This is a genomic window from Streptomyces sp. NPDC031210, assembly GCF_055570395.1.
In genome coordinates, this window is the sequence record NZ_JBVIHH010000004.1 from 1 (window position 1) to 56,086 (window position 56,086).

Here is a 56,086-nt window from a genome sequence, read left to right on the forward strand (position 1 = left end):
CCCCCCCCCCCCCCCCCCCCCCCCCCCCCCCCCCCCCCCCCCCCCCCCCCCCCCCCCCCCCCCCCCCCCCCCCCCCCCCCCCCCCCCCCCCCGCGACCGAGAAGGGTCTCTCCCGCACGAGCGATTGCGGGAGAGGCCCCTGCCGTGTCCCCGCCGCGTCCGTCACGCCGCGGCGGGGACCTCCGGCGCGGCACCGGCCGTGGCCGGCGTCAGCGCCAGCTCCAGGACCTGCCGGACGTCCGCGACCGGGTGGACCTCCAGCTTCCGGAGGATCTCCGCCGGCACGTCGTCCAGGTCCGGCTCGTTGCGCTTGGGGATGATCACGGTCGTGATCCCGGCCCGATGCGCGGCCAGCAGCTTCTGCTTCACGCCGCCGATCGGCAGCACCCGCCCGGTCAGCGAGACCTCGCCGGTCATCGCCACGTCCGGGCGCACCTGGCGGCCCGACAGCAGCGACGCCAGCGCGGTCGTCATCGTCACGCCCGCGCTCGGGCCGTCCTTGGGGACGGCGCCGGCCGGTACGTGCAGGTGCACGCCCCGGTCCTTGAGATCGGCGACCGGAAGCTCCAGTTCCGCGCCGTGCGAGCGCAGGAACGACAGCGCGATGTGCGCCGACTCCTTCATCACGTCACCGAGCTGGCCGGTGAGCTGGAGCCCGGACGCGCCGGTCTCGGGGTCGGCCAGCGACGCCTCGACGTAGAGGACGTCACCGCCGGCGCCGGTGACCGCGAGCCCGGTCACCACACCGGGCACCGCCGTGCGCCGCTCGGTCGGGTCCTGTGCCGACTCGGGTGTGTGGTGCGGGCGCCCGATCAGCGGCCGCAACTGCTCCACACCGACGGTGAAGGGAAGCTCGCGCTCGCCCAGTTCGTGCTGGGCCGCGACCTTGCGCAGCAGCCTGGCGACGGCCCGCTCCAGGTTCCGTACGCCCGCCTCACGGGTGTACTCGCCCGCCAGCTTGCGCAGCGCCGGCTCCTGGAGCGTCACCTCGCCGGGCTCCAGACCGGCCCGCTCCAACTGGCGCGGCAGCAGGTGGTCCCGCGCGATGGTGACCTTCTCGTCCTCGGTGTACCCGTCGAGCCGGACCAGCTCCATCCGGTCCAGCAGCGGCTCGGGGATGGCTTCGAGGACGTTCGCGGTGGCCAGGAAGACGACGTCGCTGAGGTCGAGTTCGACCTCCAGGTAGTGGTCGCGGAAGGTGTGGTTCTGCGCCGGGTCCAGTACCTCCAGGAGGGCGGCGGCCGGGTCGCCCCGGAAGTCGGAGCCCACCTTGTCGATCTCGTCCAGCAGCACCACCGGGTTCATCGACCCGGCCTCCTTGATGGCGCGGACGATCCGGCCGGGCAGCGCGCCGACGTAGGTGCGCCGGTGGCCGCGGATCTCCGCCTCGTCGCGCACGCCGCCGAGCGCGACCCGGACGAACCGGCGCCCCATGGCCCGGGCGACGGATTCGCCGAGGGAGGTCTTGCCGACGCCGGGCGGCCCGACGAGCGCCAGCACCGCGCCGCCGCGGCGCCCGCCGACCAGCCCGAGGCCGCGCTCGGCCCGCCGCTTGCGGACCGCGAGGTATTCGGTGATGCGCTCCTTGACGTCGTCCAGGCCGGAGTGGTCGGCGTCCAGCACCTGCCGGGCGCCGGAGATGTCGTAGGCGTCCTCGGTGCGTTCGTTCCAGGGCAGTTCCAGGACGGTGTCCAGCCAGGTGCGGATCCAGGAGCCCTCGGGGCTCTGGTCGCTGGCCCGCTCCAGCTTGTCGACCTCCTTCAGCGCGGCCTTGCGAACGTCCTCGGGCAGCGCGGCGGCCTCCACCCGGGCGCGGTAGTCGTCGCTCTCGTCCTCGGGATCGCCGTTGAGCTCGGCGAGTTCCTTGCGGACGGCCTCCATCTGGCGCCGCAGCAGGAACTCGCGCTGCTGTTTGTCGACGCCCGCCTGGACGTCCTTGGCGATGGATTCGGCGACGTCCTGCTCGGCGAGGTGCTCGCGCAGCGCCTCGGTGGCGAACTTCAGACGCGCGACCGGGTCGGCGGTCTCCAGCAGGCGGATCTTCTGGTCCGTCGTCAGGAACGGTGAGTAGCCGGAGTTGTCCGCGAGCGCCGAGACGTCCTCGATCTGCTGCACGCGGTCCACGACCTGCCAGGCGCCGCGCTTCTTCAGCCAACTGGTGGCCAGGGCCTTGTATTCGGTGACCAGCTCGCCGACCGCCCCGGGCAGCCCCTTCCCGTCGGGCGCGGTGGGCACCGTCTCCTCGACGGTGGTCCCCTCCACCCAGAGCGCGGCACCCGGCCCGGTCGTCCCCGAACCGATCCGCACTCGGCCCAGGCCCCGGATGAGCGCCCCGGGATCGCCGTCGGAGAGCCGCCCCACCTGCTCGATCCGCCCCAGCGTGCCGATGGCCGCGTACGTCCCGTCGACCCGCGGCACAAGAAGCACGCGGGGCTTGTCACCTGACTCGGCGGCGGCCTGCGCCGCTTCGACCGCGGCCCGTACCTCCGCGTCGGACAGGTCCAGTGGCACCACCATGCCGGGCAGGACGACCTCGTCGTCGAGAGGCAGCACGGGCAGGGTGAGCGGTGTGGACGTGGAAGCCATGATCTCCCCTTCGGCAGGCAAGTTGAGCTGTACCCACTCAATGCCTGGGCCTCGGGAGATGTTCCCTTCGACGCGTTCGCTGTCAGCGATCACAAGGGGAGGGCGTCGGACGCCGGTTCACCAGTGCGCGGGCCGGTCCAGGTGCGGCGGCAGCTTCGTGGCCGCGTCGCCCTTGGCGGCGTTGACCTGGGGCTGGGTGAGGAACAGGGCGCCGGTGAGGTCGGCGGCGGTGAGGGAGGCGTCGCGCAGGTCGGCGCCGATCAGGTCGGCCGTGCGCAGGTCGGCGCCGTGCAGGTCGGCGGCGATGAGACAGGCCCCGCGGAGGTTGGCGCCGCGCAGGCCCGCGCCTCGCAGGCGGGCACCGATCAGGTCGGCGCCCCGGCGGTCCTTCTTGCGGCCGGGCACCCCGGCCCGGACGAGTTCGCTGGTGCGCAGCAGCAGGGTGTTGACCTCGCCCCGGTGGGCGGGCACGTCGAGCCGGGAGAGTTCCTCCGCGCCGGAGAGGGTGAGGAGTTCGGTCTTCTCCCGGGCCTCGCGCAGCGCGGCGTGGACCGGGCGGGCCGCCGGCAGGTTCAGCGCCTCGGTGACGTACCAGAGCAGTTCGTGGAGCTGCCGCACGACGGGGAAGACGTCGAACATCTGGCGGGCGGTGCCGGGGGCCCGCCGCCAGTCCTGTCCGCCGAAGGTGACCTGGGAGACCTTCTGGCCAGCGCCGAAGCAGTCGAAGACGGTGCAGCCGGAGAAGCCGCGCTCGCGCAGGTCGGCGTGGATGCCGCAGCCGAAGTCCGGGCCCAGGTTGGGGCAGGGCCGGCCGGCGGCCTTGTCGATCGCGAAGTCCGCGGAGGCCGCGAACGGCAGCGCCACGCAGCACAGCCCGAAGCAGTCGCCGCAGTCGGCGCGCAGGGCGGGGTCGGCGAGGCCGGGGGCCTGCTGGGCGTGGTCGTGGGACACGGTGGGGTACTCCTGCTACCGGCGGGCGCGGCGGCGTGCCGCACCCGGAAGGGAGGGCCATTCTCCCAGGAGCCGCGCGTGCGCCGGGCGTTGTCAGTGGCCGCCCCTAGCATCCGGAGCATGAGCATGATCGGAGAGTACGCACGCGTGACGGCCGCCGAACTCGACCGGGCGCTCGGTGATCCCGAGTGGGCGCTGGAGCTGGTCGGCGAGCGGATGGACGCGGAAGCGGCGGGGACGGATCCGGCGCGGGCCCGCTGCCTGGACATCGACAAGGCGTGGGACGCGCTCGGTTTCCTGCTGCGCCGTTCGGCCTTTCCCGTGGACGTCGTCCACGGCGAGGAGCGGATACCGGACTGCGAGGACTGGGGTTACGGTCCGCCCGGATACCTCACCCCCGAGCGGGTGCGGGTGGCCGCGGAGGCGATGGAGGACCTCTCCGGCGCGCGCCTGACCGCCAGTGCCACCCCGGGCGATCTCGCCACCGCCCAGGTGTATCCGGCCATTGTCTGGGAGCGCGGGGAGTCGTTGGACTACGTGCGCGAGCACTACGACGCCCTGCGGCTGTTCTTCCGGGCCGCGGCGGGGGACGGCGACGGAATGCTGATCTGGCTCGGCTGACCGGCGGGCGGGCTCCCGCTTACGGCTGTGCCCTGTCGTCACGGCTGCGCCCTGTCGTTACGGCCGCGCCCTGTCGTTACGGCCGCGCCCTGTCGTTACGGCCGCGCCCTGTCGTTACGGCTGCGCCCGGTGGGCTGGCCGGCAGGTCGCGCCGGTGTCAAAGGGTGCGGGCGCCGCGCAGCGCCGGATGTCCCAGATCGCCGAGGAGGGCGGGGGCGCAGGCGTGCCGGGAGCGCCAGCGGCGCAGCAGCGGCCGGCTCGCCACCCCCAGGGCGAGCGAGAGCAGATGGCCCCAGTCCGACACCGGGTCGGCGTAGGCGAGCAGGCCGGTGACGACCAGGTAGCCGGCGCCGGCCAGCAGCGTCCGGCCGGACCAGGCCGGCAGCAGGCCGGCCAGGGCGCCGGCGCAGGTCATCACGCCGAAGCTGATGCCGTAGTCGAGACGGTGCAGGGAGGTCTCCGGCAGGCCGCCGGCGGCGACCGCGAAGCCGACGGGCAGTTCGGTGGCGAGGGTGGCCAGCGCGTGGCCGCCGAAGAAGACCGCGGCCGCGCGCAGGCCGCCGATCCGCCGCTCCAGGGCGGTCAGGACGAAGAGCAGGCCGACGGCGTAGGCCGAGGTCAGTCCGCCGGCTATCCACAGGGCGCTGGCGACGAGCACCAGCAGCGGGGTGTGCGCGAGGTGGACGACGTCGGTGCTGGAGCCGCGCAGCAGATCGGAGACCAGCGCGGGGTCGGCGTACTCGGCGAAGAGCGAGGTCCCGGCGAGGAGGGCGGCGTAGGCGAAGGTGAAGGGGGCGCCGACAGGAGTGGGCAGCAGCCGCCACAGCCGCGCACCGGCGGCCCGCTTCCCGTTCACCATCGGTGCCCCTTCCGTCCGTGACCCGTCTGACCCGTCGTCCTGACCAACGTGCGCGCCCAGCCTGCACGCTCAATCCATGAGCCCGCTGTGAGAGTGAGGTGCCTCACATGGAGCAACCTTCATGAGATATGCCACGTCAGCGCGGAGCGCGGACGGCTCGCTCGCCAAAAGGTTGGACCGGCGCCGCGCTGTTGGCCAAAATGGCCACATGGCTTCCGTTACTCCTGTCGCCCCGCGCACGCTCGACCGCCGCGAGGGCCCGTACGGCGAGGTGGTGCTGCGGCAGCGGGGCGGGACCGGCGAGGGACCCGACGGCCCCGGCGCGCCGGTCTACGAGATCATCGCCAACGGCTGTTTCCTGATGGACACCTCCGACGGCCGCTCCGAGCGGCTGCTGATCGACGCCGCGCTGGCCGAGCTGCCGGCCGGCCGGCGGCGGCCCGCCGTCCTGATCGGCGGCCTGGGCGTCGGCTTCTCCCTGGCCCGGGCGGCGGCCGAGCCGCGCTGGGGCCGCATCGCCGTCGCCGAGCGGGAGCAGGCCGTCATCGACTGGCACCGCGAGGGCCCCCTGTCGGCCGTCTCGGCCGCGGCGCTGGCCGATCCGCGCACCGAGATCCTGCACACCGACCTGGTCGCCCATCTCCGCGGCGGAGCGGGCGGCGACACCTTCGACGCGCTGTGCCTGGACATCGACAACGGCCCGGACTGGACCGTCACCCAGGACAACGACGACCTCTACTCCCCCGCCGGCCTCACCGCCTGCCGGGACCGGCTGACGCCCGGCGGCGTGCTCGCCGTATGGTCCGCGCGGCCTTCGCCGGCCTTCGAGCGGGCCCTGCGAAATGCCGGGTTCAGCGGGGTACGGACGGAAGAGATCCCCGTTGTCCGAGGCGTCCCCGACGTCGTCCATCTCGCGCGCAAGGGCGCGTAGCCGACAGTCACACCGTGCCCTTACGCTGCTGCCCAGCAGTACGCGACCACGCAGGGACATGCAGGGGCGGGCGATGGACCAGACTCAGACAACCCAGGGCGGCACCGCCGCGGCCACGCCGGGCGCCCAGCGCCGGGTGCTGGTCGTGGAGGACGACCCGACGATCGTCGACGCCATCGCGGCCCGGCTGCGCGCCGAGGGATTCCAGGTGCAGACCGCCACGGACGGTCCCGCCGCCGTGGAGACCGCCGAGGCGTGGCAGCCCGATCTGCTGGTCCTCGATGTGATGCTGCCGGGCTTCGACGGCCTGGAGGTGTGCCGCCGGGTGCAGGCCCAGCGACCGGTGCCGGTGATGATGCTCACCGCCCGCGACGACGAGACCGACATGCTGGTCGGCCTCGGGGTCGGCGCGGACGACTACATGACCAAACCGTTCTCCATGCGGGAGCTGGCCGCCCGGGTGCACGTCCTGCTGCGCCGCGTCGAGCGCGCCGCGCTGGCCGCGCACACCCCGCGCAGCGGCATCCTGCGGCTGGGCGAGCTGGAGATCGACCACGCGCAGCGCCGGGTGCGGGTGCGCGGCACGGACGTGCACCTGACCCCCACCGAGTTCGACCTGCTGGTCTGCCTGGCGAACACGCCCCGCGCGGTGCTCTCCCGCGAGCAGCTCCTGGCGGAGGTGTGGGACTGGGCGGACGCCTCCGGGACCCGTACGGTCGACAGCCACATCAAGGCCCTGCGCCGCAAGATCGGCGCCGAGCGCATCCGCACGGTCCACGGCGTGGGGTACGCCCTGGAGACCCCGCCCGCATGACGCGGCGGTGGCGCGTGCCCGCCCACGGGCTGTGGGAGCGGGTCTGGGAGGGGCTGCGGCCGCTGGACCCCTACCGCTCCGTCAAGGCCGCGCTCGGCGCGCTGGTGATCATCTCGGTGATCCTCACGACGCTGCTGGTCTTCGTCGCGATGCACTCGGCGACCGAGCTGCGGGTGATCACGATCTTCTCGATCATCGCGTCGCTGCTGGTGACGCAGTTCGTGGCGAACAATCTCACCGCGCCGCTCGGCGAGATGACGGACGTGACGCGGTCCATGGCGCACGGTGACTACACCCGCCGGGTGCGCTCCGGGCGCCGCGACGAGTTCGGCGACCTGGCCGACGCCTTCAACCGGATGGCGGCCGACCTGGAGGCGGTGGACACCCATCGCAAGGAACTGGTCGCCAACGTCTCGCACGAACTGCGCACCCCGATCGCGGCGCTGCGGGCGGTGCTGGAGAACGTCGTGGACGGCGTCTCGCGGGCCGATCCCGAGACGATGCGGACGGCGCTGAAGCAGACCGAGCGGCTGGGCCGGCTGGTCGAGCACCTGCTGGACCTGTCCCGGCTGGACAACGGCGTGGTGCCGCTGCACGCCCGCCGCTTCGAGGTCTGGCCGTATCTGTCCGGGGTGCTGAAGGAGGCCAACATGAGCCGCGGCGCCTCCACGCTCTCCGGGCTGGCGGGACTGGCCGGCTCCGGGACCCACAGCCGTACGGACGTCCATCTCCACCTCGACGTCTCGCCGCCCGAGCTGACCGCGCACGCCGACGCCGAGCGGCTGCACCAGGTCGTGGCGAATCTCATCGACAACGCGATCAAGCACAGCCCCCGGCACGGCCGGGTCACGGTCCGCGCCCGGCGCGGTGAGGGCCCCGAGAGCCTGGAGCTGGAGGTGCAGGACGAGGGGCCGGGCATCCCGAAGTCGGAGCGCTACCGGGTCTTCGAACGCTTCAACCGCGGCGGTCCGGTCCCCTCCGGCCCCGGTGCCGACGGCGGTACGGGCCTGGGCCTGGCCATCGCGCGCTGGGCGGTGGATCTGCACGGCGGACGCATCGGCGTGGCCGAATCACCCCGTGGGTGCCGCATCCGCGTCACCCTTCCGGGGATCGAGTCAGCTCGCGGTTGACGTCTCGTGGCGTAGGGTCGCTGGTGGAAGCACTCACTCCGGGGGTGCGACGGCGATGAGTTCTACCTCACGTAGTCAAACTCCGTGTGTTTCCCGCCAAGTCATGCCCCGAAACACTCCGGTGAATGTGACGTGCGCGACGAGTGGCCCTCCCGGACTGCACCGAAGGTCACAAGAGGCGTAGCCTTTATTCCCGCTGTCCACCACCTTAGGAAGCGGAAGAGGGCGGTTGCCGCCGTGTCGCTACAGTCCCCCAACAGCTCGAGCATCTCGACCGACCAAGAGGGGCAGGGTAAGAACCCTGCCGCCGCGTTCGGTCCCAATGAGTGGCTCGTCGACGAGATCTACCAGCAGTACCTCCAGGACCCGAACTCGGTAGACCGAGCCTGGTGGGACTTCTTCGCCGACTACAAGCCGGGCGGCGTCACCACGCCGACCCAGCCGGCGGAGGGCTCCGCCCCCGCGCCGGCCGCCCCGGCCGCGTCCCAGCAGGCCCCGGCTCCGCCGCAGGCCACCCCTGCCGCCCCGGCCACCCCCGCACCGGCCACGCCGGCGGCCGCCACCCCGGCGGCCCCCGCGGCGCCGGCGAAGCCCGCCGCGAGCGCTCCGGCGCCCGCCAAGCCGGCTCCTGCGGCCAAGCCCGCGGCGAAGGACAAGGCCAAGGCCGACGGCCAGGTGCCGTCCGGTCCGGAGCTGGTCACGCTGCGCGGCCCCTCGGCCGCCGTCGCGAAGAACATGAACGCCTCCCTGGAGCTGCCGACGGCCACGTCCGTGCGCGCGGTCCCGGTGAAGCTGCTGTTCGACAACCGCATCGTCATCAACAACCACCTCAAGCGCGCCCGCGGTGGGAAGGTCTCCTTCACCCACCTCATCGGGTACGCCATGGTGCAGGCCCTCAAGGCCATGCCGTCGATGAACTACTCCTACGCGGAGAAGGACGGCAAGCCGACGCTGGTCAAGCCCGAGCACGTCAACCTCGGTCTGGCCATCGACCTGGTGAAGCCCAACGGCGACCGCCAGCTCGTCGTCGCCGCCATCAAGAAGGCCGAGACGCTCACCTTCTTCGAGTTCTGGCAGGCCTACGAGGACATCGTCCGCCGGGCCCGCGACAACAAGCTGACGATGGACGACTTCACCGGAGTCACCGCGTCGCTGACGAACCCGGGCGGCATCGGCACCGTCCACTCCGTGCCGCGCCTGATGCCCGGTCAGGGCCTCATCCTCGGCGTCGGCGCGATGGACTACCCGGCGGAGTTCCAGGGCACCAGCCAGGACACCCTGAACAAGCTGGGCATCTCCAAGGTCATGACGATGACCAGCACGTACGACCACCGCGTGATCCAGGGCGCCGCCTCCGGCGAGTTCCTGCGGGTCATGAGCCAGCTCCTGCTGGGCGAGAGCGACTTCTTCGACGACATCTTCAAGTCGCTGCGGATTCCGTACGAGCCGGTCCGCTGGCTGCGCGACATCGACGTCTCCCACGAGGACGACGTCACCAAGGCCGCGCGGGTCTTCGACCTGATCCACTCCTACCGGGTCCGCGGCCACGTCATGGCCGACACCGACCCGCTGGAGTACCACCAGCGCAAGCACCCCGACCTCGACATCATCGAGCACGGCCTCACCCTGTGGGACCTGGAGCGCGAGTTCGCGGTCGGCGGCTTCGCCGGCAAGTCCATGATGAAGCTGCGCGACATCCTGGGCGTGCTGCGTGACTCCTACTGCCGCACCACCGGCATCGAGTTCATGCACATCCAGGACCCCAAGCAGCGCAAGTGGATCCAGGACCGCGTCGAGCGCACCCACAAGTCGCCCGAGCGCGAGGAGCAGTTGCGCATCCTGCGCCGGCTGAACTCCGCCGAGGCGTTCGAGACGTTCCTGCAGACGAAGTACGTCGGCCAGAAGCGCTTCTCGCTGGAGGGCGGCGAGTCCGTCATCCCGCTGCTGGACGCGGTCATCGACTCCGCGGCCGAGTCCCGGCTGGACGAGGTCGTCATCGGCATGGCCCACCGCGGCCGGCTGAACGTCCTCGCCAACATCGTCGGCAAGTCCTACGCGCAGATCTTCCGGGAGTTCGAGGGCAACCTCGACCCGAAGTCGATGCACGGCTCCGGCGACGTGAAGTACCACCTGGGTGCCGAGGGCGTCTTCACCGGCCTGGACGGCGAGCAGATCAAGGTCTCGCTGGCCGCCAACCCCTCCCACCTGGAGGCCGTCGACCCGATCGTCGAGGGCATCTCGCGCGCCAAGCAGGACATCATCAACAAGGGCGGTACGGACTTCACGGTCCTGCCGGTCCAGTTGCACGGTGACGCGGCGTTCGCCGGCCAGGGTGTGGTCGCCGAGACGCTCAACATGTCGCAGCTCCGCGGCTACCGCACCGGCGGCACGGTGCACATCGTCATCAACAACCAGGTCGGCTTCACCGCCGCGCCGGAGTCGGCCCGCTCCTCCATGTACGCCACCGACGTGGCCCGCATGATCGAGGCGCCGATCTTCCACGTGAACGGTGACGACCCGGAGGCCGTGGTGCGCGTCGCGCGCCTCGCCTTCGAGTTCCGCCAGGCGTTCAACAAGGACGTCGTCATCGACCTGATCTGCTACCGCCGCCGCGGCCACAACGAGTCCGACAACCCGGCCTTCACCCAGCCGCTGATGTACGACCTGATCGACAAGAAGCGCTCGGTGCGCAAGCTCTACACCGAGTCGCTCATCGGTCGCGGCGACATCACGCTGGAAGAGGCCGAGCAGGCGCTCCAGGACTTCCAGGGCCAGCTCGAGAAGGTCTTCACCGAGGTCCGCGACGCCACGACCGCGCCGGCGGCGCCCGAGGTGCCGCAGCCCAAGGCGGAGTTCCCGGTCTCCCTGGACACCGCGATCTCCCAGGAGGTCGTCAAGCGGATCGCCGAGTCGCAGGTCAACATCCCCGACCGGGTCACCGTCCACCCGCGTCTGCTGCCGCAGTTGCAGCGCCGCGCGGCCCAGGTGGAGGACGACACGATCGACTGGGGCATGGGCGAGACGCTCGCCATCGGCTCGCTGCTGATGGAGGGCACCCCGGTCCGGCTCGCCGGCCAGGACTCCCGCCGCGGCACCTTCGGCCAGCGCCACGCGGTGCTGATCGACCGCGAGACCGGCGAGGACTACACCCCGCTGCTCTACCTCTCCGAGGACCAGGCCCGCTTCAACGTCTACGACTCGCTGCTGAGCGAGTACGCGGCGATGGGCTTCGAGTACGGCTACTCCCTGGCCCGCCCGGAGTCGCTGGTCATGTGGGAGGCGCAGTTCGGTGACTTCGTCAACGGCGCCCAGACGGTCGTCGACGAGTTCATCTCCTCCGCCGAGCAGAAGTGGGGCCAGACCTCCGGCGTCACGCTGCTGCTGCCGCACGGCTACGAGGGCCAGGGCCCGGACCACTCCTCGGCCCGGATCGAGCGCTTCCTCCAGCTCTGCGCGCAGAACAACATGACGGTCGCCATGCCGACCCTGCCGTCGAACTACTTCCACCTGCTGCGCTGGCAGGTCCACAACCCGCACCACAAGCCGCTGGTCGTCTTCACCCCGAAGTCGATGCTGCGTCTGAAGGCGGCGTCGTCGAAGACGGAAGAGTTCACCACGGGCGGCTTCCGTCCCGTGATCGGTGACACCAAGGTGGACGCGAACGCGGTCCGCAAGGTCGTCTTCTGCTCCGGCAAGGTCTACTACGACCTGGACGCCGAGCGGGAGAAGCGCGGCGCGACCGACACGGCGATCGTCCGGATCGAGCGGCTCTACCCGATTCCCGGCAAGGAGCTCCAGGCGGAGATCGCCAAGTTCCCGAACGCCGAGAAGTACCTGTGGGCCCAGGAGGAGCCGGCGAACCAGGGTGCCTGGCCGTTCCTCGGTCTGAACCTGATCGACCACCTGGACCTGGCCGTCGGTGCCGACGTCCCGCACGGTGAGCGCCTGCGCCGCATCTCGCGGCCGCACGGCTCCTCGCCCGCGGTCGGCTCCGCCAAGCGCCACCAGGCCGAGCAGGCACAGCTCGTCGCGGAGGTCTTCGACGCCTAGGCGCCGGGACCGCCGGGATCGACCGGCAGCACGCCGAGGGCCCGTTCCCGCTGTCGCGGGGGCGGGCCCTCGGCGTCGGCCCGCCGCGGGCCCGGCCCGTGTGGCCCCGGCCCCGGCCACCGCCCTGCCCCGCCTCGGTCCCGGCCGCCGAGGAGGGGGCCGCGCGCGAGGTCCGCGCGCCTGCCTATCCTGGCCGGAATGTCCCATGACCCCTGGTGGAGAGCACGTGTATTTCACTGACCGCGGCATCGAGGAGCTGGAGAACCGGCGCGGCGAGGAGGAGGTCACCTTCGGGTGGCTGGCCGATCAGCTCCGCACGTTCGTCGACCTGAACCCGGACTTCGAGGTGCCGGTGGAGCGGCTGGCCACCTGGCTGGCCCGGCTGGACGACGAAGAGGACGAGTAGGCGGGGGCACCGGCGCCGCGGCGTCGCGTGCTTGACTTCCCGCAGCCGCGATATATCGTGTCTTACGAGACGCGATATGTTGCGTTGCCCGCCTACGCAGGGAGGCCAGGTATGCCCGCCCGGACCAAGTGGTCGATCTCCGAGCCACGCACGCTGGAGATCGAGGAGCCCGTCAGCGCGCTGACCGTGCGCGTGGCCGGCGGGACCGTCAACGTCGTCGGCACCTCGGACGGCGGTCCCGCCCGCGTGGAGATCAGCGAGCTGCACGGCCCGCCGCTGACCGTCTCCCACTCCGGGGGCACCCTGTCCGTCGCCTATGAGGACCTGCCCTGGAAGGGCTTTTTGAAGTTCCTCGACCGCAAGGGGTGGAACCGCGGCGCGGTGGTCTCGGTGACCGTGCCGGCCGCCACCCGCGTCGAGGTCGGCGTGGTCGGCGCGAGCGCGGTGATCTCCGGTATCTCGGGGCCCACGGACGTGCGCGGGGTGTCCGGCGGCAGCACCCTCGTCGGGCTGACCGGGACGGTGCGGGCCGACACCGTCTCGGGCGACGTCGAGGCGCAGGCCGTCACCGGCGATCTGCGGTTCAACTCCGTCTCGGGGGACCTGACCGTCATCGACGGCGCGGGCGGTTCGGTGCACGCCGACTCCGTCAGCGGCGACATGGTGCTCGACCTCGACCCCTCGGCGAAGGCCGCCGACGTCACCTTGACGACCGTCTCGGGCGAGGTCGCCATCCGGCTGCCCGACCCCGCCGATGCCAGGGTCGACGCCAACACCACCAGCGGCACGGTCACCAACGCCTTCGACGACCTGCGGGTCAGCGGCCAGTGGGGCGCCAAGCGCATCACCGGGGCGCTCGGCGACGGCCGCGGCACCCTGAAGGTCACCACCGTCTCGGGGAGCCTGGCCCTGCTGCGCCGCCCGGCCTTCGACGGCCCGCGGGACACCGCCCGGACCGGCGCCCCGCCAGAGAAGAAGGTGCTCTGAGCATGCCCCCCGTCTTCGCCCACGGCCGCCTGCGCCTGTACCTCCTCAAGCTGCTGGACGAGGCGCCCCGGCACGGCTACGAGATCATCCGCCTCCTGGAGGAGCGGTTCCAGGGCCTGTACGCCCCCTCCGCCGGCACGGTCTACCCGCGGCTGGCCAAGCTGGAGGCCGAGGGCCTGGTCACCCACGCCACCGAGGGCGGGCGCAAGGTCTACTCCCTCACCGACGCCGGGCGTGCCGAACTCGCCGACCGGGGCGGCGAGTTGGCGGATCTGGAGCTGGAGATCCGCGAGTCGGTGGCGGCCCTCGCCTCCGACATCCGCGAGGACGTCAGCGGTTCGGCGCGCGCTCTGCGCCGCGAGATGCGCGAGGCCGCGCAGCAGGCTCGCCAGGGCGCCCGCGACCCCGCCGGGGGCGCGGCGGCCGGCGGGGCCACGAACGGCGCCGGGCGGCCGTTCCCGGAGGCCGCGGAGTATTTCGACGGGGCCTTCGGCGACACGGAGTCCTGGCGGCAGGCGAAGGAGGAGTTCCGGCGGGCCAAGGAGGAGTGGAAGGAGCAGGCCCGGCGGGCCAAGGAGGAGAGCCGCCGGGCCCGGCAGGACGCTCAGCGGGCCCGTAAGCAGGCCAGGGACGCGCAGGTGTTCGCGCGCGAGGAGGTCCAGCGGGTCATCAAGCGCGTCCAGGAGCAGACGCAGGGGCATGTGCGCTCGGGCGACTGGTCGGGGGCGGTGCGCGAGGCGCTGGCCGAGGTCTCGCGCGAGGTCGGCCGTTTCACGGCCGGGCGGCCGGAGACGGTCCCGGGCGGCGCCGACCCGATCACGGTCGAGTGGACCGACCTGGGCAAGGACGCGCCGGCGGCCGACGCGCCCCGCGCCCCGGAGTGGGCGGGCGAGGCGCCGAGCGGCGATCCGGCCCGCGACTTCGACCGGCTGCTGGACCGCTTCCGCGACGACCTGCGGGACGCGGCCCGGGACCACGGCGTCACCGGGGATCAGCTCAAGGAGTCCCGCCGCCATCTGTCCGCCGCCGCCGCCCACATCGGCGCCCTGCTCCGCGACCCGGCCGGCCGGTCCTCGTCCACGGGCGCACAGGAGCGGCCGTGAGGCGCGAAGCCGGTGCCCCACCGCGGGCCCGGGTCCGGCGGGCCCGACCAGGACGGGCCGCCCGCCATGTCAGTGACGGTGTCGGTGGCGGTGACGACTCCTCGGAAGACCAGCACGCCGTTCATCGTCAGCGTCAGCGCCCGCGTAGCCGGCAGGGCAGGTCCGGCAGCCCCCGCGCCCCTCGGCCCCGGTGATCCGCGCCAAGGCGGCCGGCTCCTCGAAGGTCGGCTTCCGCTCGATCGGCGGGATTCCGGCGGTGTGGGCGAGCACCATGCCCGGCGCGATCCGCTCCTTGGACGATTCTTCCGCGCACGGGGACGGCCCAGGTACGGCCCAGGGGACGGCCCGGTGAACGGCCGGGGTCGTCTCCGGACGCGGCATGCGGGGCGCCGACGGCCGAAACGGAATCCTCCAACCCGCCTACCGTTACCCAGAGTTGTCGTTCGCCGTCTGGATTCACGGCGCGTAATCGGGGAAGTGAGTCCTACGCACGGTTTTTCGCCCGGCACCGGCCTCCGGGGTGCCCCGGCCCACCGATTCCGCGTACCGGCGGCCGACTTCCGGACTACGGTCAACTCTCCCCGTCTGCAAGCGTCGTGAAGGGCATGAGGTAAAAGCGATGTCCGAATACCTGCCGGTCGCCCGCCGGATGTGGCACCAGCTTGAGCCCCTGCACGCCACGCTGTACTTCGCCCCCGAGGCCCGGCAGGTCGCCTCGGACCTCGGCTTCGACGTCGCCTCCCGCTGGCCCAGCTACTTCGCCTGGCGGACCGCCCCGCTGGGCGCGGCCGGACCCGAGCTGGTGTCCGCCACGTATTACACCTTCAGCCCGCGGCTGGTCGCCCGCCACGTCCCGGCGATCTGGACCACCGCCGAACCGGACAAGGTGCTCGACGCGCGGCTGATAGCCGTCGACCGCGCGCTGTCCGCCCTCATCGGCGACCGGCTGAGCGCCGCGCAGCTCCGCGAGGCGGCGCGGCTGGCCCGGCAGGCCGCCGAGAACGCCGGCACCGCGGCCCGTCCGCTGGCCGCCGCCAACCTCGACCTGCCGTGGCCGGACGCGCCGCATCTGGTGCTCTGGCAGGCCGCGACGGTGCTGCGCGAGCACCGCGGTGACGGCCATCTGGCGGCGCTGCTGACCTCGGGGCTCGACCCGTGCGAGGCGCTGGTGTCGTTCGCCGCGATCGGCGCGGCGCCGGCGGCCGGACTCGTGGGGCGCGGCTGGAGCGCGCAGGAGTGGAGCGACGCCCGGCACCGCCTCGCCGCCCGTGGCTGGATAGGCCCGGACGGCAGCGCCACCGATCTCGCCCACAAGGAGCGGGACGCGATCGAGCGGATGACGGACCGGCTGGCCGCCGGCCCGTGGCGGGCGCTGGGCCACTCCCGCGCCGAGCGTCTCGCCCAGCTCCTGGGCCCGGTGGCCGGCGCGGTCTTCGAGGCCGGATATCTGCCCCGGCACGGCACGCTGGGCATCGGCACGGTGAAGGTCAGCTATCCCTGAGGGCGCGCGCCGCCCGGCCGGTCTCCTCACCACCCGGCCCCCGGGTGCCCGCTTCGTCGCCGCACGTCAGGGTGATCACGGCCGCGACGCCGTCCGTCCACAGCTCCAGCGGTGGCTCCGCGCCCCGCCCGTCCGTCACCAAGGCCGCGTCGAACCGCCCCAGCCGCACGGTGCGTTCGGCGACCGCCCCGGCAGGGCCGAGGCGCGTGTGCCCCTCCAGCGCGAGGACCAGCGTCGCACTTCCGGGCGCGCCCCGGCCCGCCCGCGGAAAGGCGGGCACCCGCCGGTCCCGGACGAGGTCCACCGTTGCCCGCGCGCGCCCCTCACGCAGCATCACATTGAGGTTGACGACGGGGCCGTACGGCAGCCGGCCCTCGGTGGCGGCGTCGCCGGGGAAGGCGAAGGGGCGCAAGGGCTCCACCAGGTGGGGCGCGGCGCCGTCCACCGTCAGCTCCGTGCCCGCGCCCTCGACGACCGTCAGGACGCGGCGCACGCCGGGCAGCGGCGAATACGGGCCGTCCCGCGTCACGTCGGCCAGGCTCACCCGCCAGGCGAAGGTGTCCCAGCCGGCGCCCGGCGGGTGGACGGCGACCTCGCGGGTCACCCCGCCGCCGTTGCTCCAGGGCGCGGCCGGGCGCCCGGCCGCGCGCAGGATCCCCACCTCCGCCATACCGCCGCCGCCCGTCCTCGCCGCGTCTCAGACCGTCAGCACGATCTTGCCGAAGAGGTCGCCCTGCGCCATCCTCTCGAAGCCCTCGCGCGCCCGGTCCAGCGGCAGCGTCGAGTCGATGACCGGCCGGATGCCCTTGGCGGCGCAGAAGCTCAGCAGTGCCGCCAGCTCCTCCTTGGTGCCCATGGTGGAGCCGACGACCTTCAGCTCCAGGAAGAAGATCCGGTTCAGTTCGGTGCGCTCGGGGTGGTAGCCGCTGGTGGCGCCCGAGATGACCAGGGTGCCGCCGGGGCGCAGGGACTTGACGGAGTGCGACCAGGTGGCGGCGCCGACCGTCTCGATCACGGCGTCCACCCGGTGCGGCAGCCGCTCCCCGCTCGCGAACGCCGCCTCGGCGCCCAGCTCTTCGGCGCGCTTGCGCTTGGCCTCGTCGCGGCTGGTGGCGAAGACCCGCAGTCCGGCCGCGGCGCCCAGCACGATGGCGGCGGTCGCCACCCCGCCGCCGGCGCCCTGCACCAGGACGCTGTCGCCGGGCCGTACGCCGCCGTTGGTGAAGAGCATGCGGTACGCGGTCAGCCAGGCCGTGGGCAGGCAGGCGGCCTCCTCGAACGACAGCTCCGCCGGCTTGGGCAGCACGTTCCAGGCCGGGACGGTGACCTGTTCGGCGAAGGTGCCCTGGTAGTGCTCGGTGAGGATGGAGGGCTTCTCGCGGGGGCCGACGCCGTGGCCGGTCTGGCCGATGACGGAGTGCAGGACGACGTCGTTGCCGTCCTCGTCGGTTCCGGCGGCGTCGCAGCCGAGGATCATCGGCAGCGCCTCCTCGGTGATCCCCACCCCGCGCAGCGTCCAGAGGTCGTGGTGGTTGAGGGAGGCGGCCTTGACGTTGACGGTGGTCCAGCCGGGGCGGGTCGCGGGGGCCGGGCGCTCCCCCAGTTCGAGGCCGCTCAGCGGCTGGTCGCGGTCGATGCGGGCGGCGTAGGCAGCAAACATGATCCCAAAGTAGGCCGCCGCCGCGCGTCGCGGTACCGGGCGCGGGTGTGACACGCACCGCGCCCGGGCCGCCCGAACGCGCCGGGCGGCCCGCGTCAGAACGGGCCGGGCCCGCACCCATGACAGGTGCGGGCCCGGCCCGTTGGCGCGTGTCGCCCGCCGGATCAGCGGCGCGCGACGCCCTCGGCGCGGGCGGCGGCCGCCACGGCGGCGGTCACGGCCGGCGCGACGCGCTCGTCGAACGGCGAGGGGATGACGCAGTCGGCGCTGAGCTCGTCGGCGACGACGGCGGCCAGCGCCTCGGCCGCGGCGAGCTTCATACCCTCCGAGATCTGCGAGGCCCGCACCTGGAGCGCACCGGCGAAGATGCCGGGGAAGGCGAGGACGTTGTTGATCTGGTTGGGGTAGTCGCTGCGCCCGGTGGCGACCACGGCCGCGTACTTGTGCGCGACGTCCGGGTGGATCTCCGGGTTCGGGTTGGCCATCGCGAAGATCATCGAGTCCTTCGCCATCTTCGCCACCGCCTCCTCCGCGACCGTGCCGCCGGAGACTCCGATGAAGACATCGGCGCCCTCCAGCGCGCTCTCCAGCGAACCGGTCAGGTTCGCCTTGTTGGTGAAGCCGGTCACCTCGCGCTTGACGTCCGTGAGGTCCTGGCGGTCGGCGGAGACGATGCCCTTGCGGTCGCAGACCGCGACGTCGCCGATGCCCGCCTCGACGAGGATCTTGGCGATCGCGACACCGGCCGCGCCGGCACCCGAGATCACCGCGCGCAACTGACCGAGCGAGCGGTCGGTGAGCTTGGCGGCGTTGCGCAGGGCGGCCAGCGTGACCACGGCGGTGCCGTGCTGGTCGTCGTGGAAGACCGGGATGTCCAGCCGCTCCTTGAGCTTGCGCTCGATCTCGAAGCACCGGGGAGCGGAGATGTCCTCCAGGTTGATGCCGCCGAAGGACGGCGCCATCCGGACGACGGTCTCGACGATCTCGTCGGCGTCGGTGGTGCCGAGCGCGATCGGCACCGCGTCCACACCGCCGAACTGCTTGAAGAGGATGGCCTTGCCCTCCATCACCGGGAGGGAGGCCTCCGGGCCGATGTCGCCCAGGCCCAGCACCGCGGTGCCGTCCGTGACCACGGCGACGACCTGGGACTTCCAGGTGTAGTCGTGGACGAGCTCCGGCTGCTCGGCGATGGCGCTGCACACCTTGGCGACGCCCGGCGTGTACGCGAGGGACAGGTCGTCCTTGTCGCGGACCGGGACGGTCGCCTGGATGGCCATCTTCCCGCCGCGATGCAGCGCGAACGCCGGATCGAAGACTTCATCGGGAGCGCCGGCCGAACCCGCGCTCGTATTGCTGTCGCTGCGAGGATTGACGATCTCCGCTGCCACTTGTCCAACCCCTTTAATCGTTTATCAGTTGAGGGTGACCACTCCCTGGTTAAGGGGTGGGCGGGCACCGCGTCCGCGCCCTGCGAGACGGATAGCCGCCGCGCGGGGGGAGGTACGGACGCCGGGCGCGCCGCACACGCGCCCTGAGCCCCGGATGAGGGGTGTAACCAACCTTTCTACCGGACGGGCGCGGAACCCGACGAGTCAGATTCATTACCCTCCGGTTCAGAGGTGTGACAATAACGGCGGAATACGCAAAAAGGCCGAAGCGTCCCGAGGGACTGTCCGGATTCCGAGACGCCCGGGGTCGGGCCGGACGCCGCCCGCACACTGCTGTCAGGCGGCTCGGCCGTGAGTCGTCAGATCGTCGAGTGATCCCTCGCGTCCGTTATCCGATTTTGACCTCTTCAGCAGTCCGGATTCCGGATGCCGGATGGCAAGATTCCGTAACCAACCGAGGTCGCGACGCTCAAGGGGTGTATCCGACCCCTGCAAGTCGGTACGCCCATCCGCAGGAGGATCAGCATGACCGCAAGCACCACCCGTCGCCCGGTCGCCGGCAGGTCGCGTTCGGCCGTGGCCGCCGTGGCCGCGGTCACCGCCTCGCTGCTCCTGCTCAGCGCCTGCGGCGACCAGACGGACGCGGCCATCGCCAAGCGCGAGGCGCAGAAGAGCCGTGACACCAGCGCGCCGCTGTTCAAGATGCTCCCCAAGGACGTCCAGGAGAAAGGTTTCCTCCAGGTCGGCTCGGACATCACGTACAAGCCGGTGGAGTTCCGCACCAACGGTGTGGTCGAGGGCATCGACCCGGACCTGGCGGCGGCGATGAGCAAGCAGTTGGGGATCAAGCTCAACTTCAACAACGCCACCTTCGACACCCTCATGGGCGGCCTGAAGTCCCGGCGCTACGACATCGCGATGTCGGCGATGACGGACACCAAGGAACGCCAGGAGGGCATCGACGGCTCCACCGGCAAGAAGATCGGTGAGGGCGTCGACTTCGTCGACTACCTCAACGTCGGTGTCTCGCTCTACACGCAGAAGGGCAAGACCCAGGGCATCGATAGCTGGGACGCCCTGTGCGGCAAGAAGCTCGCGGTGCAGCGCGGCACCGTCTCGCACGACCTGGCCAAGGACAAGTCCAAGAAGTGCGAGTCGAACGACCAGCCGGCCATCTCCATCGAGGCCTTCGACAACGACTCCGAGGCCCAGACCCGGCTGCGCACCGGCGGCGTGGACGTCGTCTCCAGCGACTACCCGGTCGCGGCGTACGCGGTGAAGGTCTCCGGTAAGGGCAAGGACTTCGAGATGGTCGGCGGTGAACCGCTCAAGGCGGCGCCGTACGGCATCGCGGTTCCCAAGGGCAAGGAAAAGCTGCGCGACGCCCTCCAGGCGGCCCTGAAGAACGCGATCAAGAACGGCTCCTACGCCAAGGTCCTGGACAAGTGGGACGTCAAGGACGCCGCGGTCGAGGAAGTGAAGATCAACAGCGGCTCCTGAGCCCCGCGCCCGCCGCCCTCCCCTCATTCCTTCCGCGCCCCTCCCGCCGAACGCTGAAAGGCATCACCCGTGTCAGTTGACGTCGACAAGTCGGCCCAGCCGCCGGCAGACGCTCCGCCGCCCCACCCCGAGCCCATCAAAGCCATTCCCGTCCGCCACTACGGACGCTGGGTCGCGGCCGTCGTCGTCCTCGCCGTGCTCGCCCTGCTCGTCCGGGCGTTCGCCTCCGGGAACGTCAACTGGGACGCCATCCCGCAGTACCTCTTCAACGCCGACATCCTCAAGGGTCTGCGCAACACCCTGCTGATCACCGTCCTGTCGATGGTGATCGGCGTCGTCGGCGGCGTGGTCCTGGCGGTCATGCGGCAGTCGAAGAACCCGGTGACCTCGACCGTCGCGTGGTTCTACGTCTGGTTCTTCCGCGGCACCCCGGTCTACGTCCAGCTCTTCCTGTGGTTCAACCTCGGCCTGGTCTTCCGGTACATCGACATCATGCCGATCTACAAGGACGAGTGGTCGGACTTCATGACCCCGTTCCTGTGCGCGCTGCTGGGCCTCGGGCTCAACGAGGCGGCGTACATGGCGGAGATCTGCCGGGCCGGCCTCAACGCCGTCGACGAGGGCCAGACCGAGGCGGCGCACGCGCTGGGCATGAGCCACGGCAAGACGCTGCGCCGGATCGTCGTGCCGCAGGCGATGCGGGTGATCGTGCCGCCGACCGGCAACGAGGTCATCAACATGCTCAAGACCTCCTCGCTGGTCATCGCCGTCCAGTACTACGATCTGCTGCAAGCCGCACAGAACGTCGGACGGGACTCCGGCGTCGTGGTCGAGATGCTGATCCTCGCCGCCGTCTGGTACCTGATCGCCACGACCGTCCTGAGCATCGGCCAGTACTACCTGGAGCGCTACTACGCCCGCGGCTCCAGCCGCGCCCTGCCGCTCACCCCGCTCCAGCGCGCCAAGGCGAAGCTGTCAGGCGGCTTCAACCGCCCCGGAGGTGTCGCATGACCGCCGTCAAGACCACGAAGAGCGCCGCCACGTCCGGTGGGCCGATGGTCAAGGCCGAAGGGGTCCACAAGTCCTTCGGCGCCGCCCACATCCTCAAGGGCATCGACCTGGAGGTGGCGCCCAAGGAGGTCTTCTGCCTGATCGGCCCGTCCGGTTCCGGCAAGTCGACGTTCCTGCGCTGCATCAACCACCTGGAGAAGGTCAACGCCGGCCGGCTGTCCGTCGACGGCGAGCTGGTGGGCTACCGCGAGCACAACGGCAAGCTCTACGAGCTGCGCGACCGCGAGGTCGCCGCCCGCCGCCGCGACATCGGCATGGTCTTCCAGCGCTTCAACCTCTTCCCGCACATGACCGCGGTGGAGAACATCATGGAGGCGCCGATCCAGGTCAAGGGCGAGTCCAAGGCCGTCGCCCGCGAGCGCGCCACCAAGCTGCTGGACCGCGTCGGCCTGTCCGACAAGGCCGGCAACTACCCCTCGCAGCTCTCCGGCGGCCAGCAGCAGCGGGTGGCCATCGCCCGGGCGCTCGCCATGGAGCCGAAGCTGATGCTCTTCGACGAGCCGACCTCGGCGCTGGACCCGGAGCTGGTCGGTGACGTCCTGGACGTCATGAAGGACCTGGCCGCGGACGGCATGACGATGATCGTCGTCACCCACGAGATGGGCTTCGCCCGGGAGGTCGGGGACTCGCTCGTCTTCATGGACGACGGCGTGGTCGTCGAGACCGGCCACCCGCGCGACGTGCTCGGCAACCCCCAGCACGAACGCACCAAGTCGTTCCTGTCCAAGGTGCTCTAGGGCTCCGGCCCACCTCGACGCCGTGCGAAGGCGGTACGCGCCCCCAAGGGGCCGTACCGCCTTCGCACGTGCGGAGAGCGGCGGGCGGAAGGCGACCCGCCTCGGCTCACTTCAGGCCCAGCACCAGCGCGTCCGACGGCGAGCACCACACCGCGCGGGCCTCGGCGAAGCCGGACTCGCGCAGCACCTGGGCGTGCCAGCGCGCCGACGGGGTGTCGCCGTCCGCGTGCTCGCCGTAGATCGCGAAGCGCTCGGCGGTCGGGCCCGGCCAGCCGCGGATCGGCGGCCGCCAGCCGCCACCACCCGGCCCAGTCCACCGCCCCGGCCTCCCTGGCCGCCGCCCTGCGCGCCCGCTGGAGGGCCTCGTCGGCGGCGTTGATCCGCGGGGTGGCCTCCTCGGGCATGTGGTCGGCGTTCATGAAGACCCCGCCGTCGCGCACCAGGGCGCCGAGCTGCCCGTAGAGCCCGCGCAGGTCCTCGCTGTGCAGCCAGTGCAGCGCGGTGGCGGTGAGCACCGCGTCGTAGGAGTCGTGCGGCAGCCGGTCCGTCCAGCGCGGGTCCTTCAGGTCGGCCCGTACGAAGCGGAACCGGTCCTCGCCCTCGAAGTACCCTTCCGCGATGGTCAGCAGCGCGGGATCGAGATCCACGCCCACACTCTCCGCCTTCGGGAACCTTTTCAGGAGCCGGTCGGAGATACTGCCCGTACCGCACGCGAGATCCAGCACCCGTGGCTCGGGACCCACCAGCGCCTCGACCTCTCCCATAGCCTTCAGGGCATGGGGGGACCCCCACCGAGCATGACCCGGAACCGCTCCTCGCGGTCGGGGAGGTACCGCTCCTGCTGCCGGTCCCAGCTCTGTTGCCAGGCCCGCCAGTCGGTGCCGACGCCGTTCTCCGTCACGCTACCCCCTCAGCCGTAATACCCTCTTAGTGACAACGCCCATTACGCACGAGGGGCACTCCGCACCTTAAGCCCGCCCGGTAAGGACTACAAGTGGAACTGGCCTATTACTCGGACTACGCCGTGCGGCTGGTCAACACCGAGCAGCCCGAGCGCGGCGGCGACAGCCTCACCTCGGTCGAGGCCGTACGCGAACTCTTCGGCGTCGCCCAGCAGGCCGCCCGGCGCGCCACGGACAGCGACGTGACCCGGCTGCGCACGGTCCGCGCCCGGCTGCGCGCCGTCTTCGAAGCCGCCGACGAAGGCGACGAGGTGCTGGCCGTGGACCTTCTCAACGCCCTGATGATGGAGTTCCCCGTCAGCCCGCAGATTTCCGGCCACGAGTTCCGCGACGATGGGGGCACCTCCCGCTCGAGCGGAGCCGAGAGGGGGGGAGGCCGCCCGAAATGGCATCTGCACATCGCCGACCACGCCGCCAACGCCACCGCCGGCTTCACCGCGACCGCGTGCATGGGCCTGGCCTTCCACCTCACCGAGCTCGGCGTCGACCGGCTGGGCATCTGCGAGGCCCGGCCGTGCCGCAACGCCTACCTGGACACCTCCACCAACCGCTCCCGGCGCTACTGCTCCGACCGCTGCGCCACCCGCGCCAACGTCGCCGCCTACCGCGCCCGCAAGCGCCTGGAGAGCGAACGGTCCGCGGGCAGCGGCCGGACCGCCGTCAGCGCCCAGGAGAGCGCCGCACGCGGCGACCGCTGAAGCCCGCGCGGGGGCCGCACCCGGAGCAGGGCGCGCGCGAGGACCAATTCGTCCGGTACCGCCCCGAATTCACGGCTGTCGTTATGGACGTACGGATTGTCGCCGCGCACCCACCAGCCGCCGTCCCGCCGCTCGACGGCCCGCTTGACGATCAGCAGGTCCTGGCGGAACGGATGCCGCAGCACGACCACGTCGCCGGGCCGCACGGCGGCGCCGTAGCGCACCAGGAGCTGGTCACCCGGTCGGAGCGTGGGCACCATCGACGGGTTGTAGACCTCGGCCAGCCCGAACGCGCGCAGCGGTCCGCCGCGCCCGCTCCCGGGATCCGCCCCGTCCGCGCGCTCCGGCCCCCGCTCGTCCACCCGCTCCGGCATCCCGTACCTCCCGGTCCAGCCCCGGTCCGACCCGTTCACCGGCCCATCCTCCATCAGTCCCACCTCGGCACTGGACTTTTGCCCTAAGACCCCCGGGCCGCCCGAGAAAAGCCTTCCCATACCGAGTAATCTCGCACCTGAGAAGACGATCACGAGGAAGGACTGAACATGCTCTCCCGCCTGTTCGCCCCCAAGGTCAAGGTCAGCGCGCACTGCGACCTGCCCTGCGGCGTGTACGACCCCGCCCAGGCCCGCATCGAGGCCGAGTCGGTCAAGGCCGTCCAGGAGAAGTACCAGGCCAACGAGGACGCGGACTTCCGCACTCGCGCCGTCCTGATCAAGGAGCAGCGCGCCGAGCTGGCCAAGCACCACGTCTCGGTGCTGTGGAGCGACTACTTCAAGCCGCCGCACTTCGAGAAGTACCCGGAGCTGCACCAGCTCGTCAACGACACCCTCAAGGCCCTCAGCGCCGCCAAGGGCTCGAACGACCCGGCCAGCGGTCAGAAGGCCCTGGACCTCATCGCCGAGATCGACAAGATCTTCTGGGCGACCAAGAAGGCCTGACCCGGTCCCAGGCGCGGTGACCCGCACCAGCGGGTCCTCCTCGCCGCCTTGTCCGCACCCGCTCCGACACCCGGCCGCCGCTCGGCGGTGGTGGTGACGGACGGGTGCGGTCTTCGTTGACGGCCGGAGCGCGGGGGCGAGGAACGCGCTAGGTGGCCACCGGCAGTGGCCCGTCGTGCCGGATGAGCCAGGCGCGGTAGGCGGCGCTCGCCCACGCGACCTCCATGTAGGCGGCGGTCAGGTCGGCGAAGAGGGCGTCGGCGGGGGCGGCGGGGGTGCCTTCCGGGCGGGAGGCCATGAAGAGGCGGACGGCGAGCGGGTCGCCGTGCAGCGGGCGGACGGCCATGCCGGGACGGGGGCGGGCGGAGGGCTGGCAGGGGGTGACCACCTCGCCGGCCGTGACCAGGTCGATGGTGGTCAGGTAGTCGCCGTGCATGACCCGGGGGTTGATGCCGGCCGCGGCCCATACGCGGCGCAGCCCGGCCCATTCGCCGTCCACGGCCGGGTCGACCATCCACTGGTCCTCGGCCAGGTCGGCGACGTGGACGATCGCCTGGGCGGCCGCCGGGTGGCTGTCCGACAGGGCGATGAACTGCGGCTCGCGGGCGATGAGTTCATGCTCGGCCAGACCGTCGGGCACCCGTAGCGGCGCGCCCTCCACCTCGTGCACGAACGCGACGTCGAGCTGGCCCATCGCGACCATCTGAAGCAGCGCGTTGGCGGACACATCGGTTCTTATCGTCGTGTCCGTATCCGGCAGGCGGACCCGCAGCCGGCGCAGCCAGCCGGCGACGGCGCGGCTGTTGGTGCTGCCGATGCGCAGCCGCGCGCCCCGTTCGCGAACCGAAACCGAAGCGATCTCGTCGACCAAGGCCCGCATTTCGGCCACTATCGGGCGGGCCCGGCAGAGCACGGAGTGCCCCAGCGGGGTGGGCCGGCTGCCGGTCGGTTCGCGGAAGAAGAGCTGGCCACCGAGGGCTTTTTCGATGCGGTGGAGCTGGGTCGTGAGGGAAGGCTGGGTCATCCCCAGCTCCCGGGCCGCTTTGCGTACGCTGCCGGAGTCGGCGATGGCACACAGTGCGCGAAGATGCCTTACCTCGAGCTCCACGACCGGAGCATAACGATGCGGGCATCCGTCACACCAGACTCATGGGCCTGCCCGAACTCCTTCAATTTTCACGGGGTATTGCCTGGTGCTATCACCACCTGGCATCTCCGCCCCGCGGGTGAACTCCGTCCAGACTCGGCGGCACCAAGAAATCCGCAGGGCCCCGGCCGCCGCCCCACACGGCGGCCGTACGGCCCTCGGAGATGAAGGAGCCCCCACATGAGATCTCCCAAGAAGGCGCTGTCGGCGGCGCTCGGACTGGGCCTCGCCGCCGTGCTGGCAGCCGCCACGCCCGTCTCGGCAGCTTCCCCCTCCTCTCTCGCCTCCTCCTCCCCCGCCAACTCCTCCCTCAGCACCCCCGCCTCCATCGCCGCCTACACCGGCTCGGCCGCCGAGAAGGCCGACACCCAAGCGTTCTTCGAGGCCGTGCTGAAGTCGGCCAAGGCCAAGATGAAGGCCCACCCGGGCGCGGCCTCGGTCACCGTCACCTACGACGCGAGCGCCGCCCCGACCTTCGCCAACCAGATAGCGCAGAGCGCGTCGATATGGAACAGCGCGGTGGCGAACGTCAAGCTGCAGGCGGGCAGCGGCGGCGACTTCCAGTACCGCGAGGGCAACGATCCGCGCGGGTCGTACGCCAGCACCGACGGTCACGGGAGGGGCTACGTCTTCCTGGACTACCAGCAGAACCAGGAGTTCAACTCCACCCGCGTGACCGCGCACGAGACCGGTCACGTACTGGGCCTGCCGGACCACTACGAGGGTCCGTGCAGCGAGCTGATGTCCGGCGGCGGCCCCGGCACGTCCTGCCAGAACGCCCAGCCGGACGCGAACGAGCGCGCCCAGGTGGATCAGATGTGGGCGGGCGGCCTGGCGAGCCTCGGCTCGGGCAAGGCCGCCTGACGAAACGGCGGCCGCCCGCACCAACCCGGTCAGGCTGATGAGGGCCGGGGGCGGCGGACGGCCGGTGGCTGACGAGGGCCGGAACCTGGCGGCCGGTCCTCTCGGCAGCGCGGTTCACGCGCCCGCGAACGCGGTGGGACTCTTCCCGGGTCCCACCGCTTCGCATGTCTGGGGAGACCGCTGAGCGCCCGGGGCGGTCCGTCCGCGTCCCGCCCGGTCCGCCCGCGTCCGCCGGCTACCGCAGCGTGCGGCTCCAGACCTCCCGTACGGCCTCCCCCACGGCCTCCCCCTCGTCCGGCCGCGGCGCCGGCTGCCAGCCCCAGGAGCGGAACGCGGCCCGGGCCGCTTCGTCGTCCGGCGGGAGGAAGGTGACCGCGACCGCGGCGCCCGTGCGCATCAGCAGCGTCTCCAGCAGGCGGGTGGCCACCCGGGCGCGCCGGTGGGTGGGCAGCACCATCAGCTCCGCGACGAGGAACAGCCGCCCCGCCGCTGCCGCCTCGCGCAGTTCTTCCGGGAGGCCGGCGAGCGCCTCCCGGTCCCGGCCGGCGTCGCGGTCGGCGGGATAGCCGTAGCAGCACCCCACCAGCGCCGGGTCGCTGGCGATGACCATCTCGAAGCCGGGCCGCTGGACGTCGTGTTCGGCGAACCGGCGCAGGAAGCGCTCCCGCCCCGGATCGTCACCGGCCGCCGGGCCGCGGTGGGCCGCGGCGTAGAGGTCGGCGACGGACTCCCGCTGGGTCTCCGCCTGCCACCTGGTCAGCCGCCGTAGGAACACCTCTGCCATGGGCCCTCCCGCTCCACCGGTTACGCCGCCCCCGCCCGTGCCGCGCGGCCTGTGGCGGAACGCCGGCGGGGACACCGGAAGCATAGAGCCTGGCCGATCACCGGTTCCGCTCTCCGTGGCCGGGCCTACAGCCAGCCGTTGCGCTTGAAGCCGCGGTGGATGACGCAGCAGATCACCACGATCACGGCCATCACGAGCGGGTAGCCGAACGTCCAGTGCTTTTCCGGCATATGGTCGAAATTCATGCCGTACACGCCGCAGACCATGGTCGGTACGGCCAGGATCGCCACCCAGGCGCTGATCCGGCGCATGTCCTCGTTCTGCGCCACGGTGACCTGGGCGAGATGCGCCTGGAGTATCGAGTTGAGCAGCTCGTCGAAGGCGGTGATCTGCTCGGTGACCCGGTCGAGGTGGTCGGCCACGTCCCGGAAGTAGGTCTTCGTCCGCGGCTCGACCAGCGACATCGGCTGCGTGGCCAGCGCCTGCAGCGGCCGGGCCAGGGGCGCCACCGCCCGCTTGAGTTCGAGGAGTTCGCGCTTGAGCTGGTAGATCCGGCCGGCTCCGCCGCCGCCCCCGGCGAAGACCTCGCTCTCGACCTCGTCGATGTCGTCCTGGACCGCGGCCGTGGCGTCCAGGTAGTCGTCCACGACGAGGTCGGCGATGGCGTGCAGGACGGCGGACGGACCGAGCGCCAACTGCTCGGGGACGGACTCCAGTTGCTCGCGCAGCGGGCCCAGTGAGCCATGGCCGCCGTGCCGTACGGTGATCACGAAGTCGGCGCCGGTGAAGACCATGATCTCGCCGGTGTCCACGACTTCGCTGGTCTCGGTGAGCAGGTCGTGCTCGACGTAGCGGACGGTCTTGAACACGGTGAACAGCGACTCGTCGTAGCGCTCCAGCTTGGGCCGCTGATGGGCGTGCACGGCGTCCTCGACGGCGAGCGGATGCAGCCCGAACAGCTCGACGATTCCGGCGAATTCCTTCTCGGACGGCTCATGCAGCCCGATCCAGACAAATCCGTCACCGGACTCCCGCACGCGGCGGATCGCCACATCGGCGGGGTGGTTGCCGCTCTGCCGGACACCCGCCACATAGACGGCGCAGTTGACGACGGCGGTGCCCAGCGGCGAGCGGGCCGGGTGGCTGAGGTCGACCCCGCGGGTGCGCGGCTGCGGCAGCCGGACGGCCTTGCGGAGGTTGCTGATCACTGACACCGGTCCAGTATGGCGTGCGAGGCCCGCGAGCGATATGGCGGTGGCGGGCCCGCCCGCTCAGGAGACCAGCGCCGGCCGCTCCCGGCCGGCCGCGTCCGCCGCCGGCGCCGTCACGTCCTTCGTCGCGCGCGGGCCTACCCGGGCCGGCAGCAGGAACAGCAGCCCGAAGACGACGACCAGGCCGCCCGCCACCCACCACAGGGCGGACGTCGTGGCCGCGACGAACGCGGCGCCCCCGGCGGTCGCCGTCCCGCCGGTGTCCCCGACGACCGTGAAGAACGCCACCGACGACAGGCCCAGACCCAGCGCCATGCCCAGTTGCCCGGTGGTGTTGAAGATGCCGGACGCCGACCCGGAGTGCGCGGCGGGCACCTCGGAGAGCACGGTGTCGGTGAGGGGGGCGACGATCAGGCCCATCCCGGCGCCCATCAGCACCATGGCCGGCGCCATCTGCCAGGAGCGCATGTCGGTGCCGTAGCGGTCGGCCTCCCACAGGAACAGCAGCGCGCCGGACAGCATGATCAGCGCACCGGCCTGGAGGACCTTGCGGCCGAACCGCGGCACCAGCTTCTGTACGGACATCCCGGCGGCGGCCGAGCAGGCGAGGGAGAAGGGCACCCCGGTCAGGCCGGCGCGCAGCGCGCTCCAGCCCAGCCCGAGCTGCATGTAGAGCGTCCACACCAGGAAGAACAGGCCGCTGAGTGCGCCGAAGGTGAGCTGGACGCCGGTGCCCGCCGCGAAGGTCTTGAGCTTGAAGAGGGAGAGTTCGACGAGCGGCGAGCCGTCCTTGCGGGTCTTGGCGCGCTCGTAGCGGACGAAGACGGCCAGCACGAGCGGGCCCGCCGCCATCGACACGAAGCCCCACACCGGCCAGCCCGACTCGCGGCCCTGGGTCAGCGGGTAGAGCACCAGCAGCAGGCCCGCGGTGGCCAGCGCGGTGCCGACGAGGTCCAGGCGCAGCGCGCCGGCGGTCGCCCTGGACTCGGTGATGAAGCGGCGGCCGAGCACGATCCCGGCCAGCCCGACCGGCAGGTTGATCAGGAAGATCGGGCGCCAGGCGAGGCCGAGGAGGTCGCCCTCGGTCAGCAGGGCGCCGATCAGCGGCCCGCAGACCGCGCCGAGGCCGATCACCGCGCCGAACATCCCGAAGACCTTGCCGCGCTCGTCGGCCGGGAAGGTGACGTGGATGATCGCGAGCACCTGCGGCACCATCAGCGCGGCCATCGCGCCCTGCGCCACCCGCGCGCCCACCAGCATCCCGGGGTCCGCGGCGAGGCCGCACAGTGCGGAGGCGAGCGTGAAGCCGGCCATGCCGAGCAGGAAGAGGCGCCGGCGGCCGTAGATGTCGCCGAGCCGGCCGCCGGTGATCAGGCCGAGCGCGAAGGCGAGGGCGTAGCCGGCGGTGACCCACTGGACGGCGCTGAAGGTCGCGCCGATGTCGCGCTGGATGCTCGGGATCGCGATGTTGACGATGGTCGCGTCGACCAGGTCCATGAAGCTCGCGGTCAGCACGATGGCGAGGGCGATCCAGCGCCGGCGGCCGGCGGCCGTCCCGGAGGGCGCGGGGTGGGTGGGGGTCATACGGGTGCTCCTGGTGGACCGGTGGGTGGGGAAGGGAAAGCGGAGGCGGAAGGGAGAGAGGGGCGGTGGGAGAGAGGGGCGGCGACGTCTTCGACACTAGATCGGATGTAGGACAGCTCCGGTCCTACTTCGGGGCGCATCATCGGTGGCATGAGTGAGACCTCGGCGCGTCTGTTGAATCTGCTGTCCCTGCTCCAGACCCCGCGCGAATGGCCGGGCAGCGAGCTGGCCGCGCGGCTGCGGGTCACCTCCCGCACCATCCGCCGGGACATCGAGCGGCTGCGTGAGCTGGGCTATCCCGTGCACGCGACGATGGGCTCGGACGGCGGCTACCGGCTGGCCGCCGGGACGGCGATGCCGCCGCTGCTCCTGGACGACGAGGAGGCGGTGGCCATCGCGGTCGGCCTGCGCTCGGCGGCCGGGCACACCATCGCGGGCATCGAGGAGGCGTCCGTACGGGCGCTGGCCAAGCTCGAACACGTGCTGCCGGCCAGGCTGCGGCGCCGGGTGGGCACCCTGGGGACCGCGACCGTCCCAATGCCCGCCGGTGACGGCCCGACCGTGGATCCCGAGCATCTGACGGTGCTGGCCGCCGCGATCACCAACCACGAGCGGGTGCGGTTCCGCTACCGGGCGGGCGCCGGTGCGCGCACCAAGCGCCTGGTGGAGCCGCACCGTCTGGTCGCGGCGGGCCGCCGCTGGTACCTGGTGGCGTACGACAACGACCGCGAGGACTGGCGGATCTTCCGGGTGGACCGGCTGAGCGAGCCGTTCGCCACGGGCGCGCGGGCCGCGCCGCGCGAGCTGCCCGCCGCCGACGCCGCGGCCTACGTCCGCGAGCGGATGCAGGGCGCGAGCACCGGCTGCCGGGCGGTGGCGACGGTGTACGCGCCGGCCGCGGAGGTGAGTGCCCAACTGGGCGGGCCGGCGGCGGGCGAGGTGGAGCCGGTCGGCGAGGACGTGTGCCGGTGGCGCAGCGCGCCGGACTCGGTGGAGTGGCTGGCGCTCCGGCTGACCCTGCTGGGCCGGGAGTTCACCGTGCACGAGCCGCCGGAGCTGGCCGGCTACCTGCGCGCGATGGCCGGCCGGGCGGCTCGCGCGGCGGGTCCGGCGGAGGCGGGCGGCGAGGAGGAAGGGGCGGAAGGGGCGGGCGCCGGGGTGTGAGGGGACGCCCGACTGTCGGGCGCCGGGTGTGACGGCACCCCTGGTGTCATACCCCCTAGGGGTATATCGTGGCGTCCGTGGACGCGGCCGCTCGCCGTCGTCCCCCGGTATCCGGGAGACTCGCGCCCGAGGAGTTACGCCATGACGACCCTGACCACCCCGGCCAAGCTCGGCGGCTACGCGCTGATCCTGCTCGCCGTCCTCGCCGCGGGCTTCGGCCTCGGCCGGGCGGCCGGCGACGACCGTGGCGGCCCGGCCCGCCACGGCCCCGTCCACCGGGCCCCCGCACCGCCTGACGACCCCGCCCCTTCCATGGGACACTCGCAGCACACCGAGGAGCAGTCATGACCACCGCGATCGGAGACCAGCGCGTCGAGCTGGAGATCGGCGGGATGACCTGCGCGTCGTGCGCCGCCCGCATCGAGAAGAAGCTCAACCGCATGGACGGCGTCACCGCCACCGTCAACTACGCCACCGAAAAGGCGCGGGTGGAGGTCGCCGAGGGCAGCGGCATCGCGACCGCGGACCTGATCGCCACCGTCGAGAAGACCGGCTACACCGCCGCGCTGCCCGCGCCGCCACCCGCCGAGCCGCCGCCCGCCGGAGCGGAGGCGCCCGAAGCGGCGCCGGACGCCCTCCGCGCGCTGCGCCACCGCCTCCTGGTCTCCCTCGCCCTCTCCGTCCCCGTGGTCCTGATGGCGATGGTGCCGGCCCTGCAGTTCACCAACTGGCAGTGGCTGTCGCTGACCCTGGCCGCCCCGGTCGTGGCCTGGGGCGCCTGGCCGTTCCACCAGGCCGCCTGGACCAATCTGCGGCACGGCTCCGCCACCATGGACACGCTCATCTCCATGGGGACCCTCGCGGCGCTCGGCTGGTCCCTGTGGGCGCTGTTCTTCGGCACCGCCGGCATGCCCGGTATGACGCACCCCTTCGAGCTGACCATCGCCCGCACCGACGGCAGCGGCAGCATCTACCTGGAGGCGGCGGCCGGCGTCACCACCTTCATCCTGGCCGGCCGCTACTTCGAGGCCCGTTCGAAGCGGAAGGCGGGCGCGGCGCTGCGGGCGCTGCTGGAGCTGGGCGCCAAGGACGTCGCCGTGGTGCGCGACGGCCGCGAGATCCGGGTGCCGACCGGTGAGCTGAGCGTCGGCGACCACTTCGTCGTACGGCCCGGGGAGACCATCGCCACGGACGGGCGGGTGGTGGACGGCTCCTCCGCCGTGGACGCCTCGATGCTCACCGGCGAGTCCGTGCCCGTGGAGGTGTCGCCCGGCGACGCCGTCACCGGCGCCACCGTCAACGCCGGCGGCCGGCTGGTCGTCGAGGCCACCCGGGTCGGCGCGGACACCCAGCTCGCCCGGATGGCGCGACTGGTGGAGAACGCGCAGAACGGCAAGGCGGCCGCCCAGCGGCTCGCGGACCGGATCTCGGCGGTGTTCGTACCGGTCGTCATCGCCCTCGCCGTGGGCACGCTCGGCTACTGGCTGGGCACCGGCGAAGGCGCGGTGGCCGCCTTCACCGCGGCGGTCGCGGTCCTGATCATCGCCTGCCCGTGCGCCCTCGGGCTCGCCACTCCCACCGCGCTGATGGTCGGCACGGGCCGCGGCGCCCAGCTCGGCATCCTCCTCAAGGGCCCCGAGGTGCTGGAGTCGACCCGCCGGGTGGACACCATCGTCCTGGACAAGACCGGCACGGTCACCACCGGCGTGATGACGCTGACCGGCGTCCACGTCGCCGACGGGGTGACCCGCGAGGAGGCCCTGCGGCTGGCCGGCGCGCTGGAGCACTCCTCCGAGCACCCGATCGCCCGTGCCATCGCCACCGCGGCCCGGTCCGAGGCGGAGGCCGCCGGGGAGTCCGGTGACCTGCCCGTCCCCGGGGGCTTCGCGAACGTCCCCGGCCTGGGCGTACGGGGTGTCGTCGACGGGCACGCCGTGCTGGTCGGCCGGCAACGGCTGCTGGACGTCGAGGGCCTGCCGCTGCCACCCGCGCTGAGGGCCGCCGAGGACGCGGCGGAGGCGGCGGGCCGTACGGCGGTCGTCGTCGGCTGGGACGGGGCGGCGCGCGCCGTCCTGGTCGTCTCGGACGCGGTCAAGCCCACCAGCGCCGAGGCGGTCCGCCGGCTCCGCGCGCTGGGCCTGACCCCGGTGCTGCTCACCGGCGACAACCAGGCCGTCGCCGATGCCGTCGCCGCCGAGGTCGGCATCGACGAGGTGATCGCCGAGGTCCTGCCCGAGGACAAGGTGGCCGTCATCGAGCGCCTCCAGGCAGAGGGCCGCTCGGTCGCGATGGTCGGGGACGGGGTGAACGACGCGGCGGCGCTGGCCACCGCCGACCTCGGACTCGCCATGGGCACCGGCACCGACGCCGCCATCGAAGCCGGCGACCTGACCCTCGTCCGAGGTGATCTGCGGGCGGCCGCCGACGCCATCCGCCTGGCCCGCGCCACCCTCAGCACGATCAAGGGCAATCTCTTCTGGGCCTTCGGCTACAACGTCGCGGCGCTGCCGCTGGCCGCCGCCGGCCTGCTCAACCCGATGATCGCGGGGGCCGCCATGGCCTTCTCGTCGGTCTTCGTCGTCAGCAACAGCCTGCGGCTGCGCCGCTTCCGGTCCCTGACGCCGGAGTCGGCCGCGGCGGGCACGGACGCCTGACCGGCACGTGGACGCCCCCGGTCCCCCCGGGCCCCCCGCGGGGACCGGGGGAGGTCGGATGTCTCCAGTTATGACGGCGGAAGATTGGCGGATCGCGCAACCGTCGCCCGGCGCCGACGGGTGAGACTGGTCGGGAACCGTCCGTCCACGCACCAGGGGGAACTCATGACCGGGTCACGCGTCCTGGCTCTCGGCCATTACCAGCCCTCCAACGTGCTCACCAACGACGATCTCGCCAAGATCGTCGACACCGACGACGCCTGGATCCGCAGCCGCGTCGGTATCCGCACCCGCCATGTCGCGGCGCCGGACGAGACGGTGGACGCGATGGCCGCCGCGGCGGCCGCCAAGGCGCTCGCCGCGAGCGGACTGGACGCGCACGAGATCGACCTGGTCCTGGTCGCGACGTGCACGAACACCGACGTCAGCCCCAACACCGCGGCCCGGGTCGCCGCCCGGCTCGGCCTCGCCGCCCCCGCCACGATGGACATCAACGTCGTCTGCTCCGGCTTCACCCACGCGCTGGCCAGCGCCGACCACGCCATCCGCGCCGGTGCCGCCACGAACGCGCTGGTCATCGGGGCCGAGAAGTTCACCGACGTGGTCGACTGGACGGACCGTTCGACGTGTGTGCTGGTCGGCGACGGCGCCGGCGCCGCGGTCGTCACCGCCTCACCGGAGCCGCTGATCGGGCCGGTCCTGTGGGGCTCGGTGCCGCAGATGGGCGACGCGGTACGCATCGAGGGCGAGCCGGCCCGCTTCTCCCAGGCGGGCCAGACCGTCTACCGCTGGGCGACGACCCAGTTGCCGGCCATCGCCCGCAAGGTCTGCGAACGCTCCGGGATCCTGCCCGAGGACCTGGCCGGCGTCGTCCTGCACCAGGCCAACCTGCGGATCATCGAGCCGGTCGCGCAGCGGATCGGCGCGGTCAACGCGGTCGTCGCCCGGGACGTCGTGGACTCGGGCAACACCTCCGCGGCTTCCGTCCCGCTCGCCCTGTCCAAGCTGGTCGAGCGCCGGGAGATCGCCGCCGGCGCCCCCGTGCTGCTGTTCGCCTTCGGCGGCAACCTCTCCTACGCGGGGCAGGTCATCCGCTGCCCGTGAGGCGGAGCCCGCCCCGGCCGCACGCGGGCGGGGGCCTTTTCGCCCCGCCGCCCTGGCTAGCCGATGTCCTGGGGGTGCTCGCGCAGGTAGAGCGCGCCACAGGTGTGGCAGAACGGCTCCGCTCTGGGCGTGCCCCAGGCGTCAGCCGTTTGGGTGGCGGCGGCCGGGGCCAGCTCCCGTCCGCACATGGCCGTGGTGCCGTCCAGCCGCACCATGTGCCAGATCTTGACCGGCGTGTCGCGGTGCGGCAGGACGCCTTCCTGGTACTCGGCGCGCATCTCGTGCTCCATGGCGGTGCACCTCCTACGCCCACGATGCGCCAGCCGGCCGGCCCCCACAACGGCACCCGCGGCGGCACGGGGGCTTCTGCGCGGGCGCGGTCAGAACACCGACCAGCCCGTGAGGGTCGTGAAGTGGTCCAGCGCCGCCGCGCCCGCCACGGAGTTGCCGCGGGAGTCCAGCCCCGGGCTCCACACGCACAGCGTGCAGCGGCCGGGAACCACGGCGATGATGCCGCCGCCGACGCCGCTCTTGGCGGGCAGCCCCACGCGGTAGGCGAACTCCCCGGCCGCGTCGTACGTCCCGCAGGTCAGCATCACCGCGTTGATCCGCTTGGCCTCGCGCGCCTGGAGCAGCCGGCTGCCGTCGGCGCGCAGCCCGTGGCGGGCCAGGAAGCCGCCGGCGGTGGCCAGATCCCGGCAGCTCATCTCTATGGAGCACTGCCAGAAGTAGTGCTCGATGACGCTGGGGACGGGGTTCTCCAGGTTGCCGAAGGACGCCATGAAGTGCGCCAGCGCCGCGTTGCGGTCACCGTGCTCGGCCTCGGAGTCGGCCACCGCCTGGTCGAAGGCGAGGTGGGGGTTGCCGCTCTCCTCCCGTAGGAAGTGCAGCATCGAGGTGCTGGCGTCGCCGGTGAGGGTCTGCAGCCGGTCGGTGACCACCAGCGCGCCCGCGTTGATGAACGGATTGCGCGGAATGCCGTTCTCCGCCTCAAGCTGGACCAGCGAGTTGAACGGCGTGCCGGACGGTTCGCGGCCGACCCGCTTCCAGATGTCGTCGTCGCCGTGGCTGCCCGCCATCACCAGGGCCAGCGAGAAGGTCTTGGAGATGGACTGCACGGAGAAGGGCACCTCCCAGTCCCCGACGCCGCACACCTCGCCGTTGATGTCGGCCACCGCGATCCCGAAGCGGTCCGCGGCCACCCGCTCCAGCGCCGGAATGTAGTCGGCGACCTGTCCCTGCCCCGCGAACGGCCGCGCGAAGGCCGCTACCTCTTCGAGAACGGCCTGGTAGTCCATGGCGGACACGCTAACCCGGCCGGGTAAGCACCCCCGGAAGCGCCCCCGGCAACGACTTCGCCCCGCACACCAGGGGCGCCCGGTCCCCGTACGGCTCACCCGTCTCGCGGTGTTCGCCGCCGTACTCCAGCCTGGCACGGGAACCCCACGGCCGTCCGCGCCGTTGATCCCTTACGACACCGACCTTCACGGAGGCAGCAATGTCAGGGTTTCTCGACCGCGCCAAGGAGCAGGCACAGCGCGGGCTGGCGCAGGGCAAGCAGAAGGTCGAGGAAGTGCAGCAGCAGCGCGGCGGCGGGGAGCTGCTGAAGAAGCTCGGTGCCGCCTATTACGCCGAGCGCGGCGGCAGCGGCTCTCCGGAGGCCACCCAGCAGGCCCTGCGCGCCGTGGAGGCCCACATCGCGGCCCACGGGGACGGCTTCCTGCGCTCCTGACCCGGCCCGCGCTCCGGCGGCCGAAACCGCTCGCACATCCCCGAACACCCGGGCCGTTTTATCCGGTTCCGCTCCCCCGGCGCCCCTCCCTCCCGTAAAAGCGAGGCAGGAGGCGGTGCGCGGCCCGCGGCCGCCGCGCACCGATCGGAGTCGGCCATGTCCGAGCCTCTGTCCGCCGCCCGGTTCCTCGACGTCCTCAAGGACGAGGGCCTGCACGTCGTCGAAGTGGGCGACTGGCGGACCCACAACCGCAACGCCAAGGGACGCTGGGGCCCGGTGCACGGCGTGATGGTCCACCACACCGCGACCGCCGGCGCCGACGCCACCGTCCGCCTCTGCTACGACGGCCGCCCGGACCTGCCGGGCCCGCTGTGCCACGGCGTGATCACCAAGGACGGCACGGTGCACCTGGTCGGCTGCGGCCGCGCCAACCACGCCGGCCTCGGTGACGGCGATGTGCTGCGGGCGGTGATCGCCGAGAAGCGGCTGCCCCCGGACGACGAGAGCGACACCGACGGCAACCGCGTCTTCTACGGCTTCGAGTGCGAGAACCGAGGCGACGGCGAGGACCCCTGGCCGCCGGCCCAGATCGCGGCGCTGGAGAAGGCCGCGGCGGCCCTGTGCCGCGCGCACGGCTGGACGGAACGCTCGGTACTCGGCCACCTGGAGTGGCAGCCCGGCAAGTCCGACCCGCGCGGTTTCACCATGGACACGCTGCGCGAGGGCATCGGCGAACGCCTGAAGTGAGGGTCGGCGCGGCGGACCGAGGTCGCGGGCGCCGCCCAACGCGTAGGGCGACTGCCGCCCGGACGGGCCCGGCCGAAGGCCGCACGCCCGGCCGGTGCGGCAGGGTGCCGCCCGGCGCGCCGCAGGCGCGCCCTTGAACAGATCGACATACGCCTTTCCCGAGTGGGTGACCACAGGCCGAACGCCTCTGCCGATGGCTTCTGAAAGGCCGAGAACGGAGAAAGCCTCCCGGATCGCTGCGGCGGCGTCATCGGCCCTCTTGCGGCCGTCTCGCCAGGTCCGCATGTCCATCACTCTCGCCCCCTGGGCTTTCGGTGCTTGGGGTGGGCAGCCAGCTCGACGTTGCAGTCGGATACGGCGGAGCGGTCCCCTCTCGCCTGAGCTTCACCCCGTTGCTTGACCAGGGCGCCGCAGACGTCACACCCCGTGACGGGTTCGGGAGAGCTCACAGGCATCATCAGTGTACGGGCCCTTGCATCGTTGTCTGGCGTTCCATGTGCCCGATAGCGGATCGCCCTTGCGGACGTATCCGCCCCGTACCAGGGACAGTTGGGCGGTTCCAGGCGTAGCGTCGAAACGGCCCAAACGTCTGAGGGGGAAGTCTTGAACGTCGCCTTACGATCAGCTATGGCAGATGCCGGTCTCTCGCCCCGGAAGCTAGCGGCCCGAGTGGGGGTGACCAGCAAGACCGTCGAGCGGTGGTTGGCTGACGCCGGACTGGTACCGCACGCAACCAATCGTGAGGACGCCTGCCGAGCGTTGGGAGTTGATGAAGAGATGTTGTGGCCCCGAGCAGTGAAGGACCGCATCAAGACCGGCAACGACCGTGAGCTGGTCCACTCGTATCCGTACCGGTCCGCCTGCCCGTCCACCGTATGGGCTGAGCTTGTCGAGAGCAGCAGCGAGGAAGTGTTCCTTGCCGGATACACGAACTACTTCTTCTGGACCCAGATGCCCCGGTTCGCCGAGACCATACGCCGCAAGGCCGAGTCCGGCTGTCGGGTCAGGATTCTTCTCGGTGACCCCGCCGGAGAGGTCACCACGCAGCGGGAAGCGATCGAAGATGTTGCCTTGAGCGTGTCCACCCGGATTCGGATCACTCTGGAACACCTGGACCGGTTGGGCGCCCTTCCTGGGCTGGAGACGCGCTACAGCAGCGCTGAGGATGCGGTGAACCACGTCTCGCTGTCGGTGTTCCGGTTCGACGGCGAAGCGCTTGTGACCCCTCACCTGGCGCGGCTTGTGGGCCATGACTCCCCCCTGCTGCATCTGCGCCGCCAGGGGGCGGGGGGCATGTTCGACCGGTTCGCGGAGCACTCCGAGGAGTTGTGGAGCCGCGCGGTACCGGTGGGCTGAGCCCGGGAGCTTCACAGAACAGCGGCCACAATGGACGGGTGAACCACCCCGTAGACCTCGCCACCGCCCTCCGGCCCCGCCCTCCCTCCCCCCTCCAGGAGATCGAGGACGATCGGTTCGCCCGCCGGGGCGTGCGGCTGCTGCTGAAGCGGGACGACCTGATCCACCCCGATCTGCCGGGCAACAAGTGGCGCAAGCTGGCGCCCAACCTGCGCGCCGCGGCCGAGGCCGGCGAGCGGACGCTGCTCACCTTCGGCGGCGCGTACTCCAACCACCTGCGCGCGACCGCCGCGGCCGGCCGTCTGCTGGGCTTCGCCACCGTCGGCGTCGTACGCGGCGAGGAGCTGGCCGACGCGCCGCTCAACCCGTCGCTGGCCCGCTGCGCGGCCGACGGGATGCGGCTGCACTTCACCGACCGCGGCACCTATCGCCGCAAGTCCGACCCGGACGTGCTGGCCGCGCTCCACGACCGCTTCGGCGCCTTCCGCCTCATACCGGAGGGCGGCAGCAACGCGCTCGCCGCCCGGGGGTGCGAGGAACTGGGCCGGGAGCTGCGCGGCGTCGCGGAGACCGTGGCGGTGGCCTGCGGGACCGGCGGCACCCTGGCCGGCCTGGCCGCCGGACTGGCGCCGGGCCAGCGCGCCCTGGGCGTCCCCGTTCTCAGGGGCGGCCGTCCGCACTTCCTCGAAGAGACCGTCGCAGGGCTCCAGCGCGCGGCATTCGGCGGCCGGCGCGGCGACTGGCGCCTGGAGGATCGTTTCTCCTGCGGCGGGTACGCCCGCCGCACGCCCGCCCTGGACGCGTTCGCGGACGCCTTCGAGGCCCGGCACGGCCTGCCGCTGGAGCGGGTCTACGTCGCCAAGCTGCTGTTCGGGCTGACGACGCTGGTCCGCGAGGGGGCCTTTCCGCCCGGCAGCGGCGTCGTCGCGGTGATCACCGGCACGCCGTAGGCCCGGAGGGGCGTGAGAGCGCCGTAGGGCACAAACCCGTGGCGCGCCGCCCGCTACGACGCGCGCTCCCGGTACGCCGCCGCCTCCTCCAGGTCCAGCCGGCGCAGCAGCGTCCGCAGCATCTCGTCGTCGATGCGGCGCGCGTCGCGCAGGGTGACGAACACCCGCCGCTCGGCGTCGATCATCTCGCGCGCGAGCCGCCGGTAGGTCTCGTCGGCGCTCTCCCCGGTCTCCTCGTTGACCGTGCCCAGCCGCTCCCACACGGCGTTGCGCCGCCGCTCCAGCACGCTGCGCAGCCGCTCCGCGAGCGGCCCGGGAAGGGCGTTGCGGTCGTCCGCCAGCAGGGTGTCCAGGCGCGCCTCGGCCGCCCGGGACGCCTCGTTCTGCGCCTGCGCCTCGGCGAGCGTCTCGGCCTGGAGGTCCCGGCCGGGCAGCTTCAGCGCGCGGATCAGCGGCGGCAGCGTCAGGCCCTGGACGACCAGGGTGGCGATGACGGTGGTGAACGTCAGGAAGAGCACGAGGTTGCGGGCCGGGAAGGGTCCGCCGCCGTGCACGGTGGCCGGGATGGAGAAGGCGATGGCCAGCGAGACCACCCCGCGCATCCCGGCCCAGCCCACGACGACCGGCGCCGTCCATGTCGTGTCGGCCTCCCGGGCGCGGATCCGGGCCGACAGCAGGCGCGGCAGGTAGGTGGCGGGAAACACCCACACGAAGCGCGCCAGGACCACGACGGCGAACACCACGGCCGCGTACCAGAGGGCCTGCGTGCCGCTGAACTCCCCCAGGCCCCGCAGGACGACCGGCAGTTGGAGCCCGATCAGCGCGAAGACCGCGGATTCCAGGACGAAGGAGACGACCTTCCAGACGGCGTCCTCCTGGAGCCGCGTCTCGAAGTCGACCTGCCAGGAGCGGTGCCCGAGATAGAGGCCGACCACGACGACGGCGAGCACGCCCGAGGCCCCGACCTGCTCCGCGGCGGCGTAGGCGACGAACGGGATGAGCAGCGAGAGGGTGTTCTCCAGGAGAGCGGAGTCCCGCAGCCGGCGGCGCAGCCAGTGCAGCGGCACCATCAGGACCACGCCGATGCCCACGCCCCCCACGGAGGCGAGGGCGAACTCCTTCAGCCCGTCGCCCCAGGTGGCGCCGACGCCGACCGCCGCGGCCAGGGCCACCTTGTAGGCGGTGATCGCGGTGGCGTCGTTGACCAGCGATTCGCCCTGGAGAATCGTGGTGATCCGGTGCGGCAGCCCCAGTTTGCGGGCGATGGCGGTGGCCGCGACGGCGTCGGGCGGCGCGACGACGGCGCCGAGCACCAGGGCGGCGGGCAGCGGCAGGTCGGGGATGACCAGATAGGCCGCGTAGCCGACGACCACGGTCGCGAAGAGGACGTAGCCGACGGACAGCAGGGCCACGGGCCGCAGGTTGGCCCGCAGGTCCAGGTAGGAGCTGTCCAGGGCGGCGGTGTGCAGCAGCGGGGGCAGCAGCAGCGGCAGGACGATGTGCGGATCGAGGGTGTAGTCCGGTACCCCTGGGAGGTAGCCGGCCGCCAGCCCGGCGGCGACCAGCAGCAGCGGCGCCGGGACGGGTGTCCGCCGTGCCAGGCCCGCCACCCCGGCGCTCACCGCGATCAACAACAACAGCGGCATCACGTCCACCGCCACCGCCCCCTCCCCGTACCCGGCGCCGCGCCGCGGCCCGGCCGGCCCGGCGTCCGGACCGCCGCCACGGCCACCGCCCGGCTCACCATTCCGGCCTCTTCGTCATCGTCCCCGCGATCTAACCTGGCCATCATGAGCGAGTGCACGCATGTATCCGACCTGCCGCGCCCCGAACCGGCGCCGCTGAGCGCCACCTGCCTGGAGTGCCTCGCGGCCGGCAGCCATCCCGTGCAGTTGCGCCTGTGTCTGGCGTGCGGCCATGTCGGCTGCTGCGATTCCTCGCCGTACCGGCACGCCACCGCGCACCACGAGCGGACCGGCCACCCGGTGATGCGGTCGTTCAAGACCGGTGCCTCCTGGCGCTGGTGCTTCACCGACCAACTCATCGTGTGAACCCGCGGGTCGGTTTAGCCTTTCGGGATGATTCGCGATGCGACCCCCGCCGACGTCACCGTCATCCTCGCCATGATCGGCGAGCTGGCCGCCTACGAACGCGCCCCGGAAGCCGCGCGGGCCACCGAGCCGCAACTGGCGGAGGCCCTCTTCGGTCCGCAGCCGGCGGCCTTCGCGCTGATGGCCGAGGTGGACGGCGCCCCCGTGGGCTTCGCCCTGTGGTTTCGCAACTTCTCCACCTGGACGGGCACGCACGGTGTCTACCTGGAGGACCTCTACGTCCGGCCCGAGGCGCGCGGCGCCGGCCACGGCAAGGCGCTGCTGGCGGCCTTGGCGGAGATCTGCGTGGCCCGCGGCTACGAGCGTTTCGAGTGGTCAGTCCTGGACTGGAATGAACCGTCCATCGGTTTTTACCGGTCGATCGGTGCGCGGCCCATGGACGAATGGACGGTCTTCCGGCTCACTGGAGAGGCACTGCGCAACCTTGCGAGCGCCTCGCGCGTCAACGCAGCGTAATCGGAATGGATTTGGCAGTGCAGACCCCTAGCCACTGTACGTACCCGTAGTCTTACAATCAGTGACAACGACGACGTCGGGCGACCGTGGCCCGGATCGCCGTCCGGACGGCGCGCGTGCTCCTTCCGGGCGACACCGGCCCGCGGATCGCGATAGCGTCGCAGCCGAACCATGTGCCGCGCCGGATCGTTCTCCTTGCGACTGACAGGGGAAACGACCGGCGTGGAGCTCGCGAACACCGCGAATACCACGCATATCAGCTCAACCAGCTTGTGCCACCTTGGAGGTGAGGGTGTCCCAGATCGCAGGCGAGCCCGGGACTCAGGACTTCGTGGAAGTCCGTCTGCCCGCTGCGGGTGCCTACCTGTCTGTGCTGCGTACGGCCACGGCCGGACTCGCAGCCCGTTTGGACTTCACCCTCGACGAGATCGAGGATCTGCGCATCGCGGTCGACGAAGCGTGCGCGATCCTGCTGCAACAGGCCGTGCCCGGCAGCGTGCTGAGCTGCGTCTTCCGCCTCATCGACGACGCACTGCAGGTGACCGTGTCGGCCCCGACGACCGACGGCCGCGCCCCTGAGCGCGACACCTTCGCCTGGACGGTGCTCTCCGCACTGGCCGGCAAGGTCGATTCCACCGTCGCGGAGGACCGTACGGTCACCATCAGCCTGTACAAGGAGCGCGGCGCCGGTCCCGGACCGTCATGACCGAACAGGGGGCCCCGTGAAGGATCTCGAACGCGGCGCGCGGATGGCGCCCAGGGTGGCCATCCCCGACCAGCATGCCCGGCCGCATCCGGTGGGTGTGGACGACCATGACGGCCGGTTGGACGCGGTGGAGCAGGCAGAGCGGGCGGACCACATGGAGCAGAGCGAGCAGCAGGGACAGCAGGCGCATCAGCATGATCCGCCCGCCGTCGGCCACCAGCCCCGGGAGGACGTGCGGACCGACGAGCCGCAGCGTTCCGGTCGGCCGCCGCAGCATGCCCATGATCCGCACGACCGCACCGGCGCGCGGGCGATGTTCTACGAGCTGCGCGATCTCCCCGACGGCTCCGCGGAGCGCGCGGAGCTGCGCAACACCCTCGTACGGATGCATCTGCCGCTCGTCGAGCATCTGGCGCGGCGGTTCCGCAACCGCGGTGAGCCACTGGACGACCTGACCCAGGTCGCGACCATCGGACTGATCAAGTCCGTGGACCGCTTCGACCCGGATCGCGGCGTGGAGTTCTCCACCTACGCCACGCCCACGGTCGTCGGCGAGATCAAGCGGCACTTCCGGGACAAGGGCTGGGCGGTCCGGGTGCCGCGCCGCCTCCAGGAGCTGCGGCTGTCGCTGACCACCGCGACCGCCGAGCTCTCCCAGCGGCACGGGCGCGCGCCGACGGTGCACGAGCTGGCCGAGCATCTGGGGATCTCCGAGGAGGAGGTGCTGGAGGGCCTGGAGTCGGCCAATGCCTACAGCACGCTCTCCCTGGATGTGCCGGACACCGACGACGAGTCCCCGGCCGTCGCCGACACCCTCGGCGCGGAGGACGAGGCGTTGGAGGGCGTGGAGTACCGCGAATCCCTCAAGCCGCTGCTGGAGGACCTGCCACCGCGCGAGAAGAAGATCCTGCTGCTGCGGTTCTTCGGCAACATGACCCAGTCGCAGATCGCGCAGGAGGTCGGCATCTCCCAGATGCACGTCTCGCGGCTACTCGCCCGCACCCTGGCCCAACTGCGCGACAAGCTGCTCGTGGAGGAGTGAGCGGGCCGGGGGGGGGGGGGGGGGGGGGGCCGCCCCCCCCCCCCCCCCCCCCCCCCCCCCCCCGGCCCGTTAGTCACTCCCGCGGCCCGATGCCGAGCGCCTCGGTGGCCGTCGGGTTGACCAGCAGGACGAGGACGACCAGCGCGGCCACGGCCAGCCCAGCACCGGCCGCGATCAGGGCGCCGCCGCCCTTGACGAGCGTCCAGGCCACCGGCAGCGCCACGATCTGGGTGATCATCGAGGGGCCGCGGCTCCAGCGGCGGCGCAGCCACAGCCCGCGCGCGGCCACCAACGGCAGCGCCGCCAGGGCCAGCAGCGTGAGGCCGCCCATCTCCGCCTGCTGCGGACTGTCGGGCGAACCGACGAGCCCCATGACCAGCATGGAGACGCCCAGGGCGGCCAATGCGGCCCCTTCGATCGCGGTGAGCGCCGCGGCGACGCTCAGCCGGGCTGGCCGGGGACCGGTCGGCTCCGGCGCGGCGGGGGCGCCTGCGGATCGGGACGCGGACTGCTTCTGCTGACTGCTCACCCCAGCAGGGTAGCGCCGGCCGCGCGCGGCGCCCGGGCCCCGGAGGCGGACGGGGATCGAGGCCGGTACCCGCACGTGGGTACGCTGCTGCACATGCGCGCACTTCTCGTGGTCAATCCCGCAGCAACCACCACCAGTGCCCGCACCCGTGACGTCCTCACGCACGCGCTCGCCAGCGATCTCAAGCTGGAGGTCGCCGAGACGCGCTACCGCGGCCACGCCCGTGACCTCGCCCGGCAGGCGGCCGAGGGCGGTGAGACCGAACTGGTCGTGGCGCTCGGCGGCGACGGCACCGTCAACGAAGTCGTCAACGGTCTGCTCACCCATGGCCCCGATCCGGACGCGCGCCCCCGGCTGGCCGTCGTCCCCGGAGGTTCCACCAACGTCTTCGCCCGCGCGCTGGGCCTGCCCAACGACGTGGTCGAGGCCACCGGCGCCCTGCTGGACGCGCTGCGCGACCGCAGCGAGCGCACGGTCAGTCTGGGACTGGCCTCGGGGACGCCCGGCAGTGAGGACGAGGGAGTACCGGCCCGCTGGTTCACTTTCTGCGCGGGCTTCGGGTTCGACGCGGGGGTCGTCGGCCGTGTCGAGCAGCAGCGGGAACGCGGCAAGCGTTCGACGCACGCCCTGTACGTGCGACAGGTCGTACGCCAGTTCATGGGTGAGGGCAACCGCCGGCGGGGCACCATCACCCTCGAACGCCCGGGCGGCACGGAGGGCTCCACGGAGCGCGTCGAGGACCTCGTGATGTCCATAATCTGCAACACCGCTCCCTGGACCTACCTGGGCAATCGCCCTGTTTACCCCTCCCCCGCGGCATCGTTCGACACGGCGCTGGATCTGTTCGCACTGAGCAAGCTCTCGGCCCCGGCGGTGACCCGGTACGCCACCCAGCTACTGACGTCAACACCGCACCGCGGGCCCCACGGCAAGCACGCGGTCTCTCTGCACGACCTGACGGACTTCACCTTGCATTCCCAGGTGCCACTGCCCTTCCAGATGGACGGCGACCACCTGGGGCTGCGTACGAGTGTGACGTTCACAGGCGTTCGCCGTGCACTGCGTGTGATTGTGTGAGCAGTAGGGCCTAAAGTCCTTTCACTCGAACGTTTAGGCTGACTTCCACCCCCTGGAAGTACGGCTGTGAGCTAGGCGACACCAAGGAATCAAAAAAAACTTTCCGGAAGGGGTTGTATCCGTCGCCGAGGTTTGCGAGTCTCTTCATGGCGATCGGGACGGCCGCTTCACCGGCCCCCTTGAGAGTCCGAATCCTCCTCCTCATTCCACAGGACCGCACCAGTGCGCAACTGGAGTTCGGCCCTTCCCTTGTGGAGGGATTCGTGAAAGCGTTCACATTCACAAGCAACGTTCCCGTCATACGAGGAGATGGAGCAGCCATGGACTGGCGTCACCGCGCCGTTTGCCGCGAGGAAGACCCCGAGCTCTTCTTCCCCATCGGCAACACCGGTCCTGCGCTCCTGCAGATCGAGGAAGCCAAGGCCGTCTGCCGCCGCTGCCCCGTCATGGAGCAGTGCCTGCAGTGGGCGCTCGAGTCCGGCCAGGACTCCGGCGTCTGGGGTGGTCTGAGCGAGGACGAGCGCCGCGCGATGAAGCGCCGTGCGGCTCGTAACCGGGCGCGCAACGCCAGCGCCTGAGCCAGACGCCCCGTGGCCCCCGAGCCGCAGCGCGCAGTACCACCCGATGCTCCCCCCGGCGCTGAATTGCCTGGCGGTCACCGCATCGCGATATGAGCTTTGAGCCCCGGACCGGATGGTCCGGGGCTTGCTGCTGTCCTGGACCGGCGCTGGTTCCCCTACGCCGCGTCTTCAGTGCTGGTGCTGCTTCTCCGGGCGGACGGGTACGTCGAGGATGACCTGGGTACCGCGCTCGGCCGCCCGCACCATGTCGAACTTTCCGCCCAACTCCCCCTCCACCAGGGTGCGTACGATCTGCAGCCCCAGGTTTCCCGCCCGGTGCGGGTCGAAGCCCTCGGGCAGACCGCGGCCGTCGTCCTGGACGGTGACCAGCAGGCGCGGCTCCGTACGCGTGCCGCCACGCACCGCGCCGACCTCGACCGTGCCGTGTTCGCCCTGGTCGAAGGCGTGCTCCAGGGCGTTCTGGAGGATTTCGGTCAGCACCATCGACAGCGGCGTGGCGACCTCGGCGTCCAGGATGCCGAAGCGGCCGGTACGCCGGGTGATGACCTTGCCCGGAGAGATCTCGGCGACCATGGCGAGCACCCGGTCGGCGATCTCGTCGAACTCCACCCGCTCATCGAGGTTCTGGGACAGCGTCTCGTGGACGATCGCGATCGAGCCGACGCGGCGCACCGCCTCGTTGAGCGCCTCGCGGCCCTGCTCGGAATCCATCCGCCGGGACTGCAGGCGCAGCAGCGCGGCGACGGTCTGGAGGTTGTTCTTCACCCGGTGGTGGATCTCCCGGATGGTGGCGTCCTTGGTGATCAGCTCCCTCTCCCGGCGTCGGAGTTCGGTCACGTCGCGCAGCAGCACGAGCGAACCGATGTGCGTGCCCTTGGGTTTGAGGGGGATGGCGCGCAGTTGGATCACGCCCTCCTCGCCCTCGACCTCGAATTCGCGCGGCGCCCAGCCGCTGGCGAGTTTGACCAGGGCCTCGTCCACCGGGCCGCGGGCGGGTGCGAGTTCGGCGGTGGCCTGGCCGAGGTGGTGGCCCACCAGGTCGGCGGCGAGGCCGAGGCGGTGGTAGGCGGAGAGCGCGTTGGGGCTGGCGTACTGGACCACGCCGTCGGCGTCGAGACGGATCAGACCGTCGCCGGCGCGCGGGGAGGCGTCCATGTCGACCTGCTGGCCGGGGAAGGGAAACGATCCGGCAGCGATCATCTGGGCGAGGTCGGAGGCGCTCTGGAGGTAGGTGAGCTCCAGGCGGCTGGGGGTGCGGACGGTGAGCAGGTTGGTGTTGCGGGCGATCACCCCGAGGACCCGCCCCTCGCGGCGGACCGGGATGGACTCGACGCGTACCGGCACCTCCTCGCGCCACTCCGGGTCGCCCTCGCGCACGATCCGGCCCTCGTCCAGGGCGGAGTCCAGCATCGGGCGGCGGCCGCGTGGCACGAGGTGGCCGACCATGTCGTCCTGGTAGGAGGTGGGGCCCGTATTGGGGCGCATCTGGGCGACCGACACATACCGCGTGCCGTCCAGAGTGGGGACCCACAGGACCAGGTCGGCGAAGGAGAGGTCGGAGAGCAGTTGCCACTCCGAGACCAGCAGATGCAGCCACTCGAGGTCGGAGTCGCTCAGAGCGGTGTGCTGGCGTACGAGATCGTTCATGGAGGGCACGACTTGGAGCCTACCGGCGTACGGTGTATCTGTTGTCCTCGCGAGAACACGCCCGGTTCGTGCGAGAACCGGTAAGAACATGGACAGATCAGAATGGTCTAGTCCACAATTGCTTGACACAGACCTCCGCTCTCCCCGCACAGGAGAGTGGAACGAGGCCCGAGCGCTCTCTGCCCTGACTGCGCCGCGGCCTCCGATCGACCGGTCCCAGGACGGGACCGTGCCCCTACCGCACATTGGGGTACGCCCCGCCCTGACACGGGGCCGGCCGATGTCAGCTCCGGGCTGCGGTGCCGGACAGGTTGAGGGTCCTGTCCCGGCGCCGCGGCCCGCGGGTGTTTCTACGGCCGGGCGGTTCCACAGCCGCGCGCGTCCAGCGGCCTTGGGTTTCCACCGGCCTGGTGTTTCTACGACCCTGGGCGCGAGGGCCCCGCGGCGCCAGCCGCCGCTACCTCCTCCTCCCTCTCCTGAGGGAACGCCCGCATCGCGAAGGCGGCGACCGCCTCCAGAGCCGCCCGGTCCGCGCCGTCCCTGGCCTGCTGTGACATGCCCTGCATCACGGCGCCCACGTAATGGGTCAGCCCGCTCGCGTCCGTGTCGGCGGGGAGCACGCCGCAGACGACATCCGCCCGGATCCGCCGCTCCACGCGACCGAGATTCGCCTGCCGCATCTCCCGCAGGTACTCGGCGACGTCGGGGGAGGCGGTGTTGAGGGCGGCGCTGATCACGAGGCAGCCACGGGGGCGGCCGGGCAGGGTGTATTCGACGGCCGCCTCACGCAGGGCCCGCCCTATGCCGCGGCAGGCGGTCGGCTCCTCGGCCACGGCGCGGGTGAGGAAGCCGCCGTAGAGCCGGACGTACGCGGCGACGGCCTCCTCGAAAAGCGCCCGCTTGTCACCGAAGGCCGCGTACAGGCTGGGGGCACTGATGCCCATGGTGTGGGTGAGGTCGGAGATGGAGGTGGCTTCGTAACCCTGCTCCCAGAAGGACCGGATCGCCTTCTCCAGGGCCGTCTCCCGGTCGAAGGACCGGGGCCGTCCGCGCTGCTTGCTGTCCTTGGCCGCCATGGAATGAATTCTATAGCGATCGGTACGGAAGGCGTGCTACGGTCTTTCTGTATCGAGCGCTACATAAAGCGTGCGGCGGAAAACCGCCGTACGGGGGGTGCACCCGCGTGCACACATTCCAAAGGAGACTGCTTTGAGCGCACTCGCCGGCAAGACGGCACTCGTGACGGGCGGCAGCAGGGGGATCGGCCGGGCGATCTCCGAGCGGCTGGCCAAGGACGGCGCGCGGGTCGCCGTGCACTACGGCCACGATCGGACCGCGGCCAAGGAGACGGTGGCGAGGATCGAGTCGACGGGCGGCGAGGCGTTCGCCATCGCCGCGGAGCTGGGCACTCCGGATGCCGCCGAGACGCTGTGGGCCGGCTTCGACGCCCAGGCGGACGGGCTGGACATCCTGGTCAACAACGTCGGCACGGACGGCAAGCGGGAGCCGATCGCGGGGATATCCGAAGCCGATTTCGACCGGGTGTTCGCGATCAACGCCAAGGCGCCGTTCTTCATCACCCAGCTCGGCCTGGACCGGCTGCGGGACGGCGGCCGGATCATCAACATCTCGACGGGGCTGACGCGGGGGCTCGCCATGCCCGAGTTGATCTCCTACGCCATGTCCAAGGGCGCGCTCGACGTCCTGTCCCTGACCCTCGCCAAGGAGCTCGGCCCGCGCGGCATCACGGTCAACGTCGTGGCTCCCGGAGTGGTCGACACGGACATGAATGAGGGCTGGCTGCGCGGGGAGGCGAACGAGGGAGCCCGCGAGGCGGTCCGGGCGGTGTCCCCGCTGGGCCGGATCGCCGACCCGACGGACATCGGCGACATAGTGGGCTTCCTGGCCTCCAACGACAGCCGCTGGGTGACGGGCCAGTGGATCGAGGCGACGGGCGGGGCGCGCGTCTGACGAGCACGGCGACGGGGGCGCGGGCGCGCGGCTCGCCATGCGGCCGCGCACCCGCGCCCCGGAGGCCGGTCCAAGGGCGCCACGGCGGCCGGGGGCAAGGGAGGTCCCGGGGGCCGGGCCAAGGGAGCCGCGGAGACCGGGGGCAAGGGAGGTCCGGAGGCCGGGGCAAGGGAGCCTCGGAGGCCGGGTCCAGGGAGCCTCGGAGGCCGGGTCCAGGGGGCCTCGGAGGCCGGGTCCAGGGGGCCTCGGAGGCCGGGGCTCGGCATCCACCCTCTGATAGATTGGTCTATACCACCACCCACCTAGACCATTCTCCAGAACGGCAGGCCAACGTGGAAGTTGTCATCGTCCCGGACGCCACGGCAGGTGGCGAGCTCATCGCGGAGGCCATCGCCGCCTTGGTGCGCCGCAAGCCCGACGCTCTGCTCGGTGTCGCCACCGGATCGACCCCGCTGCCCATCTACGAGGCGCTCGCCTCGAAGGTCCGGGCCGGCGCGGTGGACGCCTCGCACGCCCGTATCTGCCAGCTCGACGAGTACGTCGGCCTGCCCGCCGGGCACCCGGAGTCCTACCGTTCGGTGGTCCTGCGTGAGGTCATCGAACCGCTCGGCCTGAGCGAGGAGTCGTTCATGGGCCCCGATGGCACGGCCGAGGATGTCCAGGCCGCCTGCGAGGCGTACGACGCGGCGCTGAGCGAGGCCGGGGGCGTGGACCTCCAGTTGCTCGGTATCGGCACCGACGGGCACATCGGCTTCAACGAGCCCTGCTCGTCGCTCGCTTCGCGTACCCGCATCAAGACCCTGACCCAGCAGACCCGGGTGGACAACGCCCGCTTCTTCGACAGCCTCGAACAGGTCCCGCACCACGTCATCACGCAGGGCATCGGCACCATCCTGGAAGCCCGCCACCTGATACTCCTGGCCACCGGCGAGGGCAAGGCCGACGCCGTGGCCCAGTCCGTCGAGGGCCCGGTAGCCGCCCTGGTCCCCGCCTCGGCGCTCCAACTCCACCCCCACGCCACGGTGGTGGTGGACGAAGCCGCAGCCTCCAAACTGAAGCTCGCCGACTACTTCCGCGCCACGTACGCCGCCAAGCCGGGCTGGCAGGGCCTCTAGGCGCACGGACGGCTGTCCGGCCCGGCGCCGCGGGGCCGGACGGCTCCCCGAGCACGCGGGGCCGGGCGGCTCCCTGAGCTCGCGGGGCCGGATGGCTCCCGGGGCGCGCGGTCTGGACGGCTCCCGGAGGCGCGCAGGACCGGGCGGCTCCCAGGGCGCGCGGGGCTGGTCGGCTCCCAGGGCGCGCGGGCTGGACGGCTCCCGGAGGCGCGCAGGACCGGGCGACTCCCAGGCGCGTGGGGCTGGTCGGCTCCCAGGGCGCGCGGTCTGGACGGCTCCCGGAGGCGCGCAGGACCGGGCGGCTCCCAGGCGCGTGGGGCTGGTCGGCTCCCGGGGCCGCGCGTGCCCCGGCGACGTGCCCACGGCACGGGGCGTGGGCGACGTTCAAGGGCCCTTGGCACCGGGGCACTCGGGCCGGGGGACGGGGCCACGGCGCGCCCAGCCGCTCCGCCGTCCCCGACCGGCGGGTCCGACCACACGGTCGCCGCGCCCCTTGCCAACAGGCGTCGGGGTGTGGACGCCAGACCACCGGCCGCCCTCTACGAGGGCCCCTGGACGCCGCCCGGCCGTCTGTCCCCCGGACCACACCCCGCGGAGCCACACCGACCGCTTGGCCACGGGACAACCGGGCCGCCGGACCACAGGGCCGCCGGCAGCCGGAACGACCGGGCTGCCGGAACGACCGGGCTGGCGGGCTGGCGGGCTGGCGGGCTGGCGGGCTGGCGGGCTGGCGGGCTGGCGGGCTGGCGGGCTGGCGGGCTGGCGGGCTGGCGGGCTGGCGATCAACCATCTCCGGGGGCCGGGCTGCCGGGCGCATTGGGTCGCCGAGGCAGCGGCAGCCGGGGCGCCAGGCGGCGCCGCCTGCCTTCACCTCACTGCCGGCGCGACCACGCCCATCCGGCCCGTCGGTCCGCTGGCGGCCGAGCATCAACCAGCCAGCACCGAGCGCCGAGCACCAGCCCAAAAGCTCGGCCCAGCCCCAGCCCCAGCCCCAGGCCCAGCCCGAGCCAGCCCGATCCCCAGCACCAGCACCGGCGCGCGGTCGCGCCCGGGTTCGGGGCGTCGCAGGGCCGGTGGCTGGTGGTTGCTTCGTTCGTGGGTGGTTTCCTCGGTCAGGCGGGTGGGGTCATGAGGGCTTCCGCCGCTGCTTGGGCGCAGACCTGGGCGGCGCCGTGGGTGGCCAGGTGAGGGGCGCCTTGGGGTGCGGCCTGGGGCAGGCCCATTTCGATTACGGGGGTGTCGGGGCGGGCGGCGAGGAGAGCTCGCAGGGCGTCGGCCATCCAGGGGTGGCGGTGGACGTCGCGGACGACGGCGACGACGCGACGCTGGGCGGCGGCGGCGAGGAGATCGGCGATCAGGGCGGGGATGCCGGCCTCGGTGGCGGCTTCGGCGGTGTAGGTGGCGGTTTCGGTGCCCGGGAGGAGCCGGGCCAGTTCGGTGGCGACGCCCCAGGGGGTCTCGTCGCCGACGGCGATGTTGGGGAGGGGGCTGAAGGAGGCGACGTACGCGGGACCGGTCAGCGGCTCGAACGGCGTGTCCGGCGTGCGGCGCAGGGCACGGCGGGCGGCGACGAGGCCGATACCGGGTGCGGGCGCGATCCCCGCGCCCGAGTGGGTCGGAGAGGACCCGGCTCCCAGATGCGCCGGAGAGGACCCCGCTCCCGGGCGGGCCGGAGAGCCCCCCACTCCCAGGTGGGCCTGGGAGACCCCCCGCCCCCGCGCCGCGGTTCGGGTCCAGTCGGCGAGGGCGCGTACGCGTGACGCGGCGTCGGACAGGCGTTGTTCGGGGAGGTCGCCGTCGTGTACCGCTCGGACGAGGGCGTCGCGCAGGCGGAGGACGGTGTGTTCGTCGGACAGGCCGCCGCCGACGCAGATGGCGTCCGCGCCCGCGGCGATGGCGAGGACGCTGCCGCGCTCGATGCCGTAGGCGGCGGAGATGGCGCGCATTTCCATGCCGTCGGTGACGATCAGGCCGTCGAACCCGAGGCCGCCTTCGGAGGCGGGGGCGCGCAGCAGGCCGGTGAGCACGTTCGCGCTCAGTGTGGCGGGGAGGGTGGCGTCCAGGGCCGGCAGCAGGATGTGCGCGCTCATGACGGCCTTGGTGCCGGCGGCGATCGCGGCGCGGAACGGGACGAGTTCGCGTTCTTGGAGGGTGGGCACGTCGGCGGCGATGTGCGGCAGGTCGTGGTGGGAGTCGACGGCGGTGTCGCCGTGTCCGGGGAAGTGCTTGGTGCAGGCGGCGACGCCGGCGGACTGGAGGCCGTCGACGTAGGCGGCGGTGTGCCGGGCGACCAGCAGCGGGTCGGCGCCGAAGGAGCGGACGCCGATGACGGGGTTGGCGGGGTTGGAGTTGACGTCGGCGGAGGGCGCCCAGTTGAGGTTGATGCCGCATTCGGCCAGGCGGCGGCCGAGTTCGCGGGCGACGTCGCGGGTCAGGGCGGTGTCGTCGACGGCGCCGAGGGCGAGGTTGCCGGGGAAGGAGGAGCCGCCGCGTACCTCCAGACGGGTGACGTCGCCGCCCTCCTCGTCGATGGCGACCAGGACGTCCTCGCGTTCGCGGCGCAGTTGGGCGGTGAGGGCGGCCAGTTGGGCGGGGTCGGCGACGTTGCGGCCGAACAGGCCGACCGAGGCCAGTCCCTCGCCGAGGCGGCGCAGCAGCCAGTCGGGCGCGGTGGTGCCGGTGAAGCCGGGCTGGAGGACGGCGAGCGCGTCCCGGGTGAGGGTGTCGGCGGAGCGTACGGAGCCTACGAGAGGGGTCATGTCTGCGTTATCCCTTCACCGCGCCGGAGGTGAGACCGCCGACCGCCTTGCGTTGCAGGAACAGGAAGAGGAGCAGGATCGGCACCGCGAAGATCGAGGCGGCGGCCATGGTGGCGCCCCAGTCGTCGCCGAACTGGGTCTGGAACTGGGACAGCCACAGGGGCAGGGTGCCCGATTCGGGTTCCTTGTTGAGCACCAACACGAGCGGGAATTCGTTCCAGGCGGTGATGAACCCGAAGAGGGAGGTGGCCATCAGGCCGGGGGCGAGCAGCGGGAAGACGACTTTGGTGAACGCCTGGCGGCGCGAGCAGCCGTCGACCATGGCCGACTCCTCCAGTTCCCGGGGGACCGCGGCGACGTAGCCGCGCAGGGTCAGGAGGGTGAAGGGCAGCACCATCAGCATGTAGAAGCAGGTGAGCGGGAGCAGGCTGTTGAGCATGTCGGCGTCCCGGACGATCATGTAGATCGAGATCACCATGACCTCCCAGGGCGCCATCTGGGCGACCATGAAGGTCAGCAGGATGCCCTTGCGGCCCTTGAAGCGCATGCGGGTGAGCGCGAACGCCCCGCACAGCGCGATGAGCAGGGAGAAGGAGACCGCCAGGACGGTCACCAGGAGCGAGTTCCCGGCGAGTGTCCAGAAGTTGGGGGCGTTCACGGCGGTGGCGAAGTGTTCGAGGGTGCCGTGGAGCGGGAACCACACGGGGTCTTCGCTGATGATGTCCTGGGTGGGCTTGAAGGCCGTGTTGAACATCCAGTACACGGGGAAGACGAAGCCGAGGGCGAGCACGACCGCCGTGGCGTTGGGCCAGATGCGGCCGGCCAGGGAGCGCTTCACAGCTCGTCCTCCTCTTGCTTGAGCGTCAGGCGCAGGTAGTACGCGGTCATGGCGAGCAGCACCGCGATGGTCAGCAGGGAGATCGCGGCTCCCATGCCGAAGTGGAGGTTGCCGACGCCCTCGGTGAAGGCGTAGACGGGCAGGGTTTCGGTGAGCCGGTCCGGTCCGCCCTCGTTGATCGCGAAGATCTGCGGGAATGCCTTGAAGACCCAGATGACTTCGAGGAACGTCGTGGCGAGGAAGAACGGCTTGAGGAAGGGGAAGGTGACCGAGGTGAAGACCTTCCAGGTGCCGGCGCCGTCCATCCGGGCGGCTTCGTAGAGCTCCTTGGGGATGGTCGTGGTGGCGGCGTAGAGGTTCAGCGCCACGAAGGGCAGCGACTGCCACACGATCAGGACGGTGATGACAAAGAAGGTCGAGAGCTGGGTGCCGACCCAGTCGTAGTGGGCCATGGAGTGGCGGCCGAGCTTGTCGAGCAGCCAGTTGACGACGCCGTAGCGGGAGTCGAACAGCCACTGGAAGACGGTGGTGGCGGCGATCACCGGCATCGCCCAGGCCAGCACCAGCGCGACGGACAGCGTCAACCGCATCTTCTTGCCCAGGCGGGCCAGCAGCAGCCCGATCAGCACTCCGAGGACCATGATCAGCACGACGTTGACGCCGGTGAAGACGATGGTGCGCCCGGTGACCCGCCAGAACTCCTCGCTGCCCAGGATCTCCTGGTAGTTGCCGGTGCCGCGCCAGTCCGTGAGGTGCTGGATCAGCTCCTTCATGTTCAGGTTCTGGAAGGAGAGCAGGAGGTTGCGCACCATCGGCCAGCCCAGGAGGACCGCGGTGGCGATCAGGGCCGGGAGCAGCAGCAGGTAGGGGGCGCCGCGGGCGGCCCGCCGGCTTCCGGGGCCGCGGCGGGCGGGCGGTGGGCCCCCCGCACCGGTTGGCGGCGCGGTCTTGTCCACCGCGTCGTCGAGCTGCACTGCCATGGCCTGTTGTTCCCCGTTCTGCCCGTCGATGCGTTGTCGCCTTGTGAGGTACGTCCGTCCGTACGGGCCGGGGACGGCCGGCCC

51 protein-coding genes and 1 pseudogene are annotated in these 56,086 nt (G+C 72.0%); 31 read left to right on the plus strand and 21 right to left on the minus strand.

The features are described from left to right. Positions 1-162: 162 nt before the first annotated feature. Both lon and ACZ45Z_RS09500 read right to left on the minus strand, forming a co-directional pair. A complete protein-coding gene (gene lon / locus ACZ45Z_RS09495; protein ID WP_468358771.1) occupies positions 163-2,586 on the minus strand; it encodes an endopeptidase La in 2,424 nt (807 codons plus the stop codon). A gap of 117 nt (positions 2,587-2,703) precedes the next feature. Beyond that, positions 2,704-3,537 carry a pentapeptide repeat-containing protein gene (locus tag ACZ45Z_RS09500; protein WP_468358774.1) on the minus strand — a complete coding sequence of 278 codons (834 nt, stop codon included), beginning with the start codon at positions 3,535-3,537 and terminating at the stop codon, positions 2,704-2,706. Between the two features lie 120 nt (positions 3,538-3,657). On the opposite strand from ACZ45Z_RS09500, the gene ACZ45Z_RS09505 reads away from it, so the two are divergent. Further along, entirely contained in the window at positions 3,658-4,158 is a 501-nt protein-coding gene (locus tag ACZ45Z_RS09505) for a YfbM family protein (RefSeq protein ID WP_468358777.1), read from the plus strand. Positions 4,159-4,315: 157 nt separating this feature from the next. Here ACZ45Z_RS09505 and ACZ45Z_RS09510 read toward each other — a convergent pair whose 3' ends face one another. Further along, positions 4,316-5,017: a rhomboid-like protein gene (locus tag ACZ45Z_RS09510; RefSeq protein ID WP_468358780.1), complete on the minus strand. Its 702-nt coding sequence runs from the start codon at positions 5,015-5,017 to the stop codon at positions 4,316-4,318. Positions 5,018-5,225: 208 nt separating this feature from the next. Between ACZ45Z_RS09510 and ACZ45Z_RS09515 the strand changes: the two genes are divergently transcribed. From ACZ45Z_RS09515 to ACZ45Z_RS09550, 8 genes are all read left to right on the plus strand, one after another. Continuing rightward, positions 5,226-5,948: a spermidine synthase family protein gene (locus tag ACZ45Z_RS09515; protein ID WP_468358783.1), complete on the plus strand. Its 723-nt coding sequence runs from the start codon at positions 5,226-5,228 to the stop codon at positions 5,946-5,948. A gap of 73 nt (positions 5,949-6,021) precedes the next feature. Continuing rightward, the gene (locus ACZ45Z_RS09520) at positions 6,022-6,762 is read left to right on the plus strand and encodes a response regulator transcription factor (RefSeq protein ID WP_468358786.1); all 741 of its coding nucleotides are present in this window, start codon (positions 6,022-6,024) and stop codon (positions 6,760-6,762) included. After that, positions 6,759-7,892 carry a HAMP domain-containing sensor histidine kinase gene (locus ACZ45Z_RS09525; RefSeq protein ID WP_468358789.1) on the plus strand — a complete coding sequence of 378 codons (1,134 nt, stop codon included), beginning with the start codon at positions 6,759-6,761 and terminating at the stop codon, positions 7,890-7,892. Before ACZ45Z_RS09520 ends, ACZ45Z_RS09525 begins: the two co-directional genes overlap by 4 nt. A 237-nt stretch (positions 7,893-8,129) precedes the next feature. Next, entirely contained in the window at positions 8,130-11,942 is a 3,813-nt protein-coding gene (locus ACZ45Z_RS09530; RefSeq protein WP_468358792.1) for a multifunctional oxoglutarate decarboxylase/oxoglutarate dehydrogenase thiamine pyrophosphate-binding subunit/dihydrolipoyllysine-residue succinyltransferase subunit, read from the plus strand. A 226-nt stretch (positions 11,943-12,168) separates the two neighbouring features. Continuing rightward, positions 12,169-12,348: a DUF6104 family protein gene (locus ACZ45Z_RS09535; protein WP_468358795.1), complete on the plus strand. Its 180-nt coding sequence runs from the start codon at positions 12,169-12,171 to the stop codon at positions 12,346-12,348. Between the two features lie 111 nt (positions 12,349-12,459). Further along, entirely contained in the window at positions 12,460-13,335 is an 876-nt protein-coding gene (locus tag ACZ45Z_RS09540) for a DUF4097 family beta strand repeat-containing protein (protein WP_468358798.1), read from the plus strand. 2 nt (positions 13,336-13,337) lie between these two features. Next, positions 13,338-14,438, plus strand: coding sequence for a PadR family transcriptional regulator (locus tag ACZ45Z_RS09545; protein ID WP_468358801.1), 1,101 nt, complete (start codon positions 13,338-13,340; stop codon positions 14,436-14,438). Between the two features lie 619 nt (positions 14,439-15,057). Then, positions 15,058-15,939: an SCO6745 family protein gene (locus tag ACZ45Z_RS09550; RefSeq protein ID WP_468358804.1), complete on the plus strand. Its 882-nt coding sequence runs from the start codon at positions 15,058-15,060 to the stop codon at positions 15,937-15,939. On the opposite strand, the gene ACZ45Z_RS09555 is transcribed toward ACZ45Z_RS09550, so the two are convergent. The 3 genes from ACZ45Z_RS09555 to ACZ45Z_RS09565 form a co-directional block, all read right to left on the minus strand. After that, positions 15,926-16,609, minus strand: a complete 684-nt coding sequence (locus tag ACZ45Z_RS09555; protein ID WP_468358806.1) for a HutD/Ves family protein — start codon at positions 16,607-16,609, stop codon at positions 15,926-15,928. The genes ACZ45Z_RS09550 and ACZ45Z_RS09555 overlap by 14 nt on opposite strands. Positions 16,610-16,636: 27 nt before the next feature. Further along, positions 16,637-17,599, minus strand: a complete 963-nt coding sequence (locus ACZ45Z_RS09560) for a zinc-binding dehydrogenase (protein ID WP_468358808.1) — start codon at positions 17,597-17,599, stop codon at positions 16,637-16,639. 164 nt (positions 17,600-17,763) lie between these two features. Next, on the minus strand, positions 17,764-18,987 hold the full coding sequence (locus tag ACZ45Z_RS09565; protein WP_468358811.1) for an NAD(P)-dependent malic enzyme: 1,224 nt from the start codon (positions 18,985-18,987) through the stop codon (positions 17,764-17,766). Between the two features lie 525 nt (positions 18,988-19,512). Here ACZ45Z_RS09565 and ACZ45Z_RS09570 point away from each other — a divergent pair. The 3 genes from ACZ45Z_RS09570 to ACZ45Z_RS09580 all read left to right on the plus strand — a co-directional run bounded on the left by ACZ45Z_RS09570 (position 19,513) and on the right by ACZ45Z_RS09580 (position 22,295). Continuing rightward, positions 19,513-20,487: an ABC transporter substrate-binding protein gene (locus ACZ45Z_RS09570; protein WP_468358814.1), complete on the plus strand. Its 975-nt coding sequence runs from the start codon at positions 19,513-19,515 to the stop codon at positions 20,485-20,487. 69 nt (positions 20,488-20,556) lie between these two features. Continuing rightward, the gene (locus tag ACZ45Z_RS09575; protein WP_468358817.1) at positions 20,557-21,498 is read left to right on the plus strand and encodes an amino acid ABC transporter permease; all 942 of its coding nucleotides are present in this window, start codon (positions 20,557-20,559) and stop codon (positions 21,496-21,498) included. A gap of 44 nt (positions 21,499-21,542) precedes the next feature. Next, positions 21,543-22,295, plus strand: coding sequence for an amino acid ABC transporter ATP-binding protein (locus ACZ45Z_RS09580; protein ID WP_468359732.1), 753 nt, complete (start codon positions 21,543-21,545; stop codon positions 22,293-22,295). A 106-nt stretch (positions 22,296-22,401) separates the two neighbouring features. Here the strand turns inward: ACZ45Z_RS09580 and ACZ45Z_RS09585 are convergent. Further along, a pseudogene (locus ACZ45Z_RS09585) lies at positions 22,402-23,196 on the minus strand (class I SAM-dependent methyltransferase). Positions 23,197-23,289: 93 nt separating this feature from the next. Here ACZ45Z_RS09585 and ACZ45Z_RS09590 point away from each other — a divergent pair. Then, a complete protein-coding gene (locus ACZ45Z_RS09590; RefSeq protein ID WP_468358820.1) occupies positions 23,290-23,955 on the plus strand; it encodes a CGNR zinc finger domain-containing protein in 666 nt (221 codons plus the stop codon). Here the strand turns inward: ACZ45Z_RS09590 and sodX are convergent. After that, complete coding sequence (gene sodX, locus ACZ45Z_RS09595) at positions 23,859-24,329, minus strand: nickel-type superoxide dismutase maturation protease (RefSeq protein WP_468359735.1); 471 nt, start codon at positions 24,327-24,329, stop codon at positions 23,859-23,861. The two genes, ACZ45Z_RS09590 and sodX, sit on opposite strands and share 97 nt — an antisense overlap. 168 nt (positions 24,330-24,497) lie before the next feature. Between sodX and sodN the strand changes: the two genes are divergently transcribed. Beyond that, positions 24,498-24,893: a superoxide dismutase, Ni gene (sodN, locus tag ACZ45Z_RS09600; protein WP_468358823.1), complete on the plus strand. Its 396-nt coding sequence runs from the start codon at positions 24,498-24,500 to the stop codon at positions 24,891-24,893. A gap of 148 nt (positions 24,894-25,041) precedes the next feature. Here sodN and ACZ45Z_RS09605 read toward each other — a convergent pair whose 3' ends face one another. Next, positions 25,042-26,001 (minus strand): LysR family transcriptional regulator, encoded by a 960-nt coding sequence (locus tag ACZ45Z_RS09605; RefSeq protein WP_468358826.1) that lies wholly within the window; start codon positions 25,999-26,001, stop codon positions 25,042-25,044. 219 nt (positions 26,002-26,220) lie between these two features. Here ACZ45Z_RS09605 and snpA point away from each other — a divergent pair, with 219 nt between their 5' ends. Then, positions 26,221-26,904: a snapalysin gene (gene snpA / locus ACZ45Z_RS09610; protein ID WP_468358829.1), complete on the plus strand. Its 684-nt coding sequence runs from the start codon at positions 26,221-26,223 to the stop codon at positions 26,902-26,904. A gap of 235 nt (positions 26,905-27,139) precedes the next feature. Here the strand turns inward: snpA and ACZ45Z_RS09615 are convergent, their stop codons facing one another. The 3 genes from ACZ45Z_RS09615 to ACZ45Z_RS09625 form a co-directional block, all read right to left on the minus strand. After that, positions 27,140-27,688, minus strand: a complete 549-nt coding sequence (locus ACZ45Z_RS09615; RefSeq protein ID WP_468358833.1) for a GNAT family N-acetyltransferase — start codon at positions 27,686-27,688, stop codon at positions 27,140-27,142. Between the two features lie 125 nt (positions 27,689-27,813). Beyond that, positions 27,814-28,896 carry a magnesium and cobalt transport protein CorA gene (locus ACZ45Z_RS09620; RefSeq protein WP_468359738.1) on the minus strand — a complete coding sequence of 361 codons (1,083 nt, stop codon included), beginning with the start codon at positions 28,894-28,896 and terminating at the stop codon, positions 27,814-27,816. Positions 28,897-28,959: 63 nt separating this feature from the next. Further along, positions 28,960-30,483, minus strand: a complete 1,524-nt coding sequence (locus ACZ45Z_RS09625) for an MFS transporter (protein WP_468358836.1) — start codon at positions 30,481-30,483, stop codon at positions 28,960-28,962. 150 nt (positions 30,484-30,633) lie between these two features. On the opposite strand from ACZ45Z_RS09625, the gene ACZ45Z_RS09630 reads away from it, so the two are divergent. From ACZ45Z_RS09630 to ACZ45Z_RS09645, 4 genes are all read left to right on the plus strand, one after another. Further along, positions 30,634-31,647 carry a helix-turn-helix transcriptional regulator gene (locus ACZ45Z_RS09630; RefSeq protein WP_468358840.1) on the plus strand — a complete coding sequence of 338 codons (1,014 nt, stop codon included), beginning with the start codon at positions 30,634-30,636 and terminating at the stop codon, positions 31,645-31,647. 141 nt (positions 31,648-31,788) lie between these two features. Continuing rightward, positions 31,789-31,995 carry a hypothetical protein gene (locus ACZ45Z_RS09635; protein WP_468358843.1) on the plus strand — a complete coding sequence of 69 codons (207 nt, stop codon included), beginning with the start codon at positions 31,789-31,791 and terminating at the stop codon, positions 31,993-31,995. After that, entirely contained in the window at positions 31,992-34,301 is a 2,310-nt protein-coding gene (locus tag ACZ45Z_RS09640; protein ID WP_468358846.1) for a heavy metal translocating P-type ATPase, read from the plus strand. Before ACZ45Z_RS09635 ends, ACZ45Z_RS09640 begins: the two co-directional genes overlap by 4 nt. 165 nt (positions 34,302-34,466) lie before the next feature. Then, on the plus strand, positions 34,467-35,405 hold the full coding sequence (locus ACZ45Z_RS09645; RefSeq protein WP_468358849.1) for a beta-ketoacyl-ACP synthase III: 939 nt from the start codon (positions 34,467-34,469) through the stop codon (positions 35,403-35,405). A 56-nt stretch (positions 35,406-35,461) separates the two neighbouring features. Here the strand turns inward: ACZ45Z_RS09645 and ACZ45Z_RS09650 are convergent, their stop codons facing one another. Further along, entirely contained in the window at positions 35,462-35,695 is a 234-nt protein-coding gene (locus tag ACZ45Z_RS09650) for a hypothetical protein (RefSeq protein WP_468358852.1), read from the minus strand. A 90-nt stretch (positions 35,696-35,785) separates the two neighbouring features. Continuing rightward, positions 35,786-36,703 carry a glutaminase gene (locus ACZ45Z_RS09655; protein ID WP_468358854.1) on the minus strand — a complete coding sequence of 306 codons (918 nt, stop codon included), beginning with the start codon at positions 36,701-36,703 and terminating at the stop codon, positions 35,786-35,788. 200 nt (positions 36,704-36,903) lie between these two features. Between ACZ45Z_RS09655 and ACZ45Z_RS09660 the strand changes: the two genes are divergently transcribed. From ACZ45Z_RS09660 to ACZ45Z_RS09675, 4 genes are all read left to right on the plus strand, one after another. Continuing rightward, positions 36,904-37,137 (plus strand): hypothetical protein, encoded by a 234-nt coding sequence (locus ACZ45Z_RS09660; RefSeq protein ID WP_468358857.1) that lies wholly within the window; start codon positions 36,904-36,906, stop codon positions 37,135-37,137. Between the two features lie 156 nt (positions 37,138-37,293). Beyond that, positions 37,294-37,884, plus strand: a complete 591-nt coding sequence (locus ACZ45Z_RS09665; RefSeq protein WP_468358860.1) for an N-acetylmuramoyl-L-alanine amidase — start codon at positions 37,294-37,296, stop codon at positions 37,882-37,884. Positions 37,885-38,661: 777 nt separating this feature from the next. Continuing rightward, a complete protein-coding gene (locus ACZ45Z_RS09670) occupies positions 38,662-39,240 on the plus strand; it encodes an XRE family transcriptional regulator (protein WP_468359741.1) in 579 nt (192 codons plus the stop codon). Positions 39,241-39,278: 38 nt separating this feature from the next. Continuing rightward, positions 39,279-40,190, plus strand: coding sequence for a 1-aminocyclopropane-1-carboxylate deaminase/D-cysteine desulfhydrase (locus ACZ45Z_RS09675; RefSeq protein ID WP_468358863.1), 912 nt, complete (start codon positions 39,279-39,281; stop codon positions 40,188-40,190). Positions 40,191-40,243: 53 nt separating this feature from the next. Here ACZ45Z_RS09675 and ACZ45Z_RS09680 read toward each other — a convergent pair whose 3' ends face one another. Continuing rightward, positions 40,244-41,836, minus strand: coding sequence for a Na+/H+ antiporter (locus ACZ45Z_RS09680; RefSeq protein ID WP_468359744.1), 1,593 nt, complete (start codon positions 41,834-41,836; stop codon positions 40,244-40,246). A gap of 144 nt (positions 41,837-41,980) precedes the next feature. Between ACZ45Z_RS09680 and ACZ45Z_RS09685 the strand changes: the two genes are divergently transcribed. The 4 genes from ACZ45Z_RS09685 (at position 41,981) to ACZ45Z_RS09700 (ending at position 44,505) form a co-directional block, all read left to right on the plus strand. Next, positions 41,981-42,241: a UBP-type zinc finger domain-containing protein gene (locus ACZ45Z_RS09685; protein ID WP_468358866.1), complete on the plus strand. Its 261-nt coding sequence runs from the start codon at positions 41,981-41,983 to the stop codon at positions 42,239-42,241. A gap of 27 nt (positions 42,242-42,268) precedes the next feature. After that, positions 42,269-42,757, plus strand: a complete 489-nt coding sequence (locus ACZ45Z_RS09690; protein WP_468358869.1) for a GNAT family N-acetyltransferase — start codon at positions 42,269-42,271, stop codon at positions 42,755-42,757. A gap of 292 nt (positions 42,758-43,049) precedes the next feature. Continuing rightward, complete coding sequence (locus tag ACZ45Z_RS09695; RefSeq protein WP_003985353.1) at positions 43,050-43,463, plus strand: ATP-binding protein; 414 nt, start codon at positions 43,050-43,052, stop codon at positions 43,461-43,463. A 43-nt stretch (positions 43,464-43,506) separates the two neighbouring features. Beyond that, positions 43,507-44,505, plus strand: coding sequence for an RNA polymerase sigma factor SigF (locus tag ACZ45Z_RS09700; protein WP_468359747.1), 999 nt, complete (start codon positions 43,507-43,509; stop codon positions 44,503-44,505). A 73-nt stretch (positions 44,506-44,578) separates the two neighbouring features. Here the strand turns inward: ACZ45Z_RS09700 and ACZ45Z_RS09705 are convergent, their stop codons facing one another. After that, positions 44,579-45,034 carry a hypothetical protein gene (locus tag ACZ45Z_RS09705; protein ID WP_468358872.1) on the minus strand — a complete coding sequence of 152 codons (456 nt, stop codon included), beginning with the start codon at positions 45,032-45,034 and terminating at the stop codon, positions 44,579-44,581. Positions 45,035-45,127: 93 nt separating this feature from the next. Here ACZ45Z_RS09705 and ACZ45Z_RS09710 point away from each other — a divergent pair, with 93 nt between their 5' ends. Continuing rightward, positions 45,128-46,111, plus strand: coding sequence for a diacylglycerol/lipid kinase family protein (locus tag ACZ45Z_RS09710; RefSeq protein WP_468358875.1), 984 nt, complete (start codon positions 45,128-45,130; stop codon positions 46,109-46,111). Between the two features lie 320 nt (positions 46,112-46,431). Then, positions 46,432-46,689: a WhiB family transcriptional regulator gene (locus ACZ45Z_RS09715; RefSeq protein WP_003983230.1), complete on the plus strand. Its 258-nt coding sequence runs from the start codon at positions 46,432-46,434 to the stop codon at positions 46,687-46,689. A 171-nt stretch (positions 46,690-46,860) separates the two neighbouring features. Here ACZ45Z_RS09715 and ACZ45Z_RS09720 read toward each other — a convergent pair whose 3' ends face one another. Beyond that, on the minus strand, positions 46,861-48,339 hold the full coding sequence (locus ACZ45Z_RS09720; RefSeq protein ID WP_468359750.1) for a sensor histidine kinase: 1,479 nt from the start codon (positions 48,337-48,339) through the stop codon (positions 46,861-46,863). A gap of 416 nt (positions 48,340-48,755) precedes the next feature. Next, positions 48,756-49,415, minus strand: a complete 660-nt coding sequence (locus ACZ45Z_RS09725; protein ID WP_468358878.1) for a TetR/AcrR family transcriptional regulator — start codon at positions 49,413-49,415, stop codon at positions 48,756-48,758. Between the two features lie 133 nt (positions 49,416-49,548). Between ACZ45Z_RS09725 and ACZ45Z_RS09730 the strand changes: the two genes are divergently transcribed. Beyond that, the gene (locus tag ACZ45Z_RS09730) at positions 49,549-50,310 is read left to right on the plus strand and encodes an SDR family oxidoreductase (RefSeq protein ID WP_468358881.1); all 762 of its coding nucleotides are present in this window, start codon (positions 49,549-49,551) and stop codon (positions 50,308-50,310) included. Between the two features lie 332 nt (positions 50,311-50,642). Continuing rightward, entirely contained in the window at positions 50,643-51,425 is a 783-nt protein-coding gene (gene nagB / locus ACZ45Z_RS09735) for a glucosamine-6-phosphate deaminase (protein ID WP_468358884.1), read from the plus strand. Between the two features lie 1,112 nt (positions 51,426-52,537). Here nagB and ACZ45Z_RS09740 read toward each other — a convergent pair. The 3 genes from ACZ45Z_RS09740 to ACZ45Z_RS09750 are packed head-to-tail and all read right to left on the minus strand — an operon-like array spanning position 52,538 to position 56,002. Beyond that, positions 52,538-54,184 (minus strand): glycoside hydrolase family 3 protein, encoded by a 1,647-nt coding sequence (locus ACZ45Z_RS09740; protein WP_468358887.1) that lies wholly within the window; start codon positions 54,182-54,184, stop codon positions 52,538-52,540. A 7-nt stretch (positions 54,185-54,191) separates the two neighbouring features. Then, positions 54,192-55,022, minus strand: coding sequence for a carbohydrate ABC transporter permease (locus ACZ45Z_RS09745; RefSeq protein ID WP_468358890.1), 831 nt, complete (start codon positions 55,020-55,022; stop codon positions 54,192-54,194). Beyond that, a complete protein-coding gene (locus ACZ45Z_RS09750; RefSeq protein ID WP_468358893.1) occupies positions 55,019-56,002 on the minus strand; it encodes a carbohydrate ABC transporter permease in 984 nt (327 codons plus the stop codon). The genes ACZ45Z_RS09745 and ACZ45Z_RS09750 overlap by 4 nt, the downstream gene beginning before the upstream one ends. Between the last annotated feature and the right edge of the window lie 84 nt (positions 56,003-56,086).

Bases quoted from the DNA above. Each gene is read 5' to 3' on its own strand.
- ACZ45Z_RS09545 (WP_468358801.1), top strand. From the start codon at position 13,338: ATGCCCCCCGTCTTCGCCCACGGCCGCCTGCGCCTGTACCTCCTCAAG.
- ACZ45Z_RS09615 (WP_468358833.1), bottom strand. From the start codon at position 27,688: ATGGCAGAGGTGTTCCTACGGCGGCTGACCAGGTGGCAGGCGGAGACC.
- ACZ45Z_RS09640 (WP_468358846.1), top strand. From the start codon at position 31,992: ATGACCACCGCGATCGGAGACCAGCGCGTCGAGCTGGAGATCGGCGGG.
- ACZ45Z_RS09655 (WP_468358854.1), bottom strand. From the start codon at position 36,703: ATGGACTACCAGGCCGTTCTCGAAGAGGTAGCGGCCTTCGCGCGGCCG.
- ACZ45Z_RS09650 (WP_468358852.1), bottom strand. From the start codon at position 35,695: ATGGAGCACGAGATGCGCGCCGAGTACCAGGAAGGCGTCCTGCCGCAC.
- ACZ45Z_RS09680 (WP_468359744.1), bottom strand. From the start codon at position 41,836: ATGCCGCTGTTGTTGTTGATCGCGGTGAGCGCCGGGGTGGCGGGCCTG.
- ACZ45Z_RS09690 (WP_468358869.1), top strand. From the start codon at position 42,269: ATGATTCGCGATGCGACCCCCGCCGACGTCACCGTCATCCTCGCCATG.
- sodN (WP_468358823.1), top strand. From the start codon at position 24,498: ATGCTCTCCCGCCTGTTCGCCCCCAAGGTCAAGGTCAGCGCGCACTGC.
- ACZ45Z_RS09670 (WP_468359741.1), top strand. From the start codon at position 38,662: ATGTTGTGGCCCCGAGCAGTGAAGGACCGCATCAAGACCGGCAACGAC.
- ACZ45Z_RS09625 (WP_468358836.1), bottom strand. From the start codon at position 30,483: ATGACCCCCACCCACCCCGCGCCCTCCGGGACGGCCGCCGGCCGCCGG.
- ACZ45Z_RS09645 (WP_468358849.1), top strand. From the start codon at position 34,467: ATGACCGGGTCACGCGTCCTGGCTCTCGGCCATTACCAGCCCTCCAAC.
- ACZ45Z_RS09660 (WP_468358857.1), top strand. From the start codon at position 36,904: ATGTCAGGGTTTCTCGACCGCGCCAAGGAGCAGGCACAGCGCGGGCTG.
- ACZ45Z_RS09700 (WP_468359747.1), top strand. From the start codon at position 43,507: ATGGCGCCCAGGGTGGCCATCCCCGACCAGCATGCCCGGCCGCATCCG.
- ACZ45Z_RS09555 (WP_468358806.1), bottom strand. From the start codon at position 16,609: ATGGCGGAGGTGGGGATCCTGCGCGCGGCCGGGCGCCCGGCCGCGCCC.
- ACZ45Z_RS09520 (WP_468358786.1), top strand. From the start codon at position 6,022: ATGGACCAGACTCAGACAACCCAGGGCGGCACCGCCGCGGCCACGCCG.
- ACZ45Z_RS09720 (WP_468359750.1), bottom strand. From the start codon at position 48,339: ATGAACGATCTCGTACGCCAGCACACCGCTCTGAGCGACTCCGACCTC.
- ACZ45Z_RS09515 (WP_468358783.1), top strand. From the start codon at position 5,226: ATGGCTTCCGTTACTCCTGTCGCCCCGCGCACGCTCGACCGCCGCGAG.
- ACZ45Z_RS09725 (WP_468358878.1), bottom strand. From the start codon at position 49,415: ATGGCGGCCAAGGACAGCAAGCAGCGCGGACGGCCCCGGTCCTTCGAC.
- lon (WP_468358771.1), bottom strand. From the start codon at position 2,586: ATGGCTTCCACGTCCACACCGCTCACCCTGCCCGTGCTGCCTCTCGAC.
- ACZ45Z_RS09710 (WP_468358875.1), top strand. From the start codon at position 45,128: ATGCGCGCACTTCTCGTGGTCAATCCCGCAGCAACCACCACCAGTGCC.
- ACZ45Z_RS09685 (WP_468358866.1), top strand. From the start codon at position 41,981: ATGAGCGAGTGCACGCATGTATCCGACCTGCCGCGCCCCGAACCGGCG.
- ACZ45Z_RS09715 (WP_003983230.1), top strand. From the start codon at position 46,432: ATGGACTGGCGTCACCGCGCCGTTTGCCGCGAGGAAGACCCCGAGCTC.
- ACZ45Z_RS09665 (WP_468358860.1), top strand. From the start codon at position 37,294: ATGTCCGAGCCTCTGTCCGCCGCCCGGTTCCTCGACGTCCTCAAGGAC.
- ACZ45Z_RS09580 (WP_468359732.1), top strand. From the start codon at position 21,543: ATGGTCAAGGCCGAAGGGGTCCACAAGTCCTTCGGCGCCGCCCACATC.
- ACZ45Z_RS09750 (WP_468358893.1), bottom strand. From the start codon at position 56,002: ATGGCAGTGCAGCTCGACGACGCGGTGGACAAGACCGCGCCGCCAACC.
- ACZ45Z_RS09540 (WP_468358798.1), top strand. From the start codon at position 12,460: ATGCCCGCCCGGACCAAGTGGTCGATCTCCGAGCCACGCACGCTGGAG.
- ACZ45Z_RS09510 (WP_468358780.1), bottom strand. From the start codon at position 5,017: ATGGTGAACGGGAAGCGGGCCGCCGGTGCGCGGCTGTGGCGGCTGCTG.
- sodX (WP_468359735.1), bottom strand. From the start codon at position 24,329: ATGCCGGAGCGGGTGGACGAGCGGGGGCCGGAGCGCGCGGACGGGGCG.
- ACZ45Z_RS09740 (WP_468358887.1), bottom strand. From the start codon at position 54,184: ATGACCCCTCTCGTAGGCTCCGTACGCTCCGCCGACACCCTCACCCGG.
- snpA (WP_468358829.1), top strand. From the start codon at position 26,221: ATGAGATCTCCCAAGAAGGCGCTGTCGGCGGCGCTCGGACTGGGCCTC.
- ACZ45Z_RS09505 (WP_468358777.1), top strand. From the start codon at position 3,658: ATGAGCATGATCGGAGAGTACGCACGCGTGACGGCCGCCGAACTCGAC.
- ACZ45Z_RS09630 (WP_468358840.1), top strand. From the start codon at position 30,634: ATGAGTGAGACCTCGGCGCGTCTGTTGAATCTGCTGTCCCTGCTCCAG.
- ACZ45Z_RS09525 (WP_468358789.1), top strand. From the start codon at position 6,759: ATGACGCGGCGGTGGCGCGTGCCCGCCCACGGGCTGTGGGAGCGGGTC.
- ACZ45Z_RS09560 (WP_468358808.1), bottom strand. From the start codon at position 17,599: ATGTTTGCTGCCTACGCCGCCCGCATCGACCGCGACCAGCCGCTGAGC.
- ACZ45Z_RS09570 (WP_468358814.1), top strand. From the start codon at position 19,513: ATGACCGCAAGCACCACCCGTCGCCCGGTCGCCGGCAGGTCGCGTTCG.
- ACZ45Z_RS09635 (WP_468358843.1), top strand. From the start codon at position 31,789: ATGACGACCCTGACCACCCCGGCCAAGCTCGGCGGCTACGCGCTGATC.
- ACZ45Z_RS09550 (WP_468358804.1), top strand. From the start codon at position 15,058: ATGTCCGAATACCTGCCGGTCGCCCGCCGGATGTGGCACCAGCTTGAG.